The organism is Arsenicicoccus piscis (assembly GCF_022568835.1).
GTDB classification, from domain to species: domain Bacteria; phylum Actinomycetota; class Actinomycetes; order Actinomycetales; family Dermatophilaceae; genus Arsenicicoccus; species Arsenicicoccus piscis.
Map to the genome: position 1 here is coordinate 571,026 of NZ_JAKZHV010000003.1, position 42,900 is coordinate 613,925.

34 protein-coding genes and 3 pseudogenes (1 of these 37 cut by a window edge) are annotated in these 42,900 nt (G+C 69.7%); 21 read left to right on the forward strand and 16 right to left on the reverse strand.

Translation table 11 applies throughout. From position 1 onward, the window contains the following. A protein-coding gene (locus MM440_RS08580; protein ID WP_241443882.1) for a carbohydrate kinase family protein crosses the window boundary here: on the reverse strand, nt 1-578 show its 5' portion. Its footprint begins 349 nt before the window's first position; the window shows 578 of its 927 coding nt (coding positions 1-578); it begins with the start codon at nt 576-578; its stop codon lies beyond the left edge, outside the window. A 127-nt stretch (nt 579-705) separates the two neighbouring features. Between MM440_RS08580 and MM440_RS08585 the strand changes: the two genes are divergently transcribed. Continuing rightward, nucleotides 706-1,260, forward strand: coding sequence for a DUF4245 domain-containing protein (locus MM440_RS08585; protein WP_241443883.1), 555 nt, complete (start codon nt 706-708; stop codon nt 1,258-1,260). A gap of 18 nt (nt 1,261-1,278) precedes the next feature. After that, the gene (locus MM440_RS08590) at nt 1,279-1,632 is read left to right on the forward strand and encodes an exodeoxyribonuclease VII small subunit (protein WP_241443884.1); all 354 of its coding nucleotides are present in this window, start codon (nt 1,279-1,281) and stop codon (nt 1,630-1,632) included. A gap of 6 nt (nt 1,633-1,638) precedes the next feature. Here the strand turns inward: MM440_RS08590 and xseA are convergent, their stop codons facing one another. After that, complete coding sequence (gene xseA / locus MM440_RS08595; RefSeq protein ID WP_241443885.1) at nt 1,639-2,922, reverse strand: exodeoxyribonuclease VII large subunit; 1,284 nt, start codon at nt 2,920-2,922, stop codon at nt 1,639-1,641. A gap of 22 nt (nt 2,923-2,944) precedes the next feature. Here xseA and MM440_RS08600 point away from each other — a divergent pair, with 22 nt between their 5' ends. From MM440_RS08600 to alr, 3 genes are read left to right on the forward strand one after another with little or no spacing between them, the layout of a single operon-like run. Next, complete coding sequence (locus MM440_RS08600; protein WP_241443886.1) at nt 2,945-3,985, forward strand: 4-hydroxy-3-methylbut-2-enyl diphosphate reductase; 1,041 nt, start codon at nt 2,945-2,947, stop codon at nt 3,983-3,985. 17 nt (nt 3,986-4,002) lie between these two features. Beyond that, the gene (locus MM440_RS08605; protein WP_241443887.1) at nt 4,003-4,632 is read left to right on the forward strand and encodes a hypothetical protein; all 630 of its coding nucleotides are present in this window, start codon (nt 4,003-4,005) and stop codon (nt 4,630-4,632) included. Continuing rightward, the gene (alr, locus tag MM440_RS08610) at nt 4,629-5,789 is read left to right on the forward strand and encodes an alanine racemase (RefSeq protein WP_241443888.1); all 1,161 of its coding nucleotides are present in this window, start codon (nt 4,629-4,631) and stop codon (nt 5,787-5,789) included. Before MM440_RS08605 ends, alr begins: the two co-directional genes overlap by 4 nt. 21 nt (nt 5,790-5,810) lie before the next feature. Here alr and MM440_RS08615 read toward each other — a convergent pair whose 3' ends face one another. Together MM440_RS08615 and MM440_RS08620 are read right to left on the reverse strand one after the other, a co-directional pair. Beyond that, nucleotides 5,811-7,049 carry an LCP family protein gene (locus MM440_RS08615; RefSeq protein ID WP_241443942.1) on the reverse strand — a complete coding sequence of 413 codons (1,239 nt, stop codon included), beginning with the start codon at nt 7,047-7,049 and terminating at the stop codon, nt 5,811-5,813. Between the two features lie 30 nt (nt 7,050-7,079). Further along, nucleotides 7,080-8,336 carry a DNA recombination protein RmuC gene (locus MM440_RS08620; RefSeq protein ID WP_241443889.1) on the reverse strand — a complete coding sequence of 419 codons (1,257 nt, stop codon included), beginning with the start codon at nt 8,334-8,336 and terminating at the stop codon, nt 7,080-7,082. Nucleotides 8,337-8,399: 63 nt separating this feature from the next. On the opposite strand from MM440_RS08620, the gene ychF reads away from it, so the two are divergent. Both ychF and MM440_RS08630 read left to right on the forward strand, forming a co-directional pair. After that, entirely contained in the window at nt 8,400-9,503 is a 1,104-nt protein-coding gene (ychF, locus tag MM440_RS08625; protein WP_241443890.1) for a redox-regulated ATPase YchF, read from the forward strand. 2 nt (nt 9,504-9,505) lie between these two features. After that, nucleotides 9,506-10,048, forward strand: coding sequence for a hypothetical protein (locus MM440_RS08630; protein WP_241443891.1), 543 nt, complete (start codon nt 9,506-9,508; stop codon nt 10,046-10,048). A 304-nt stretch (nt 10,049-10,352) separates the two neighbouring features. Here the strand turns inward: MM440_RS08630 and MM440_RS08635 are convergent, their stop codons facing one another. Beyond that, nucleotides 10,353-14,330 carry a helix-turn-helix domain-containing protein gene (locus MM440_RS08635; protein ID WP_241443892.1) on the reverse strand — a complete coding sequence of 1,326 codons (3,978 nt, stop codon included), beginning with the start codon at nt 14,328-14,330 and terminating at the stop codon, nt 10,353-10,355. Between the two features lie 84 nt (nt 14,331-14,414). Here MM440_RS08635 and MM440_RS08640 point away from each other — a divergent pair, with 84 nt between their 5' ends. Then, nucleotides 14,415-16,346: a DUF4209 domain-containing protein gene (locus MM440_RS08640; RefSeq protein WP_241443893.1), complete on the forward strand. Its 1,932-nt coding sequence runs from the start codon at nt 14,415-14,417 to the stop codon at nt 16,344-16,346. Nucleotides 16,347-16,580: 234 nt separating this feature from the next. On the opposite strand, the pseudogene MM440_RS08645 reads toward MM440_RS08640, so the two are convergent. Next, nucleotides 16,581-17,847: pseudogene (locus MM440_RS08645) on the reverse strand (IS3 family transposase). A 79-nt stretch (nt 17,848-17,926) separates the two neighbouring features. Here MM440_RS08645 and MM440_RS08650 point away from each other — a divergent pair. From MM440_RS08650 to MM440_RS08660, 3 genes and pseudogenes are all read left to right on the forward strand, one after another. After that, nucleotides 17,927-18,158: pseudogene (locus MM440_RS08650) on the forward strand (transposase); the annotation flags it as partial. A 166-nt stretch (nt 18,159-18,324) separates the two neighbouring features. Then, entirely contained in the window at nt 18,325-18,642 is a 318-nt protein-coding gene (locus MM440_RS08655) for a transposase (protein WP_241443894.1), read from the forward strand. Between the two features lie 82 nt (nt 18,643-18,724). Continuing rightward, on the forward strand, nt 18,725-19,969 hold the full coding sequence (locus tag MM440_RS08660; protein ID WP_241441595.1) for an IS256 family transposase: 1,245 nt from the start codon (nt 18,725-18,727) through the stop codon (nt 19,967-19,969). A 381-nt stretch (nt 19,970-20,350) separates the two neighbouring features. On the opposite strand, the gene MM440_RS08665 is transcribed toward MM440_RS08660, so the two are convergent. Further along, entirely contained in the window at nt 20,351-21,595 is a 1,245-nt protein-coding gene (locus MM440_RS08665; RefSeq protein ID WP_241441595.1) for an IS256 family transposase, read from the reverse strand. A gap of 218 nt (nt 21,596-21,813) precedes the next feature. Between MM440_RS08665 and MM440_RS08670 the strand changes: the two genes are divergently transcribed. Next, nucleotides 21,814-22,647: an aldo/keto reductase gene (locus MM440_RS08670; protein WP_241443895.1), complete on the forward strand. Its 834-nt coding sequence runs from the start codon at nt 21,814-21,816 to the stop codon at nt 22,645-22,647. Between the two features lie 111 nt (nt 22,648-22,758). Further along, on the forward strand, nt 22,759-23,931 hold the full coding sequence (locus tag MM440_RS08675) for a low temperature requirement protein A (RefSeq protein ID WP_241443896.1): 1,173 nt from the start codon (nt 22,759-22,761) through the stop codon (nt 23,929-23,931). Nucleotides 23,932-24,979: 1,048 nt separating this feature from the next. Here MM440_RS08675 and MM440_RS08680 read toward each other — a convergent pair. Further along, nucleotides 24,980-26,737 carry an oleate hydratase gene (locus MM440_RS08680; protein ID WP_241443897.1) on the reverse strand — a complete coding sequence of 586 codons (1,758 nt, stop codon included), beginning with the start codon at nt 26,735-26,737 and terminating at the stop codon, nt 24,980-24,982. Between the two features lie 87 nt (nt 26,738-26,824). On the opposite strand from MM440_RS08680, the gene MM440_RS08685 reads away from it, so the two are divergent. Continuing rightward, nucleotides 26,825-27,472, forward strand: a complete 648-nt coding sequence (locus MM440_RS08685; protein ID WP_241443898.1) for a TetR/AcrR family transcriptional regulator — start codon at nt 26,825-26,827, stop codon at nt 27,470-27,472. A gap of 506 nt (nt 27,473-27,978) precedes the next feature. Here MM440_RS08685 and MM440_RS08690 read toward each other — a convergent pair. Together MM440_RS08690 and MM440_RS08695 are read right to left on the reverse strand one after the other, a co-directional pair. Continuing rightward, nucleotides 27,979-28,194: a hypothetical protein gene (locus MM440_RS08690; RefSeq protein WP_241443899.1), complete on the reverse strand. Its 216-nt coding sequence runs from the start codon at nt 28,192-28,194 to the stop codon at nt 27,979-27,981. A gap of 59 nt (nt 28,195-28,253) precedes the next feature. Further along, nucleotides 28,254-28,643: a hypothetical protein gene (locus tag MM440_RS08695; protein WP_241443900.1), complete on the reverse strand. Its 390-nt coding sequence runs from the start codon at nt 28,641-28,643 to the stop codon at nt 28,254-28,256. 9 nt (nt 28,644-28,652) lie between these two features. Here MM440_RS08695 and MM440_RS08700 point away from each other — a divergent pair, with 9 nt between their 5' ends. Then, a complete protein-coding gene (locus MM440_RS08700; protein WP_241443901.1) occupies nt 28,653-29,186 on the forward strand; it encodes a DUF4143 domain-containing protein in 534 nt (177 codons plus the stop codon). Nucleotides 29,187-29,924: 738 nt separating this feature from the next. Then, entirely contained in the window at nt 29,925-30,419 is a 495-nt protein-coding gene (locus MM440_RS08705; RefSeq protein ID WP_241443902.1) for a DinB family protein, read from the forward strand. Between the two features lie 18 nt (nt 30,420-30,437). Here the strand turns inward: MM440_RS08705 and MM440_RS08710 are convergent, their stop codons facing one another. Then, complete coding sequence (locus tag MM440_RS08710) at nt 30,438-30,857, reverse strand: DUF1761 domain-containing protein (protein ID WP_241443903.1); 420 nt, start codon at nt 30,855-30,857, stop codon at nt 30,438-30,440. Between the two features lie 45 nt (nt 30,858-30,902). On the opposite strand from MM440_RS08710, the gene MM440_RS08715 reads away from it, so the two are divergent. Continuing rightward, a complete protein-coding gene (locus MM440_RS08715; protein ID WP_277626512.1) occupies nt 30,903-31,562 on the forward strand; it encodes a winged helix-turn-helix transcriptional regulator in 660 nt (219 codons plus the stop codon). Between the two features lie 6 nt (nt 31,563-31,568). Here MM440_RS08715 and MM440_RS08720 read toward each other — a convergent pair whose 3' ends face one another. The 3 genes from MM440_RS08720 to MM440_RS08730 form a co-directional block, all read right to left on the reverse strand. Beyond that, nucleotides 31,569-32,207 (reverse strand): HD domain-containing protein, encoded by a 639-nt coding sequence (locus tag MM440_RS08720; RefSeq protein WP_241443905.1) that lies wholly within the window; start codon nt 32,205-32,207, stop codon nt 31,569-31,571. Nucleotides 32,208-32,272: 65 nt separating this feature from the next. Next, the gene (locus MM440_RS08725; protein ID WP_241443906.1) at nt 32,273-32,713 is read right to left on the reverse strand and encodes a type II toxin-antitoxin system VapC family toxin; all 441 of its coding nucleotides are present in this window, start codon (nt 32,711-32,713) and stop codon (nt 32,273-32,275) included. After that, nucleotides 32,710-32,994, reverse strand: a complete 285-nt coding sequence (locus MM440_RS08730) for a type II toxin-antitoxin system Phd/YefM family antitoxin (RefSeq protein ID WP_338155626.1) — start codon at nt 32,992-32,994, stop codon at nt 32,710-32,712. Before MM440_RS08730 ends, MM440_RS08725 begins: the two co-directional genes overlap by 4 nt. 39 nt (nt 32,995-33,033) lie before the next feature. On the opposite strand from MM440_RS08730, the gene MM440_RS08735 reads away from it, so the two are divergent. Next, nucleotides 33,034-33,876 carry an SDR family oxidoreductase gene (locus tag MM440_RS08735; RefSeq protein ID WP_241443907.1) on the forward strand — a complete coding sequence of 281 codons (843 nt, stop codon included), beginning with the start codon at nt 33,034-33,036 and terminating at the stop codon, nt 33,874-33,876. A gap of 7 nt (nt 33,877-33,883) precedes the next feature. Here the strand turns inward: MM440_RS08735 and MM440_RS08740 are convergent, their stop codons facing one another. After that, the gene (locus MM440_RS08740) at nt 33,884-34,111 is read right to left on the reverse strand and encodes a VOC family protein (RefSeq protein WP_241443908.1); all 228 of its coding nucleotides are present in this window, start codon (nt 34,109-34,111) and stop codon (nt 33,884-33,886) included. After that, nucleotides 34,108-35,391, reverse strand: coding sequence for an NAD(P)/FAD-dependent oxidoreductase (locus MM440_RS08745; RefSeq protein ID WP_241443909.1), 1,284 nt, complete (start codon nt 35,389-35,391; stop codon nt 34,108-34,110). The genes MM440_RS08740 and MM440_RS08745 overlap by 4 nt, the downstream gene beginning before the upstream one ends. Nucleotides 35,392-35,582: 191 nt before the next feature. Between MM440_RS08745 and MM440_RS08750 the strand changes: the two genes are divergently transcribed. The 3 genes and pseudogenes from MM440_RS08750 to MM440_RS08760 all read left to right on the forward strand — a co-directional run. Further along, nucleotides 35,583-36,155 carry a VOC family protein gene (locus MM440_RS08750; RefSeq protein ID WP_241443910.1) on the forward strand — a complete coding sequence of 191 codons (573 nt, stop codon included), beginning with the start codon at nt 35,583-35,585 and terminating at the stop codon, nt 36,153-36,155. Between the two features lie 52 nt (nt 36,156-36,207). Continuing rightward, nucleotides 36,208-39,767 (forward strand): annotated as a pseudogene (locus tag MM440_RS08755) (exodeoxyribonuclease V subunit gamma). Continuing rightward, nucleotides 39,764-42,900 (forward strand): UvrD-helicase domain-containing protein (locus MM440_RS08760; protein WP_241443911.1); only part of this gene is annotated, 3,137 nt, incomplete at its 3' end. The pseudogene MM440_RS08755 and the gene MM440_RS08760, both read left to right, overlap by 4 nt.

The following is a 42,900-nucleotide window of genomic DNA, read 5'->3' on the forward strand; positions in this document are numbered from 1 at the left end:
AGGTCCTGGTTGTCGTAGAGCCACTCGACGTCCTCGTCGCTGGCCTTGACCACGTCGGAGAGCGCGATCAGCTCCTCGATGCGGGGGCGGGCCTCGGCGGGGGAGCCCATGATCGTGGGCCGGGCGTTGGGGTCGTAGGACACGGTGCCCGTCTCGCGCGCCCGCTTCGCCGCGGCGACCACGGCGGAGCCGCCCGGCTCGAGCGTGGCGGCGATCGAGCCGGTGTGCAGGTGCCCGACCGGCTCGTCATCCAGCGCCTCGGCGACGTCCCAGGCCAGGTCGAACTCGTAGGTGGCGGCGCCGAAGGCGTCGATCAGGGCCTTCGCCGTCGGGGTCCGGTCGGCCTGGTCGGTGCCCGGCGTCAGGTGCAGGTTGGGCTCGCGCACCAGGTGGTTGTGCACCAGCTGGCCGTAGCGGTCCTGACCGAAGTGGGCGGCGAAGTCGACCTGGTGGCCCAGCCGGGCGAGCCCGATCGCGACGTTGGCGGGGCTGCCGCCCGGGTGCTCGTCCACGCGGCCGTTGTGCCGATGGACGATGTCGACGAGCGCCTCGCCCACGACGAGGGTGCGTGATGTCATGCCTCTTCCCTTCTCGTGGCCCGCCTCGAGGGGGCCGATCCCTCGCGCCAGTATGGTCGCTGCCCCCGCCCCACGCTCCCTGGGGCGGTGGTCCGGGCGAGGTTGGCACGCATGGGAGGATGGATCGGTGAGCTCTACCGTCGTTCCCGACCCGCCCAAGCGTCGCCGAGGGATGGGCAACCTGCAGTCGATGGTCCTGTCGATGCTCGTCCTCGTGGGCGCGACGCTGTTCTTCGTCATGATGGTGGCTCGCCCGAGCGAGGTCCCGCGTCGCTCCCTGGACGCCGGTTCGGTGGCGACCCAGGTCCAGTCGCAGGCGGGCTGGTCGCCGTCGCAGCGCACGCCGCTGCCGGCCGGGTGGACCGTCAACGTCGCCCGCTACGAGACCCAGGCCAAGGTCCCGACCTGGCAGGTCGGCTACCTCGCCGCCAACACCTACTACGCCGTGCGGCAGGCCAAGGCCGGCACCGCCGAGTGGGTCGACAACGCCGTCGACGGCGCCCAGGCCGCCGGCACCCAGACCGTCGGCGGGGTGGTCTACGACGTGTTCGCGGACGACAAGGGCAACCGCTCGCTCGTGCACCGCGGCACCGGGACGACGCCGTGGACGGTCGTGTCGTCCAACGCGCCCGCCGATCAGCTGGCCGCGTTCGTCGCCAGCCTGACGCCGCCCGTCCGATGACCCCGGTAGGGTCGCAGCATGGCCAAGGCTGCGCAGCGACCCAGTGAGACGAGCTCGGCGTCGGGCGAGGACTCGGGTCCCGCCTCGACCGCCCGAGCGATCCCGGACGACATCGCCTCCCTGCGCTACGAGCAGGCGCGCGACGAGCTGGTGCGGATCGTGGCGCGGCTCGAGGCCGGGCAGCTCCCGCTCGAGGAGAGCCTGACGCTGTGGGAGCGCGGCGAGGCGCTCGCCGCGCACTGCCAGAGCTGGTTGGACCAGGCCGAGCAGCGGCTCGCTGGTGGTGCTGGCGCCGAGGACGAGGCGGGTGCCGCGGACGGGGCGGACCAGGATGACGACGGCGACGCGAAGGACGCGGAGGACGAGGGGTAGCACTCGTCAGGACGTCGCTGGTCGCCCCACGGCACGCACGGCGAAGTCGCCCTCGTAGACCCGCACGCGCAGCAGCTCGTCGACCTTGACCTCGCGCTGGGTTCGCACCAACGTCCCGTCCTTGTGCTGCACGACCGCGTAGCCCCGCTCCATCGTCGCGAGCGGAGACAACGCCCGCAGCCGGCCCACCTGGGCGGCGAGGTCGGAGCCTGCGCGCTCGACCCGACGCTCCAGCCGCAGGCGCGACCGGTCGACCAGCAGCTCCAGCTCCTCGCGGCGGCGCGTGATCAGGGTCTGCGGGGCGGCGAGCACCGGCCGGGAGCGGAGCGCTGCCAGGGACCGCTGCTCCGTGGCGAGGCGCCGCTCGACGGCGGCTCGGGCTCGCGCGACCGCGCCGTGGACGATGGCGTGCTGCTCGGCGAGGTCGGGCACCACCCGCTTGCCGGCGTCGGTCGGGGTCGAGGCGCGCCAGTCGGCGACGAGGTCGAGCAGCGGGGTGTCCTCGTGGTGCCCGATGGCGCTGATGAGCGGGGTGACGCAGGCCGCCGCGATGCGCAGCATGGCCTCGTTGGAGAACGGCAGCAGGTCCTCGACGGAGCCGCCGCCCCGGGCCACGACGATGACGTCGACCTCCGTGTCACGGTCGAGCTCACGGATCGCGGCGCAGACCTCGGAGACGGCGTTCGAGCCCTGCACCGCGACCTGGCGGATCTCGAATCGCGCTGCCGGCCAACGGCGCCGGGCGTTCTGGACGACGTCGTGCTCGGCCGCGCTGGCCCGGCCGCAGACCAGCCCGATGCGTCGGGGGAGGAAGGGTAGCGCCCGCTTGCGGTCGGCGTCGAACAGTCCCTCGGACGCGAGGGTGCGGCGCAGGTGCTCGATGCGGGCGAGGAGCTCGCCGACCCCGACGGCCCGGATGGCCCGGCCGTCGAGCTGCAGCGACCCCCGCTTGGTCCAGAAGGTCGGCTTGGCGTGCACGACCACCCGCGCCCCGTCGGACAGCGGCGTCCCGAGACGGTCCAGGGCGCCCGCCTGCAGCGCGACCGAGAGCGACATGTCCACGTCGGGGTCGCGCAGGGTGAGGAAGGCGAGGCTCGAACCCGGCCGGCGGGTCAGCTGGACCACCTGGCCCTCGACCCACAGCGGCGCCATCTTGTCGACGTAGTCCTCGATCTTGAGCGACAGGACGCGCACCGGCCAGGGCTGCTCGGGGGTCGTCTGGTTGGCCCGCTCTGGCAACGAACCGCCCGCGCCGGCACCTCCCGTGGCGGACCGCTGCTCGTTGCTCACCCGCTCACCTTAGAATCGAGTGGTGACGACACCGAACATTTCCGATCCGCAGCAGGTCGAGCCCACCCCGACCAAGCGGGTGCTGCTCGCTGCGCCACGCGGCTACTGCGCCGGCGTGGACCGCGCGGTCGTCACCGTCGAGAAGGCGCTCGAGCTCTACGGCCCGCCGGTCTACGTCCGCAAGGAGATCGTCCACAACAAGCACGTCGTGGAGACCCTGCGCCGGCGCGGCGCCGTGTTCGTCGACGAGACCGACGAGGTGCCCGAGGGCGCTACCGTCGTCTTCTCCGCGCACGGAGTGGCACCGATCGTGCACGAGGAGGCGTCCGCGCTGTCCCTCAAGACCATCGACGCGACCTGCCCGCTCGTGACCAAGGTGCACCGCGAGGCCCGACGGTTCGCGAGCGACGACTACGACATCCTGCTCATCGGCCACGAGGGGCACGAGGAGGTCGTCGGCACGAGCGGCGAGGCCCCCGAGCACATCACCATCGTCGACAGCCCCGACGACGTCGCCAACGTCGAGGTGCGCGACCCGAGCAAGGTCGTGTGGCTCTCCCAGACGACCCTGTCGGTCGACGAGACGATGGAGACCGTGCGCCGGCTGCGCGAGAAGTTCCCGCAGCTGATCGACCCGCCGAGCGACGACATCTGCTACGCCACGCAGAACCGCCAGCTGGCCGTGAAGCAGATGGCCGCCGACACCGACCTGATGATCGTCGTCGGGTCGCGCAACTCCTCCAACTCGGTGCGGCTGGTCGAGGTAGCCCTCGAGCACGGTGCGCGGGCCGGTCACCTCGTCGACTTCGCGGACGAGATCGAGGAGTCCTGGCTCGACGGGGTCGAGACCGTGGGCGTCACGAGCGGGGCGTCGGTGCCCGAGGTGCTGGTGCGCGACGTGCTGGACTACCTGGCGAGCCGCGGCTACCAGGACGTCCAGCCGGTCGTCGCGGCCGAGGAGTCGCTGCTCTTCGCGCTCCCGAACGAGCTGCGCCGTGACCTCAAGGCGCGCTCCGGCGCCGAGGCGAGCAAGGTCCGGCACGACGCCGGGTCGCTGCACTGACCAGGACGGGGGAGGACATGACCAGCGAGACGACGAGGCGGGGCGCAGCGGCGCGCTGGGTGCTGCTCGCCGCGGCGGGGGCCACGGCGCTCGCGGCGTGCGCGACGGACGCCACGACCCCGGCCGGCCCGGCGCGCACCGGTGGCGCCGCGGCGACCCCCACGACCACGGGCCCCACGACGCCCGGCGCCACGACCTCGGGCCCCCTGACGACGGCGACGACGGTCGCGCCGACCACCGGGGCCACCCCGGGGGGTGCGCCGACGTCGGTGGTGCCGACCGGGTCGTTCACCACCGTCGCCACGCCGACCGCGGGAGCCTCCGGCGGAGCCGTGGGCAAGCCGATCACCATCGATGGCGGCACGCTCACCTTCACCTCGTGCGTGCGCTCCGGCGCCGGTTTCACCTTCAAGGGGACGCTGGCCAGCCGACTCAGCAAGGTCGACCACTTCATCCTCGACGTGGGCATCGTCGACGCCAAGGGCGCGCACGTCGGCGGGGGCTCGTTCGACGCCACCGTGAAGGCCAAGCAGACGGCGTCCTTCACGGGCGCCGGTGACCCGGACACGGCCGGCGCGTTCGGCACCGCCCCCTACCGCTGCACCGTCGAGGGCACCATGCGGGAGTCGGAGAGCGAGGGCGGGTGACCGCCGAGCCGGAGCCCGAGGACCTCTACGCGACCGAGCTGGTCGTCGACCTGGACGCCCTGCGGGACAACCTGCGCGCCATCCGGGCTCGGGTCGGCGACGAGCGACAGGTGCTGCTGGCGGTGAAGGCCGACGGCTACGGCCACGGCGCGGTGCCGATCGCGCGGGCTGCGGCGGGCGCCGGTCTGGTCGACTGGTTCGGCGTCGCCACCGTGCCCGAGGCGCTCGAGCTGCGTGCCGCGGGCATCGAGCTGCCCATCCTCAAGCTGTCCTCCGCGCGGCCCGGGGCCGAGCTGGACGCAGCGGTCGGTGCCGGCATCGCCCTGACGGTCACCAGCGTCGCCGGTGCCCGCGCGCTGCAGGAGAGCGCCGCACGCCTCGGGACGCGCGCCGTCGCCCACCTCAAGGTCGACACCGGCATGCGCCGGATCGGGGTGGCCCCCGACCAGGCGGCAGCGCTCGCGCTGGTCCTGGAGCGAGAGTGCCCGGACGTCGACCTGCAGGGTCTCTTCACCCACCTGCCGGTGGCCGACACCGCCGCAGAGGACGCCTTCACGCGCGACCAGCTGGCCCGGTTCGCCGCGGTCGTCGACGACGTGCAGGCCGCGATCGGCCGGCGGATCGAGCTGGTGCACGCCGCCAACTCCGGCGGTGTCCTCGCGCACGAGCAGTCGTGGTTCGACCTGGTGCGGCCGGGGATCATGGTCTACGGCTACTACCCCGACCCGTCGACGCCACGCACCGTGCCGCTGCGGCCGCTCATCACCTGGCGGTCCCGGCTCACCCAGGTCAAGCCGGTGCGGGCCGGGGAGAGCGTGGGCTACGGCCGCACCTGGGTGGCGCCGCGGGACACGGTGGTGGGCACCGTCCCCGTGGGCTATGCCGACGGGTACAACCGGCTGCTGTCCAACCGGGGCCGGGTGCTCGTGGGCGGACGCTCGTGCCCGGTCGTGGGCCGGGTGTGCATGGACCAGACGATGGTCGACCTGGGGCCGGACGGTCCCGACGCCGTCGGGGACGAGGTCGTGCTGATCGGACGGCAGGGTGGCGAGGAGATCAGCACCGACGAGCTGGCCGAGCTGCTCGGCACCATCACCTACGAGATCACCTGCCGGATCGACCGGCGCGTCCCGCGGGTCTACCTCGGCGAGCCCTAGCCGGGTCTAGCTCGGCGAGGTCTAGCTGGTCGGGCCGAACCCCGTCTTGGGGGACACGTTGTCGACGTAGCCGGCGAGCGAGTCGGTGCGCAGCGCCTCGGCCAGCTTGGCCAGCTGCTCAGGGGCGGGGCGCACGATCGACTGCCTGTTCTCCATGCCCACGCCGGACCACGGGATGGTGCCGGTGTGGATGTCGCTGGACGACATGTTGCGCAGCGAGAAGGCCACGTCGCGCATGGCCGACGTCGTGAAGGTCTGGTCGACGGTGAGGCTGGTGGTGGCCGCGTCGAGGAAGGCGCCGAACTCGCTCGGGTTCAGCAGGACGCTGGGCTGCAGGGCCTTCATCAGCACCGCCTTGATGAAGTCCATCTGCCGCTGGCCGCGGCCCATGTCGCCCTGGGCGAGGTCGTGCCGGTCGCGCACGAAGTCCAGGCCCTGCTGGCCGTTCATGTGCATGGTGCCGACGGGGTAGCCCGGGCTGGCCTCGCGGACCTGCACGTCCACGCCGCCGATGGCGTCGGTCATCTTCTGGAAGCCCTGGAAGTCCACCAGCGCCACGTGGTCGATGGGCACCCCGACCATCGGCTGGATCGTCTCGATGAGCTTCTTGGTGCCGCCGAAGCCGTAGGCGGCGTTGAGCTTGGCGTGCCCGATGCCGGAGATGTTGGTCCACAGGTCGCGCGGGAAGTGGAACAGGTCGACCCGCTTGCGGTCGCTCGACACGTGCACGAGGACCATGACGTCGGAGCGCCCGCGCTCACTGCCGCGCCGGTCGCTGCCGATCACCAGGTAGTTGAGCGAATCGTGCTGCGTGGCGGCGCGGCTGGGCTGGGCGAGCCGCTTGCTCGGTAGCGTGATGACGCCCGGGCCCTGCTTGGCGAACGCCTGTTGGATCTCGACCGGCACCGGGATGGGGTTGCCGAGCTCGTCGACGTAGGGCTTGTCCTGCCCGTCGACCAGCTGACCCTTCGCGTTCATCCGGATCTCGGCCGTGTCGCTCAGCACGTTGGTGCCCGAGGCGCTGCTCGAGCCCGAGCTGCCAGGGGTGCTGGAGGCGGACTGGCCCGGGAGGAGGGCCTCCCGCTTGACGTTGTGGTCGACCTTGTCGTTGAGGTACCACGCGTAGCCGCCGATTGCGGCGACCGCGAGGACGAGGAGCGACGCGAGCACGATGAACGAGTTGCGGACCGGGTGGCGGCGACGCCGCGCGCGGCGCGGGGGATCACCCTCGGGCGTCGGATGGGCTGCCGGCTCCTCCATGATCACGTCACTGAGTGTAGACCAGGCGTATCATCCGTGTGCTGATCTTCGCACGACCGGTGGATCCCCGGCGTCGCGGTCGGTGAGCTGCTCGGGCGCGTGATCGGCGGCGTGGTCGACGATCGCCGGTCGGTGGTCGACGTCGGCGTCCAGAGCCTCGATCAGCTCCACGGCGGTGAGCGGCCGGGGCGCCGGGTCGACCGGGCTCACCTCCGGTGCCGCCTCGGCGACGAGGCCCAGCTCGTGCATCCGGCGCGCCGTCACGAGGACCCGGGACTCGAGCGCCCCGACGAACGCGTTGTAGCTCTCGACGGACCGGGTCAGCTGCCCGCCGAGACGGGTGGCGTGACCCGCCATCGTGCCCAGCCGGCTGTAGAGGTCGCTGCCGAGGGCCAGCAGCTGGGTGGCGTGGGTGGTGAGGGCGTCCTGCTGCCAGGTGAAGGCGACGGTGCGCAGCAGCGCCAGCAGGGTCGCCGGTGAGGTGAGCACGACCTTCTTGGCCAGGGCGTCGTCGAACAGCGCCGGGTCGTGGTCGAGCGCGCTGACCAGCACCGCGTCGCTCGGGACGAAGCACACGACCAGCTCGGGGGTCTGGGCGAAGGCCGACCAGTAGGCCTTGCCGGCCAGGGTGTCGACGTGACCGCGCAGGTGCCGGGAGTGCGCCCGCAGCTGGGCGCCCTGCTGGTCGCTCGACAGCCCCTCGGCGTGGGCCGCGAGGAAGGCGGTCATGGGGGCCTTCGCGTCGATGACGAGCACCCGGTCACCGGGCAGTCGGACCACCGCGTCGGGCCGCACCTGGGCGCCGTGGCTGCTCACCGCGCGCACCTGCTCGTCGAAGTCGCACCGCGCGACCAGGCCGGCGTGCTCGAGCAGGCGGCGCAGGTGGCTCTCGCCCCACGTGCCACGCACCGTCGAGGACTGCAGGGCTCCGGCCAGGCTCGCCGTCTGGTCGCGCAGGGCCGCGGTGGCTGCCCCCACGTGCTCCAGCTGGGTGCCGAGCGAGCCGAACTGCTGCTGGCGGTCCCGCTCGAGCGCCCCCACCTGTCGCTCCACCCGCTGCAGGGCGTCACGCAGCGGGGCCAGCGTGGCGGCGGTCTGCTGGTCGTCGCCCAGAGCTGCCTCGAGGTCTACACAACGCTCGCGGAGCAGGTCACGCTCGGTGGTGAGCGCGGCGACCTGGGCGGCGCCCATCGCTCGTGCCGTGACGAACGCGAGCGCCGCGCCGACGAGCAGCGCGACCAGGGCCACGAGGGCTACGAGGACGAGGGTGCCGGTGGAAGGAGCCATAGGCACACTGTGGCACCGAGGTGTGACAGACCCCCCGCACCCGGGCCCGTAGACTCGTGCCTCGTGGCTCTTACTATCGGGATCGTCGGTCTGCCCAACGTCGGCAAGTCGACCATGTTCAACGCCCTGACCAAGAACAACGTGCTCGCCGCGAACTACCCGTTCGCGACGATCGAGCCCAACGTGGGCGTGGTCCCGCTGCCGGACCCCCGCCTGAAGGTCCTCGCCGGCGTCTTCAAGAGCGAGAAGATCCTGCCCGCCACCGTGTCCTTCGTCGACATCGCCGGCATCGTGCGCGGCGCGTCCGAGGGGGAGGGGCTCGGCAACAAGTTCCTCGCCAACATCCGCGAGTCCGACGCGATCTGCCAGGTCATCCGCGCCTTCGAGGACGACGACGTCGTGCACGTCGACGGCAAGGTCTCCCCGAGCTCGGACATCGAGACCATCAACACCGAGCTGATCCTCGCCGACCTGCAGACCCTGGAGCGGGCCATCCCGCGCCTGGAGAAGGAGGTCAAGGGCAAGAAGACGGACAAGGCGGTGCTTGACAACGCCCTCGCGGCCCAGAAGGTGCTGGAGGCCGGGGACACGCTCTACGCCAAGGGTGCGGAGGCCGGCGTCGACCTGGCGGCGATCAAGGAGCTGTTCCTGCTCACCACCAAGCCGTTCCTCTACGTGTTCAATGTCGACGAGGACCAGCTGACCGACGAGGCGCTACAGGCCGAGCTGCAGGCGATGGTGGCCCCCGCGGACGCGATCTTCCTCAACGCCAAGCTCGAGATGGACCTGGCCGAGCTGGACGAGGACGAGGCCAAGGAGCTGCTCGAGTCGGTCGGCGTCACCGAGGCCGGGCTGGACCAGCTGGCGCGCAAGGGATTCCACACGCTGGGTCTGCAGACCTACCTGACGGCCGGGCCCAAGGAGTCACGCGCCTGGACGATCCGCAAGGGCTGGACCGCCCCGCAGGCGGCGGGTGTCATCCACACCGACTTCGAGCGCGGCTTCATCAAGGCCGAGGTCGTCTCGTTTGACGACCTGGTCGCCGCCGGCTCCATGCAGAAGGCCAAGGAGGCCGGTCGCGTGCGGATCGAGGGCAAGGACTACGTGATGGCCGACGGGGACGTGGTCGAGTTCCGCAGCGGGCTCGCCTCTGGCGGGAAGAAGTAGACGTGTTCACCGATTTCGTTCGCGACCATGCCTTCACCATCGCATGGTTCGGTCTGATGGCGTTCGTCTGGTTCGGCTGGGGTCAGGAGGACCCGCCGCCGGCGTGGCGACCGTGGCTCGGCGCCGGATCGGCGATGGGCCTCCTGCTGGCAGGGTTGTTCGGTTACGGGGTGTTCGCCCGGTGGGGTGAGGGCAGTGCGCTGGAGGGGAGGTACCCGTGGTTCGGGCTAGTCGTCGGCTTGGAGGTGCTGCTGTCGCTGGTCGGCTGCCTGTTCCTGCACCGCAGGGGTAAGGGCCGCTGGATGGCTTGGTGGGTGGCTCTCGTCGTGGCCCTGCATTTCGTACCCTTGGCATTGTTCCTCGATGACCTGTCCTTGGCCGGCCTGGGGACCATCCAGGCGGCTGGGCTCGCTGCGCTGGTTCCTCGGGTCGGCGGCGAGAGCGTCTCCAGCCGTCTGGTGGGACCCTGGATGGGCATCACCTTGCTGGTCTTCGCCGGTGTCTCTGCCTTGCTGTTCGTGGTTCGGGCGGGTACCCCTTGGTGAAGGGCGACGCGGTCGAGTTCCGCTTCAACGTGTGAATCAGAGCGTTTCCGCAGGTCAGAGGGGGTGTGATCCCTCCCAGTCCGCACGGAGTCCGCAAGAACTTTTGCGTGACGGGCTCGATCCGGCCGTTCCCAGGGCCGTCTCCGCACCCCGAGTGCTGCCAGAGGCCCGCCCGTGAGGTGACTCTTGCGGCCGGTGCGGCGCAGGTCCGGGATCAGTTCAACAGAAGCGGATCTGTGGCGCGGGCATGCCTGAAACTGGCGACGAACGGCCATGGCGCGCATCGCCAGAGCTTCCAGCGGTGTCAGTCCAGATCTTGGTCCAGTTGGGCTCGTTCGTCCTCACGGACGGCGTCCCGTTCGTAGGACTCTGCAATGGCGCGCAAGATCCGTGCAGTTCGGGGCCAATGCACCTGGACACCCAGACTCCATTGCTTGTACTGCTCAGCCAGCGTTCTCTCTTGGCTGCCGCCGTCGTAGACACCACGCCAGGTGACACCGCGGCTGTTCAGTCGGCCGGTGATTGCGCCGTTCTCTAGGTTGCGACTCCCGATCGACTCGATGAGATCTCGGACTGGAACGGGTGGCCAGATTCCGTCGGCGTCGACCGGCGCGTGGGCAAAGGTTTGGCCAATCAGTTCGTCGCCGATGTCCGCTCGGTCGAGGTCGGATAGTTGCAGACGAGCCTGCTTGACCCACGCCTGCATCGCAGCTTGATCAAGTGTGCCGTCTTCCTGTCGTCCCGGGAAGCCGTGCCAACCGCGAAGGACCCACCAAGCGTGCTCAGTTAGCGGATCCGCGCTCTTGCTCTGACGTTGAGGCTCGTTTGTACCCAGGAACGTTCGTTGAACGAGGTCAACGAACAGGGCGGGGTCCGAGGCGAGAGCCCGGTTAAGGGCACGTGGTTCGCGGTTGTGCTGGAGGAGCCTTAAATAGCCGAACTCCAGAGATGCCAGGTCGGCAACTGGCACGTCGGCTGCGGCTAGGTAGTCCAGCAAGGTCCCGACGTCGTGGTCGGTCATCTGTGACATCCCCGCCCGCCCGGGGTCCTGGGTGATCGCCGCGCGCAACACGGATAGGACCAGCGTTGCGCTCGGGAGATGCTTCTTCTGGTCTGCTGTCGGGTTGAAGATGCCGTGGCTCGCGATCGCAATCGCCGACCAAGCTCGTGCTCGCTCAAGGAGCAAATCGATAGCTCTGGTGAGATCTTCATGGGGAACGACCTCGAAATGTGCCTCGGACCAGAAGAGGTCTTCAGCAGCTGGGAACTCGCGGAGAATCTCCCAGAACCGGCTCTCCGTCGGGACGTTGAGCACGAACCTTCTCAGGGCCTCGCTCGCCACGTCGCCCCGTTCGAGCGCTCGCCTGAGATCCGCTGGTCCATCGACGGCGAGGTGGCTTCGAACCCACGTTGCCGCGGTTTCCTGAAGCGCTGTGCTATCCGATGCCAGCCATTCCAGCATGGTGTCGAGAGCATCAATCGGATCGTAGGTTGACAGAGTCCAACCGACCTGTGTCGGAGCCTCAGCACGGGCCGCTACTGCGCCGAGCTGTTCCCACGCGTCGGGGCGGGCAAACAGAACGTCAAGTGCTTCGCGCCGTTTGGCTTCCAGCGCTTTCCGGTAGTGCTCGTAGTCGTTCAGGTCTGCACCCGACAGGTCGGGGTGCCGATTGAAGAGATATGCGAACCGGCGGAGGTCATCAGCAGGTTGGAGCAATTCGGCCAGTTTGTGTAAGCGGGCGCGTCGCTCCGCCGGCATCGCCCAGTCTGCGTCCTGCAAACGCTCGTGCCGCGCTGCGGTCTCTCGGACCTGTTCGAACAGGGCCAGTCGCACGTCTTCATCCAAGTCGCCGCGCGATGCCTCGTCCTCGAGGAACTCGATGATCCGATTCGCTTCGTCCGGGCCAACCGTGGACAGCGCTTCCACAAGCCATGGCAGGGCGGTGCGATCTGCCATGACCCATGCGAGTGCTCGGTCGACGAGGCTCGTCGCGAAAGCGAACCATTCGCTGTTCGGCATCCGGTCGCTGGGGGGCTTCCAGAGTTGATAGCGCGGCTCATTGGGCGGCGAAACCCAGGCATTGCTGTCGGGCCACAGGGCCTTGAGTAAAGCCCAACCTGTCGTCTCGCTCACGATCCGGCAGGCATCGAGCGCTTGGAGTCGGGTCGCAAGATCTGCGCCAGTGTTTTGAATCCATCCGCAAAGGACGGTCGACATGCTTGCGAGTGGATTGTTGCCCGAGTTCTTCGGCAGGTCGTAGCGGCAGAGTTCGGTCAGGATCTGTGTTGCGCGAACGAGGTGATCGGGCGACCAGCAGAGCACTTCCAAGGCCCACAACAGGTGATGCTGTTGACCCGACGGCCCCAGTGCCAGCGGCTCGTCAATGGCCTGGAACAGGCGGCCGACGGTCGGCTCGCTGGTTGCAAGGTCATCCTCCAGTGCCGAAAGGAAGGTGTCTGGAGCGGCCTCGGCAAGAAGCGGAAGCACGTCGGCGATCGCTCCCCAAGTGTGACCCTTGGAGCCGGCAGTGACCTGACGTAGAACGTCGCGCACAACCCGTTCGGCCACTGAGGAAGCGTGATTGGTGCCACCGGGGATTGATTCGATCGCTCCCGCCAGGGCGAGACTCTCGGCGATACCGCGCCGCAGGGCAGGCGAGTAGGTTCTCCGCTGTCCCTTCATTCGAGCGGCGATCCGCTCGTGCGAACTCAGGCCTTCATAGGGACTTGGGTCCAGGAGGACGCTGGTTGCGATCTGTGCCCATCGCGACGCCAGTTCGGATGACACCCGGTTGCCAAACTCGAGGAACGCCTCCTCCAGGGAGGTGAATACAAAGACATTCCGCACGCTCCGGATCGCCGGATCGGATCCGCGACTGGCGTCGGCGATCGCGCGCTGTAGGTCGACTGAGGGGATGGCGGCCAGTTCGCTCAGGACGTGCAGGTCCTCGGGTAGATCGGTCCAACGACTGGCCAGCATCAGTGCGGCGAGCGTGTCGGCCAGCGGGGGCCGAGACCACGTGGGCTGCTGCACGCGAGGTGAGCGCGAAAGCCGCCGCACCAATGCGGGCATGCTCCGACGAGCAAGTACCGCGAGGCGATCGGCTTGGTGCCATTCGACGTCGCCTGCTCTGAATGCCTCGGCCGCCTCGTTTCGGCCAACCCTCGGCAGGTGAATGTCGACGCTGCGGCGCACCGCAGAGCCGCTATCTACGATAGCGACGACGTGCCTACCGCTAGCGAGGGCGCGTGCTACGTCTGCATTGTCGAAGTCGGGCACCAAGATCCCCGGCCCTGGGAGTGCCACCATTCGATCCCAGACGCCCGTCGACCGGACGATTGTGACGGTGCCGGGTTCATTCGAGTTGTCGTCGTCGCGTGCAAGGGACGCATGCAGAAACCCCAAGGCGTCGTCGACCCACTCGGTCTGGATCGATGTAACCCTCGGCTCCTCATCAAGCAGGGAGCGCAGTCGCTGCGCCTCCTTAGCCCGCCCGGCGATGAAGAGTTTCAGCGGAAGAGCCGGTTCGGTCGCAGCGGAAGAGCGGTCCCACCATGTCTCCAGAGTCAGCGCGTCCCGGGGTCGGAGCCCGAGAGTTTCAGAGATCCACAGGTGTGCGGCGGGCGCAACCTGCAGCCAAGCTTCGAGGTCATCCGCATCGAGGACGAGGACATCCTTGAAGAGCTGCTCGGCGCGTCGCTCGGCCGCCCACGTGTCCTTGCCTTGCCATCGACGGACTGTAACGAAGACGAAGGTGACGTCTTGCGATGCCTCGCCCTTGCGTCCGTCGTAGTCCTTAGTGGCTTTGCGCTTGGAGTCCTTGTCGGTGCCGAACTCGAACCAGATCGTTCCGACCGGCAGCAATTGCGTCTGCCGCTCGAGGGTCGCTACGCCGTCCTTGCCAGCCAGGGCGACCCCATCGCCTGTCCGAATTGAGATCTGGCCAGCCCCGGGGGTCTCGAACAAGAGCCTACGCACCAACTCTGGAAGCCGATCCTGAGCTTCGCGCGCGTTGGTCTGGGGCCACAGCGCGAGCTGGCTTGCACTCGCATATTCGGGACTGGCGGTTCGTCGTTCGGCCGCAAGACTCACGGCGGGCGCTCCGCGCTGCGCTCTGAGGCCCTCCACGTCGCTCGCTCGGAACCTGTAGAACGACGTCCCCGGCACCCGCGCATCCGGGAGCAATCCCTGCTTGGCGTACGCCCGCACGGTGTTCTCGTGGACGGCCAGCCGCTTGGCCGTCTCACGCACGTTCAGGAACTCAGAAGCAGCACCATTCACACCAACAGCATACCAACATGTAGACTTTGTGTACTTGATGCCGACGTTGGCCCGGCACAGAGAAGTGGAGGCGGAGGAGCGGACATGGATCCGGCGAGCGACGCGATCGACCGCTCGTGGTGGGAGGACGTGCTGGCGGAGGCGTCGCTTGACGACCCCTATGAGCCGCCAGAGTTGTTGTCAACGCATCTTGAGCGGGCGGCTGCCGATCCGTCTGTCACGGGGCTTCATGAACTAGTGCTGCAGGTGTTGGCGATGGTTTCGGCGGCGATGTTGAATGCTGAGGACTGGTTGGAGCCGTTCACACCGGCGATGCAGTTCGGTGGCACGCGGACGGTAGTACCGGCGGACTTGGACGCTGACCAGGTGGCGTTGCTGGCGCGTATCGCTCCGCTGGTCGAACGTGATGATCTGCGGGCTCGGGTCGCTGATGTCGCCTGGGTCTACGGGGACCGGTCGGACATCGCGATGTTGGACCGAGCCATCGACGCATACCGGGCCGCGCCGCTGACGGGAGATGTGTGGTTCAGCGTGGGGAAGGACGCGTGGGTTCGGGCCTTCGCGCTTGCAGCGCGGCGCGGCGCGGACGGCCAGGCCTGGGTGCAGGAAATGTCGGACGCGCTGAAGGCTCAGGTCTTGGCCGGCCAGTTGACAGACAACTTCAGAACGGTGGGGTTCGCGGAAACCTTGCGCCAGCACGGTCGTGTCGACGCGGCCGGGCGGGCTGAGGTGTGCGAAGCTCTGTTCGCGCTCGCGGCAAAGGCGTCGTCGGTAACGCCACGCCTGTCACGCCACCTCGAGCGTGAGGCGCTCGCTTGGCTAGGTGGTTCGGACGCGGCGGCGGCGAACGCAGCGACCGAGCGCGTTGCGCGGACATACATCGCAGAAGCCGATTCCCGCATTCAGACGGACCCGAAGGCGGGCACGCTGGTCGAGGGCCATTTCCTGGAGAAGGCAATCGCGGTCCTCCGAACCATCCCGCGCTCCTACCGGCTCGAGAACGGACTCGACCAGCTCATTGACGACCTCCGCGTTCGGCTGCTTGAGAGCCGGGAGTCGTCTATGGAGCAGATGATGCGTATCCAGTCGGACCCGGTCGATCTGACTAATGCCGTGTCCTACGCACGGTCGCAAGTCTCGGGTCACGCTGACAAGTTCGACGCGCTGGCTGCATTCGCGACGCTCGCACCGCCGCTAGATGAAGCCAGTACGCGCGAGAACGCCGCGAAGCTGCTGGAAGGCACCATCAGCCACATCTTCGGATCCTCAACGTTTTCGTCTGACTTCCGGAAGATCGCATCGAGGCCGGGGTCTTCTGGTCAGACCGATGAGGACGCGGTTTGGGCCGAGATGGTCCGCACGGTGTTCTTTCACTCCCAATTGCTCGGAAAGGGCATCATTCAGCCTGCGCAAGAGGTCCTGACTACTGAGCACCGGTTCAGTCGGCAGTACATGGTGTCGCTGTGCATGGAATCGCCGACGGTGCCCGAGGGCCACGAGACGTTGTGGGGCAACGGCCTGGCTCTCGGCTTGGGCGGCAACTACGGCGCTGCGGTCTCTGTTCTGGTCCCGCAGTTGGAGCAGGTCGTGCGGGTCATGTTGAGGCGGCACGATGTGCACACGCTGTTCGTCGATGAGCACGGCGTGGAGAGCGAGAAGAGCTTGAACGCCCTTCTTGACATGACTGAGACCGAGGACATCTTCGGTGCAGGGATGGTCATGGAGATGAAGGCGATGCTGGTCGTCCAAGGTGGTCCGAACCTCCGCAACGACGTCGCGCACGGCCTTCTCGATGACAACTCGGCATGGAGCTTCTCGGCGCTTTACATGTGGTGGTTCTGCCTTCGGCTGGTGACGTGGCCGGTCATCGAGATGATGGACCGCGCTCGGACGCGGGCAGCAGAGTCTGGAGAAGGCTCAATAGCAGCCGGCGGAGCGGACACCGAGCCGGCGGCGCAGCCTACAGCCGACATCGAAGCGGGGGCGTTGGCGGAAGACCAGCACCCCGAAGAGTAGGTCGGCTCAGGCCAAGACGTCCCTTGGGTTTCCGGCGAGCCCACGTTGGGACCAGCAGGACGCGGGGTGCGACCTGAGCGGCCGAGTAACGAATGGCGACTGGCTCCGCTGCGCGGACGCGCGTCAATCCGCGCTGTGACGCACCGCGTTTTTGCTCGGCGAAGCTCGGCAAATGCAGGTGCAATCCGAGATCTCGCTTGGGCCTTACCCCCGGTTCTTGGACACGGGGGTTGATTACGCGGCGGTTGGCAGCGTAGCGGCCCGGCGGGCCTCGTAGGTGGACGGGGACAGGTAGCCGCACCAGGTGTGGCGGCGGCGGGTGTTGTAGCGGACGAGCCAGCCGAAGACCTGGCGGCGGCAGCTGTGCTCGTCGGCCCAGCACGCGGCGTCTTGGAGGACCTCGCGCTTCAGCGTGGCGTTGAACGACTCGGCCAACGCGTTGTCCGCGCTCGTGCCGACGGCGCCCATGGACTGGGTCACGCCGAGGTCGGCGCACAGCGCGGCGTAGTCCTTGCTCGTGTAGACCGACCCGTGGTCGCTGTGAAAGATCGCGCCGTTGAGGCTGCCCCGGGCCGCGGCCGGCGGCGTTGAGGGCATCGGTGACGAGGCTGGTGCGCATGTGGCCCGCGATCGCCCAGCCGGCCAGTCGCCGGCTGTAGCAGTCGATCACGGTGGCCAGGTAGAGGTTCGTGCCGTCGGCCAGCGGCAGGTAGGTGATGTCGCCGACATAGCGCAGCCCTGGAGCAGAAGCGGTGAAGTCGCGCTGGAGCAGATCGGGGACCACCTGGTCGGCGGGCTCAGGGACCGTCGTGCGCACCCGCCGCTTCTTGGCGTAGCCAACGATCGTGTTGAGCCGCATCACGCGGGCGACCCGCTTGTGGTTGACCCGCTCCTGCTGCGCGACCCCGTCGTTGAGCTCGGCAGTGATCCGGCGCCCCGTAGGTCTTGTCCCCCTGGTGGACGGCCCTGATCCGTTCCGCGAGCTCGGCGTCGGCCCGGGCGCGCTCCTCGCGCGCGGGGCCCGCCTTGACCCAGGCGTAGTAGGAGGAGCGCTCGATCTCGACGAGCTCGCACAGTCGCTTCACCTCGAAGGTGGCGCAGTGGTCGGCGACGAACTGGAAGCGACTCACCAGCGCGTCTCCCCGGCGAAAATACTTGGCCGCCCGCTGGAGGATCTCCCGCTCGTGGTCAGCTTGGTCGCCTCGACCTCCAGCTCACGCACCCGCGCCTCGAGCCGGGCGACCTTACCCTCTGGTGTCTCGCTGCCCGGGTCTGCGGCCGGGATGGTCTTCGCGGTGGTCTTGGACTGCAGCGGGCTCGAGGTCGCCGTCCCGTCAGCAGCGGTCTTCTTGCCGGTCCCGTACGCCTCGAGCCAGCCCCGCAGCGTGCCCCGCACGATGCCCAGGTCCTCAGCGACACCGCGGACCGTGGCCCCCGGCGTGGACTCGTACAAATCGACGGCCTGACGACGAAACTCCTCCGAGTAGTTCTTCCTGGCCATGGTTCTCGGATCATCTCGCTTCCCCAGCACCACGTGCTGGATTCAACGTGTCCAAGAACCAGGGTCAGGCCCCCTTCCGACCTGCCCCATCCCCGAGGTGCGACGCCTCGGCCCGACGACGCCTTGGCCGCACCCTGAAACAGTGGGTCGAACCCCTGCTCGCCTACTTCGACACAGGCGGCGCGTCCAACGGCGGCACCGAGGCAGTCAACGGCCTCATCGAGCTCCACCGCCGCATCGCCACAGGCTTCCGCAACCGCGACAACTACCGCCTACGCTGCCTGCTCATCGCCGGCGGACTCACCCCATGAACCCACGCTCAGGTAGGAAGAGCCCGATATGGAATCGGGTGATGTACTCAAGGATCTCGTCTACGTAACCGGCTCTTCGGACTTGAGGTGGGTTGTCCCGCGTCAAGCTTTCTGGCAGACCGGTTATGAGGGCATGATCGGCGTCTGAGAGCAGGAGGACCTGACCATGGGACGACCACCAGTGTTCAGTCCGGAGACCAAGACCAGAATCGTGCTGAGCGTACTGTCTGGCGAGGTGTCGGTGGCTGAAGCGGCTCGGAAGGAGAAGGTTTCCGAGCAGTCGATCGGCCGCTGGAAGGCCGAGTTCCTCGAAGCAGGCAAGACCGCGCTGGCTGCCGGGAAGTCTGGGCCGTCGACCCGCGAGGCGCAGCTTGAGGCCCAGGTCGAAGACCTCACCTTGGCGCTCGGCGAGGCAGCGGTCGAACTCCGGGTCTGGAAGAAGAGAGTGGAGTCCAGCAGAGTGGTGTACGACGGACCTGAGTGAGCGCGTGCCTCCAACGTAGGCGCGGCCACCAGGTGGATCCTTCGAGTGATCTCTCACAACCGACTCGAAGAAGGACACCTTGATGACCGCTGTGCCCAGTATCGACCCTGCCCAGTTCCTGAACGAGCAGCTGTCCCAGGCGAGCCCCGACCTGATGCGGGACTTGCTCACCACTTTCGTCAACGCGTTGCTGTCCGCGCAGGCCGACGCGGTGTGCGGCGCGGGCTTCAACCAGCGAAGCCCGGAGCGGGTCAACTCCCGCAACGGCTACCGCCACCGTGACCTCGACACCCGGGTCGGCACCCTCGACGTCGCTGTCCCGAAGCTGCGTCAGGGCAGCCTGTACCCGGAGTGGCTGCTCGAACGAAGGAAGCGGGCTGAGAGGGCCCTGACCTCGGTGGTGGCGACCTGCTACCTGCTCGGGGTCAGCACGCGCCGGATGGACAAGCTGGTCCAGACCCTCGGCATCACCGGACTGTCCAAGAGCCAGGTCTCGGTGATGGCCAAGGAACTCGACGAGCACGTCGAACAGTTCCGCACCCGGCGCCTGGAGGACGGCGGACCGTTCACATTCGTCGCTGCCGACGCGCTCGTGCTCAAGGTCCGCGAAGGCGGCCGGGTGGTGCCCGTGCATGCGCTGGTCGCGACCGGCGTCAACGCCGATGGGCACCGCGAGATCCTCGGCGTGCAGGTCACCACCAGCGAGGACGGCGCCGGCTGGCTCGCCTTCTTCCGCGACCTGACTGCCCGCGGCTTGTCCGGGGTCAAGCTGGTCACCAGCGATGCTCACGCTGGCCTAGTGAACGCGATCGCGGCCACCATCCCCGGCGCCGCGTGGCAGCGCTGCCGCACCCACTACGCGGCGAACCTCATGTCCGCGACACCGAAGTCGTCGTGGCCATGGGTCAAGGCGCTGCTGCACTCGATCTACGACCAGCCCGACGCCGAAGCGGTACACGCCCAGTTCGACAGGGTCATCCACGCCCTTCACGAGAAGCTCCCCGCCGTGGCCGAGCACCTCGAGATCGCTCGCGCCGACATCCTCGCGTTCACGCCGTTCCCGAAGGAGGTCTGGCGCCAGATCTGGTCGAACAACCCCAACGAGCGGCTCAACCGCGAGATCCGCAGGCGCACCGACGTTGTTGGGATCTTCCCCGACCGGGCCAGCATCATCCGGCTCGTCGGTGCCGTGCTGGCCGAGCAGCACGACGAGTGGGCCGAAGGCCGCCGCTACCTCGGACTCGACGTCCTCGCCCGAGCCCAGGCCGTCGACACCAACCACGTCGAGGAGGTGACCGACCTAGAACCCCAGGCCCTCACAGCCTGACCGACACACCCAACCGAGGGATCAACCTCGTACACCACCCCAGCGGACTTGACCAAGAAGAGCGCGGAGGGCCGGTTGGGCCCTTCGAAGACCTCGAGGTAATCCGGATCGACGAGGGAATGTCGACCTCGAGGTTCTGCGACCTGCTCGACATTCCCGGCTCTTCCTACCTGAGCCCGATGACCTCTGCCTCGTGTTCCACCGTGGTGGTAATGTCCAGCCCACCGGCACCGGAAACCGCTCGTGAGCAGCCCGGTACTCCACATGGCACAGGCAGGGCTGACTACTAGCTCGACACCCGGCACCTCGGTACCCGCCACCCTCCTAGGTCAAGTCCGCTGGGGTGGTGTACGAGGTTGATCCCTCGGTTGGGTGTGTCGGTCAGGCTGTGAGGGCCTGGGGTTCTAGGTCGGTCACCTCCTCGACGTGGTTGGTGTCGACGGCCTGGGCTCGGGCGAGGACGTCGAGTCCGAGGTAGCGGCGGCCTTCGGCCCACTCGTCGTGCTGCTCGGCCAGCACGGCACCGACGAGCCGGATGATGCTGGCCCGGTCGGGGAAGATCCCAACAACGTCGGTGCGCCTGCGGATCTCGCGGTTGAGCCGCTCGTTGGGGTTGTTCGACCAGATCTGGCGCCAGACCTCCTTCGGGAACGGCGTGAACGCGAGGATGTCGGCGCGAGCGATCTCGAGGTGCTCGGCCACGGCGGGGAGCTTCTCGTGAAGGGCGTGGATGACCCTGTCGAACTGGGCGTGTACCGCTTCGGCGTCGGGCTGGTCGTAGATCGAGTGCAGCAGCGCCTTGACCCATGGCCACGACGACTTCGGTGTCGCGGACATGAGGTTCGCCGCGTAGTGGGTGCGGCAGCGCTGCCACGCGGCGCCGGGGATGGTGGCCGCGATCGCGTTCACTAGGCCAGCGTGAGCATCGCTGGTGACCAGCTTGACCCCGGACAAGCCGCGGGCAGTCAGGTCGCGGAAGAAGGCGAGCCAGCCGGCGCCGTCCTCGCTGGTGGTGACCTGCACGCCGAGGATCTCGCGGTGCCCATCGGCGTTGACGCCGGTCGCGACCAGCGCATGCACGGGCACCACCCGGCCGCCTTCGCGGACCTTGAGCACGAGCGCGTCGGCAGCGACGAATGTGAACGGTCCGCCGTCCTCCAGGCGCCGGGTGCGGAACTGTTCGACGTGCTCGTCGAGTTCCTTGGCCATCACCGAGACCTGGCTCTTGGACAGTCCGGTGATGCCGAGGGTCTGGACCAGCTTGTCCATCCGGCGCGTGCTGACCCCGAGCAGGTAGCAGGTCGCCACCACCGAGGTCAGGGCCCTCTCAGCCCGCTTCCTTCGTTCGAGCAGCCACTCCGGGTACAGGCTGCCCTGACGCAGCTTCGGGACAGCGACGTCGAGGGTGCCGACCCGGGTGTCGAGGTCACGGTGGCGGTAGCCGTTGCGGGAGTTGACCCGCTCCGGGCTTCGCTGGTTGAAGCCCGCGCCGCACACCGCGTCGGCCTGCGCGGACAGCAACGCGTTGACGAAAGTGGTGAGCAAGTCCCGCATCAGGTCGGGGCTCGCCTGGGACAGCTGCTCGTTCAGGAACTGGGCAGGGTCGATACTGGGCACAGCGGTCATCAAGGTGTCCTTCTTCGAGTCGGTTGTGAGAGATCACTCGAAGGATCCACCTGGTGGCCGCGCCTACGTTGGAGGCACGCGCTCACTCAGGTCCGTCGTACACCACTCTGCTGGACTCCACTCCCTCCTATAACCCAGCACCGGTCGAGGACGCGCCGGCCCTTCAAGGATCTCAGCCCACGTCCCACCTCAGGACAACCAGAAGGAAGTGATCGCGGATGCGACGGATAACGCTGCCGAGCGGGGAGTCCATCGCTGTGCTGGGCCAGGGCACCTGGGGCTGGGGTGAGGACCCCGGCCGCCGCGGCGACGAGGTCGCCGCGCTGCACGCCGGCCTCGAGTTGGGCATGACGCTGGTCGACACCGCCGAGATGTACGCCGACGGCGGCGCGGAGGAGGTGGTCGGTGAAGCATTGGCGGGTCGCCGCGACGAGGCGTTCGTGGTCAGCAAGGTCCTGCCGTCCCACGCCTCCCGTTCCGGCACGATCGCGGCCTGCGAACGCAGCCTGAAACGCCTGGGCACCGATCGGATCGACCTCTACCTGCTGCACTGGCAGGGCAGGTACCCGCTGGAGGACACCGTCGCGGCTTTGCAACAGCTCGTCGAGGACGGGAAAATCCGTTACTGGGGCGTCAGCAACTTCGACCACCGGGCCCTCGCTGACCTGCAGGACGTGCCGGGCAGCGGCGGGCTGGCCACGGATCAGGTGCTGTACAACCTGTCGCGGCGAGGACCGGAGTACGACCTGCTGCCGTGGTGCGCCGAACACCAGCTGCCGGTCATGGCGTACTCGCCGATCGAGCAGGGCCGCATCCTTCACGACACGACGCTGAACCACGTCGCGGCCCGTCACAGCGTCAGCCCCGCGGCGGCGGCCATCGCCTGGGTGCTACGCCGCGACTCGCTCTGCACGATCCCCAAGGCGAGCAGCCCGCAGCACGTGCGAGACAACGCCACAGCACTGGACGTGGAGCTGACCTGCGAAGACCTGGATGCTCTGGACCGTGCGTTCCCGCCCCCGAGCGGACCGCGACCACTAGAAATGCTGTGACCCCTGCCCAAGGGCGCAGCCCGGTCGGTCCGGGCAGCGCTCCGGACGGCGCGGCAGCACCGTCGGTTCGGGGGTGGGAATTGCCGGGCTTGAAAGGGGATGATTTCGCGGATGTCAGAGAACTCTGAGCCGGGCAGCGAGGCCGGCGCGCGGGACAGCGGCAGCGGGTCGGTGGGCGACCTAGAGCTGTTCTTCGACCTGGTGTTCGTGTACGCGATGGCGCAGCTGACCGAGCTGGTGCGGGACGACGTTTCGTGGCGGGGTTTCGGTCATGGTGTGCTCGGCCTGCTGGCGGTGTGGTGGGCCTGGGTCTGCTACACGTGGCTCACCAACACCTTCACCACGAATCGGGTGGTATTTCGCTGCTTGGTCATCGCCACCATGGCTGCGATGCTGCTGGCCGCAAGCGCACTCCCGACCGCGTTCAGCACCGGAGCCCTCGTCTTCGGGCTTGCCCTGCTCACCGTCCGCGTCATCCACCTGGTCTTGTTCGTCGTGGCCGCCTCCCACGACGACGAACACCTCCGTGCAGGCCTACTGCGGCTGGTCCCGAGCCTGCTCATCGCACCCGTCCTGATCGCCGTCGCCGCCGCCTTCCCATCCCCCTACCGAGAGCTGCTCTGGATCGGTGCAGCCATCATCGACTTCGGCGGACCCCTGGTCGCCGGGGTCGAGGTTTTCCGGGTGGTGCCCTCCTACTTCGTCGAGCGCCACGGCAACATCATCATCATCGCGCTCGGTGAAGCCGTCGTCGGGCTGGGCGCCGGGGCCAGCGAGCACCTGCAGCAACCGGTCGTGCTCGCCGCCGCCGTCCTCGGAGTCCTGATCGCCGCCTCGCTGTGGTGGACCTACTTCGGTCTGACCGCCGGCGCCGAGCAACGCCTCAAAGACGCCGACGGGCCCGAACGCGCCCGACTGGCCCGCGACGCCTACAGCTACCTCCACCTTCCCCTGGTCGCCGGGGTCGCCTTCTTCGGCTTCGGCGCCAGCGCGGCGCTCGAGCACGTGTCCGACCCCTTACCGCTGCTGCCGGCGATCGCCCTCAGTGGCGGGGTGGGCCTGTTCTACGCCGCCGATGCCGCCTACCGATGGCGCGATCACCATCAGCTCGTGCCGGACCGCCTCCTCACGGCGGCCGCATCCCTGCTCATCATCCCGTCAACACTGACCATGCCCGCATGGTCAGTGTTGACGGCTCTCACCGCGGTCGGCGCCCTGCGCCTGACGTGCGAACTCGTGCGACGGCCGCGGATCGGTCCCGCAGTCGCCGGCCAAGTCCACTGAGGCCGGAACGCCTAGGGCGTGTCTGACAATGAATCCAGGGGTCGGCTGGCACCTTCGAAGACGTGTCCGCAGTTCCCGACTCGCTGAAGCTCGAGGGTGCCCGCTTTCTCGGCAGGAGCCTGCGGGAGGCAGCGGCGCGCCGAGGAGCCTTCCACCCGCTCGGCCAGCCCCGCGCGGGTGCGGAGGACGATGGTGTCGACCTCGACTTCTTCGCGTCCACGCCCCCGCCCTACGAGGGGGTGCTCGCGGTACGGTCCGAACCCTTGGCCCAGGTCCGCGAGTTTCTGGCGTCCGTGGACGACGCCGGCCTGGACGAGGAACGCCGCCACCCGTGGAGCCCCGAGTATCCGGAGACGGTGCGCTCGTGCTTCCACGTGATCCTCGAGGGGAGTGGGAGCACCTGCGCTACGCCCTGCGCGACCTGGACGCCCTCGACGACGCCGCGGCCCAGGGGCGCTGAACGACCACGGTCGTCGCCGCATCATTCCCTGCACGGGGAATGGGACTGTGGAAGGGCACGGATGCGCGGTCTCGCGAGATCTACGAGTGGGCGCTCCAGTCGTTCGACCTCGTGAAGATCCCCTCCATCAGGGTGGGCAGTGCCGACCAGGGCGATGCAGACCAGTCGTTGACGCGGCTCCACGACACCCTGGAGGGGGTGCTCGTCCGTTCGGGCAACTCCCGCTCCACGCAGCTCCAGAAGGACTTCGCGAAGGCGATGGAGCCGGTCGAGGATCTGGTGCGGGAGGTCCTCAGCGAGTCGGTGAACTCGGTGGCGACCGAGCTGCCCTTCCAGGATCCGGTCCTCGGAGTCGACCTGTCTGCGCCCCAGCACGCGCTGCGCGGAATGCTCCGAGAAGCAGTGATCACCAGTCACGACGACGTCGTGGTGCCGATCGCCGAGCGCGGCACCGGATTCCAGTCCGCCCTGGTGCTCGGCATCCTTCGCTACGTCTCGTCGAAGAGCAGGCAGGCGGGGTGGGCGACATGGGACCAGCCCAGGCGCGCCTCGGGACCGTGCCTGAGGCGCACCCGCGGTGGGCGGGGCTCAGATGAGGCCGTGCTCCTCGAGGAGCTGGCCGATCTCCCCGTGCTCGAGCCTGCCGCGCAGGTAGCCGCGCAGCGCGGCCGGGCCGGGGACCTTCACCTTCTTGCCGTCGCGCATGCGCGCCGAGGCCTCGAGCAGGTCGCGCACATCGTACGTGGAGCCCCAGGTCTCCGGCACGCCGCGCTCCACGTCGAGGAGTTGGTAGACGGCCTCCATGCCGGTGCGCACCGAGTACTCGGTTGTGAAGATCGTGTCGCGGCCGGTCTCCGCGAACTGCCCGAGGAACGCGAAGTTCGCCGCCCCCTCCGGCACGACCTGCGGCCGGTCACCCGCGCGGCGGGGCATGAAGAAGCTCGTCACGTAGGGCATCATGACCGGCACGCACCGGGCGCCTGTCGCCGCGAGCTCGGGGATCTCCTCGACGGGCACGCCCAGGTGGTAGAGCCACTCCTGGGTGATCTCCTCGCCGGTGCACTGCGCCAGGGGCTTCTTCACGTAGTCGCCGTCGACGTCGACGAACAGACCGTAGACCCAGACGACGATCTGATCCTTCGGCTGCTTCTTGAAGTGCGGCTGGCGATTGACCGTCCAGCTCAGCAGCCAGGAGGAGTCCTCGGCGGTGACGATGCCGCCGGTGACCACGCGGCCGCTGAACGGATCGCGCTGGGCGATGCGCTCGATGTAGGCGGGGATGCGCTCATCAAGCGTCGTGACGGTGGCCGATTCCCACTTCGTCTCCTCGATCGAGGAGCAGAAGACCTCCGGGCGCCCGAACGCCGTGTCCTTCTTCGCGATGCGTTTCCACAGGTCCCAGGCCGGGGCCGGGCCCTCGTTGAGGGCTGCGGGCGTGTGGTGGTCGCCGTCATCGGAGTTGTCCACGAGCGAGCCGATCGTCATGAGCGCGAGGTCGTGCTTGCCGAGCTCGATGGTCTCCTCGGCGCCGTCGCGGCGGCAGCGGATCGCGGTGGCGCGGATCTCGCCGCCGCGGTGGGCGAAGTCCACATCGAGTACCTCGGTGCCGGAGCGGAAGACGACGCCGTGCTCGGTGAGGTAGTGCATGAGCGGCAGGACGAAGGACTCGTACTGGTTGTACTTCGTGAACTTCAGCGCCGTGAAGTCGGGCAGCCCGCCGATGTGGTGGATGAAGCGGTGGAGGTAGAGCTTGAACTCGAGCGCGGAGTGCCACTCCTCGAAGGCGAACATCGTCCGCCAGTACATCCAGAACGGCGAGTCGAGGAACTCGCGGCCCATCACCTCGTCGATGCGCTTGCCCTCCATCTCGGAGCGCCCGGCGAGGAAGATCTTCAACAGGTCCTTCTGCGCCCGCTTCGGCAGGTCGAAGCGGCCCTCGTGGCCGGCGTCCTCGCCCTGGCGCACGGTGGCGCGACGCAGCGAGTAGTTGGGGTCGTCCTTGTTGAGCCAGTAGAACTCGTCGAGCACGGAGGCGTCCTCGAGCTCCAGGGAGGGGATGGAGCGCATCATGTCCCACAGGCACTCCATGTGGTTCTCCAGCTCCCGGCCGCCGCGGATGACGAAGCCCTTCTCCGGGACGTCGAGGCCGTCGAGGGCACCGCCGGCGGTCTCGCCCTTCTCGAGGATCGTGACGTTGGCGCCGGGGACCCCGGCATCGCGGATGAGGAAGACGGCCGCCGCGAGCCCGGCCAGCCCGCTGCCGACGATGTACGCCTTCGTCTCCTGGGCGTGCCGCGCGGGGCGGGGGCGCGCGAATGCCTCGTAGTTGCCTGCCGTGTGTTCCATGGTCCGTCCTTCCCGACGCGTGCCGGACGGCGGTCGTCCGGCCTCGTAATTGAGTGTACTCAATAATGAGTCGACTACAATCGCGCTGTGAGGACTCAGGATTCCATGCGGCACGGGCAAGCGGCGGCGCCGGGCAGGCGCGAGCGGGCGAAGGCGGACAAGCGCGCCCGCATCCTCGCCGCGGCGCTGGCGCTGTTCGAGGAGCGCGGGTTCGAGCGCACCTCGATGAGCGAGGTCGCGCGCCTCGCGGATGTGGCGCAGGGGACCGTCTTCCAGTACGCGGCCACGAAGGCAGAGCTGCTCATGATGGTCGCCGAGGCGCTCTGGGGCGCCCACGAGCAGGCGAACACGGCCCCGCCGCGCTCCGCGCCGGCGGCGGGGGATGCCGCGGCCCAGATCGCGGCCCTCATCTCGCCGTTCGTCGCCGCGATGCGCCGCTGGCCGGAGCCCACGACGTGGGTCGCCCGCGAGATCCTCTTCGGTGCGGATATGCCGCACCGCCAGCGGGTCCTCGGTCGCGTCGAGGGGCTCGAGGAGCAGATCGCCGCGCGCCTGCGCGACGACCGGGTCGGCGCCCCCGGCGCGGCGGCGGCAACCGGCGCCCGGCTCATCGTCACCGGGGTGCTCGCCGAGCTCAACCGCTCCCGGCAGGGGCGCATCGACGGCGAGGACGTCGATGTGGTGCTCCGCCGGCTCATCGACCTCGTGGTGGCGGGGGCGGGCGCCTCCCGGTGACCCGGAAGCCGTCCGGGCCGTTCAGGCCGCCCCTGGCACCGGCCGGCGCCGCCGCGATTGCCCACCGCGCGGCCGGCAGGCGCGTGCCCAGGTAGGAGTCGAGCATGAGGCGACGTGCGCGCGTCGGGCCTGCCATGATGCCGGGGAACCCACTGTCCACGATGGCCGCAACGTAGTCGGCGAGGACGAGGCGCGACTCTCCGCTCACCTGACGGAACGTGGTCGAGTTCCGGTTCAACGTGTAGCGAGCAGTGGCGTTCAGCGTGCGAGTTGTCCGCCTGTCACCGTTCGTCGTCGCTCACGTCTTCGATGACGTGGAGCCATGGCGGCACGGCTGCCGGCGTCGAATCGCCGTCGTCGATCTCGGCGACGAGTGTCCCATCGTCGTGCTCGTCGACGGCGATGGTGAGTCCGTCGTGCTCTACCGTGTGCCTTCGCTTCCGGAGTGTCCGGGCCGGGAGTGCTGCAAGGAGAGCCCACTCTGCGTCATCGAGGTAGAGGCTCGTTCACGCCACTTCGGCGGGGCCTTCGCCGAGCCTGATCTTGTGCCCGAGCTTGTGGGTGATGGTTCCGTCGGCCTCGATGACCTCTCGGAGACGCAGGCGCGTCCCGGGCAGGTACCGGTCGATGATCGTCCTCACGGTGGTCACACCGTCCGGGATCGCGGCCACCAGGTAGCGGCGCTCTCGCTCGACGATCGCGTACTTCAGCGGATCAGGCAACGCGGGCTCCGTAACGCTGGTGCTGCGTGGACGATGACACCGCGGTGGTGCCCTGACGCTCAGCCGCACTCATCGCAGCGGCCACTGGCTGGAAGGGTGAGCCCCGGGTGAATGGGGCACTGAGCCAGGTTCTCGACCGCCACGGCGCTAGCGGTTCGTCGAGACTTGAAGGTCGACAGGACGACGTAGCCCAGCGGGTCGTCCTCGTCGAATAGCGCGCCCTCAGGGGCTGCCCCGCCAGGGAACTCGATGTACCCGGGGTTGAGGTACATGACCGTCCGATCGTCGGCGTCGACCGCGTGGACATAGGCGCCGCTCGGCACCTCGCCGAAAGTCGTCGCTCCGAGACGATCAAAGTTCTCCTCGATGACGCGTCTGTCCCCAAGTGACCAGTCGCGCCAGGCCAAGGCCTCGTCACGCGTCAGGCGGCGGTAGGTGTCCTTCATCATGGCTCCAGTGTGGCCCTGCCTCGTCTTCCTCGCCCACTTCAGCGAGCTCCCGACCAGCTGACGCGACTGTGGCTGCTCGATCCCGTTCCGGGGTGGCTGCCCGCCGGAACTCCGCTCAAGCGGCTGCAGCAGGCCCCGAAGCACCAGCTGGCGGACCCGGCCTTGGCGGCGAGGCTCCTGGGTCTGAGTGCTGAGACGCTGGTGGGTGCCGGTGCGAGCATGTTGGGGCCGTTGTTCGAGTCGTTGGTGGCTTTGGACGTGCGCGTAGCAGCGCAGGCCGCTGATGCTCGTATGAGCCACCTCCGTCTGCGTGGCGGCGACCGTGAGATCGACCTGATCGTGGAGGGCCCGGACGGCCAGGTGCTCGCGATCGAGGTGAAGCTCGCGAGCGCCGTTAACGACTCCGACGTGAGACATCTGCTGTGGTTGCGCGACCAGCTCCCCGATCGAGTGGTCGACCTGCTGGTCATCAACACGGGCACGCGGGCCTACCGGCGCCCAGATGGCGTCGCGGTGGTGCCTCTGGGGCTGCTTGGCCCCTGATGCCCTGTGGGCGCGACGGTCGGGGTCATGCGAATCGACCACGGAACGCCGTGGAGTTCCGCTTCAACGTCTGATCCCCAGCATCCGGAGAGCGCTGCGATGTGTCATCGCCCAGGTCAGCGACGAGCAGCCACGACAAGCCGGTTGGGGTCCTACGGGCGCGCTGTCGGGCCCCGTGTGAATCCGCGCACAAAACCGTGAGGCGCCACCCTCCCGACCCTGCGCACCTCACGGGAACGTGCGCGGTCTACGGGTTCGTGCGCGAATTCACGCCCCGAGCAGCCACGAACGATGCGCGAGTTGAAGCAGGCTCTCCTTCGATCCCGTCGGCCAGGCCGAGGCCATCACCATCCCGACGCTCATGGTGCACAGCGACGGGTGTGCGTTCCCCGATCAGGCCCGACGGTTCTACGACCGGCTCGCAGGGCCCCGGCGTGTGGCGTGGCTCGAGGGGACTCATTTCGACTACTACGACTCCGCACCCCACATCGACCACGCCGTCGGCGAGATCACCGACTTCCTCCAGGCCGCCCGGCCCGGTGAGCAGCGGCCCGGTGCTCCGCGGGAGGTTCACCGGGCGCGCCTGAAGAAGAGTCGGATCTCGTCCACGAGCGCGTCGGGGACCTCGAGGCGTTCATCGTGGCGGGAGCCCTACCTTCTACTGGGACGTGCTGGGCATGCCGGACTTCCGACCTGCGCGACGACCACCACCCACACGAGCAGAGAGCCGAGGCAGTCATGGCAGAAGGTAGTGCGCTCGACCAGCGGACGGGCGAGGAGCGCCAGCTGCTCCTCGCCTTCCTCGACGAGCATCGACGGCTGCTGCGCGAGACCGTCCTGGAGCTGAGCGACGAGGAGGCCCGGCGCAGGCTGGTGCCGTCGCTGACCACGCCCATGGGCCTGTTGAAGCATGCCGCCTTCGTCGAGACGGCGTGGTTCCCCTGCCGATTCGGCGGTCGGACACGCGCGGAGGCGGGCATCCCGGAGACCGTGGACGAGAGCTTCCAGCTGGAGCCGGGCGACACCCTTGCGGGTCTCGCGAGCAACCAGCAGCGCGCGATCTCCCAGGCTGACGACGTCATCTCCGGCCTGAGCCTCGACGACCGCTGCACGCACCCGGTGATGGGGGAGCTCAGCCTGCGATGGGTGCTGACCCACTGCATCCGTGAGCTCGCCCAGCACGCCGGTCACGCTCAGATCCTGGTCGAGCAGATCGTCGCCCAGCGCGACTGATCGGCGCTCGACCCGTCGCTACTGCAGCAGCCCGATCGCGACTGCCATGCCGACGAACAGCACGAGCTGGTAGGCGCTGTTGATCGCGGTGAGCTGGGCAGGTTTTTGCTCAAAACCGTTGTGCTGCACCAGGGTCGAGAGCGAGAAGCCCAGCCAGGCAGTGAACCCGACCGCCACAGCCAGCCCGACCGACTCGGTGCCGAGCGACGCCGATGCCATGGCGTAGGCGACCGAGAGGGCTACGGCTGTGACGACGATCGACCCCATCAGCACGACGAACGGACGCCTGCCCGCTCTCGTCGAGTCTTCGGGGGTCACGCCGGTGAGCCGCCGCCAGACGCCTCCGACCAGCCCCCAGTCGCTGTACCAGATCCACGCGATGGCCAGCCCGATAAAGGTTGCGGCCAGCACGGCCGCCCAGCTCACGCTCAGTGCCATGTGGGCCTCCTCGATGACAATCCCAATGACTTGATAGAATCAAGCATGATTGAAAAAATCAACCAATCGGCCAGGGGCGACCGGAGCTACGGCCAGTTTTGCGCCCTGGCGCGATCCCTCGACGTCGTCGGGGACCGGTGGACCCTGCTGATCGTGCGCGAGCTGCTTGCCGGTCCGATGCGCTACACCGACCTGCGGAAGTCCCTCGGAGGCATCGCCACCAACCTGCTGGCGGACCGGCTGCGGACGATGGAGGAGCGCGGGGTCGTCGAGCGGCGGCTGGTGGACTCGGGGGTGCTCTACGCCCTGACCCCCTGGGGGCTGGGGCTGCGCGAGCCGTTGGAGGCGCTGGGTCGTTGGGGCGCACCCCTGCTCGCGAGCGGGCCGGGGGAGGACGCGTTCCAGCCACGCTGGCTGACTCTCGCGCTGCCGGCCCTACTGCGGGGCGCGACGGCGACGCCGCCGGTGGAGCTCGGGATCGAGGTCGACGGCTTCCTGATCGTGCTGCGCGTCGATGAGGACGGGCCGCACGCCAGCGTGCCGGCAGACACGGCGGCGACAGACGCGGTGCCGGCGACCGTCCTTGTCGCAGCGCCGGACGTGATCGTCGCGCTCGCCACGGGAGCCCTCACCGTCGAGCAGGCGCTGGCCGTGGGCCACCTCGAGGGCGAGCGCGACGTTCTACGAACGGTTTTCGGGGATTGAGGCCACTCACTCCGGCCAGTCGGAGGAGCGGATCACCTCGACGAAGTCCCCACGCACGAATCCCGGCTCGAAGTGCGCGAGCACATCGGCCTTGACGTTGCCGAACGTGGTGTCGGGGCGGTGTCGCAGGCCCTGGTGGAACGCCGAGAGGATCTCCTCCTTGAAGTTCGGCCGCGGATGCGCCGCCACCACCTCCGCGCGCTGCTCATCCGTGATGGCGTCGTAGCCGACGCCGAGGACGTCCAGCTCGACACCGCGGGTCACGAGCGCCACGACAGGCGTCATGTGCAGCGGGATCTCGGGCGTGGTGTGCAAGGCGATGGCGGTCCAGACGTCGGTCGCGTCATCCTCGGTGATGCCGTGGCTCAGCAGGAACCTCCGGGCCTGGTCCGCGCCGTCCAGCTCGAAGCGTTGGTCGTCGCTCCCGTAACGCTCGGTGAGGCCCAGGTCGTGGAACATCGCTCCGACGTAGAGCAGCTCCGGGTCCGCGGTCACCCCGGTCTCCCGGCCGCGCAGCTCCCCGAAGAGGTAGACCCGCCGCGAGTGGTTGAACACCACGTCCGACGTGGCGTCGCGCACCAGCTCGGTGGCCTCGCGGGCCAGGGCGCTGTCCGGGATCGTGATGCCGGCGATCGTCTCGCTCATGGTGCTCCCTCTCGACGGTGTAGACCCAGTCTGCGTCGAGCGGAGCGTCCCGGCTCCGCGAGGTGCTAGACGACTCGAACGTCGACGTAGTCCTCGAGGCCGCGGAAGTCGTCCGGATTGCGGGTGTAGAGCGTTGCCTGGTGAGCGTGTGCGGTGGCGGCGACCAGCAGGTCTGCAACCCGTCGCCTGGGCTGACGACCAGACTCGACGACCGCAGCAGCGAGGTGGCCGTAGCTGGCCGCGACCTCGTCGTCGACGGGTAGGGCGTCAAAGCGGTGCTGCAGGACGCTGAGACGCCGCAACCGCTCCGCACGCGCGTCGGCCGACCGAGCCACGAGTACGCCGAAGTGGAGCTCAGCCAGGGTGATGGCGCTGATGGCCAGGACGCCGGGCAACGGCGCGACGTCGGTGGCGATCACCACGCTGGTGTCGAGCAGGGCCCGCTCGGCCGGCAGATCGGCCTCTATGGGCTCCCCTCCCCGCCTCTCGCGAGTCTCCTGGTTCACCGAGCCACCCACGGGTCGCGGACGCTGTCGTCGACCTGCTCGCGGTCGAGTTCCCACTGCGGATCGCCCGGGCCGGCGAACAGGTCCGCCACGTCGGTCCAGCTGCGCCACCTGGTCGGCCGAACGGGGACCAGGCGAGCACTTGGCCTGCCGGCAACGGTGATGACGATGTCTTCCCCGCCCTCGACCCGGCGAACAAGACCGGACGCTTCTTGCCTCAGCTCTCGGAGCCCTACTGTGGTCATATCTGAGGGTAGCACCTGTGCTACCGGCTCGGGCATCACCACCTCGATCCGCGGCACCGCCGCTAGCGTGGCGGCATGAGCACGAACGAGTCGCAGGCCGAGGGCACGTCGTCACTCCACGGCCGGGTGGCCGTGGTCACCGGGGTCAGTCGACGGCAGGGCATCGGCTACGCGGTGGCGGCACGGCTGGCGGCGCGCGGGGCCGACCTGTTCGTGACCCACCATCAGCCGCACGACGAGGACCAGCCCTGGGGTGCCGACGACATCCGCGCGGTCCTCGACGGCATCCGTGCGCACGCCGTCGCCGACGTCCAGCGGGTCGTCGACCTCACGGTGGACCTGGCCGAGATCGGGGCGCCCGAACGCGTGATGGCGCGTGCGGTCGAGGAGCTGGGTCACGTCGACGTGCTCGTCTGCAACCACGCCCGCTCCGGCGGGGACGGACCGCTCGGGGAGCTGACGGCCGAGCTGCTCGACACCCACTGGGCGGTCAACGCGCGGTCGTCGATCCTGTTGACCCAGGCCTTCGCGGCCCAGCACGACGGTCGCCCCGGCGGCCGGGTGGTGCTGATGACGTCCGGTCAGGGCCACGGGCCGATGTCCGGGGAGATCGCGTACGCCACCTCCAAGGCCGCGCTCGCCGGCATCACGCTGTCCCTGGCCGCCACTCTCGCGGACCGTGGGATCACGCTCAACACGGTGAACCCGGGGCCGGTGGACACGGGCTACATGACCGCGGAGCTGCTCGACCGGCTCGCTCCGCAGCTGCCGTTCGGGCGGGTGGGCGAGCCCGATGACCCCGCTCGACTGATCGAGTGGTTGGTCAGTGACGAGGGGCGGTGGATGACCGGTCAGGTGCTCAGCAGCGAGGGTGGCTTCGCGCGCTGGCGGGCGGTCGGCGAGTCCGAGCGCGAGTGAATACCGTTCAGCTGACGCAGAACTCGTTGTCCCCGGGGTCCTGCAGCACGGTGAAGTACTCCAGGTCGGCGGGGTTGTCGAACGCGCTCTCGCCGCCGAGCCGAGCGCGGTAGTGCTCCTGCCAGGTGGACGTGGGCTCGGCCGGCGGTGTCGGGACGTAGCCGAGCGCGAACCCCCAGAACGCCGTGAGGCGGGCCGGGTCTGTGCAGTCGACGGTGAGCTGCCAGAAGGTCATGACGCGTCGTCCCGCGCATCCGACCCGGACCCGCCCTCCGACTCGTCCTCCGACTCACCCGCCGCCTCGGCGGGTCGGTCGCCGCGGGCGGCCTCGGCAAGCTCGGCGCCCTGCTCGATCAGTGCCTGACCGCGCTCGTAGTCGTCCTCGGCGTTGTAGCCGAGCACGCCGACCAGCCGGCCGTCCTGGCCGTACCAGACCGTGAAGCGCCCCGGTCGCTCGTCGACGACCTCCTCGTCGTGGCCGTTGCCCCAGGCGGCGTACTGGAGCGTGTGCTCGCCGATCGTGCTCCAGAAACCGGGCACCTGGTCCCACGGCTTCCAGGCTTCCTTGCTCTCGGTCTTGTCGGAGGAGCCGGCGGCCGCGGCAGCCGCGGCATTCGCTCCGGCGACCTCGCCCATCGCGAGCGCGTCGCCCCAGTGCTCGACGGGGATCGGTCGACCGGCCACCGCGTGCATCGCGCGGGCCAGGTCACCCGCGACCCAGACGCCGGGCGCCGCGTGCAGGTGCTCGTCGGCGACCACCCGGCCCTCGTGCTGCTGCAGCGCCGTGCCGTCGAGGTAGTCCGACGACGGCTCGACGCCCACGGCCACGAGCAGCAGGTCGGGCTCGTGGGTCGTGCCGTCGGAGAGGTGGACCTGGCGCGGTGCGCGGATGGAGCTGACCTCGGTCCCCATCGCGAGGGTCACGCCGAGCCCGGTCAGCCAGCCGCTGATGGCGTCGGCAGCGTGCGTCCCCAGACGGTCTACCTGAGGGGCCTTCTCGGGGGAGACGAGGGTGGTCGTGACACCGCGGCGGGCCAGCGACGCGGCCGCCTCGCAGCCGATGAAGCCCGAGCCCAGGACCAGGGCGGTCCGGGCGTGACCCGCTGCCGCAACCAGGCGCTGGGCGTCGTCGAGGCTGCGCAGCAGGTGGACGTCGGCGTCCGCGTCCGCGCTGGGCAGGGACCTCGGGCGGGAGCCGCTCGCGAGCACCAGCTGCCCGTAGCCCACCTGCTCGCCGCCCACGGTCACGGTGCGCGCGTCGGTGTCCACCTGGGAGACGGGCTGCCCGAGGCGCAGCTCGACCTGGTTGGGGAGAGGCTTGCCGTCGATCGGGGAGCCCTCGGGCTGGGTGTCCCCGGCGAGGACCTCCTTGGACAGCGGCGGCCGCTCGTAGGGCTCGTCCCGGTCCGCGCTGACGAGCAGCACGGGGGTGCTGCCGCCCGCCTCGAGCCAGGCGCGCGCAGCGCTCACCCCGGCCGGTCCGCTGCCGATGACGACGAGTCCGAAGGTGTCCATCAACCCTTCCTACCCGCTGTGCCCGAGATCAGCCCGGTGAGACAGAACCGGCGGAGGCCCTCGGTGGGGGTGAGATCGCGCCGCCCTGGATTGGGTGTCGGCGCGACGGCGACCTAGCGTGGACGGTGTCAGGTGCGTGGCTCACCAGCCTCCACTCGCCCGCCTCCGCTCGCGCCAGGGAAGGAACGACCATGCCCGACCAGAACACCACTGCACCGCGTAGCCCGTCCGCCGCCGAGGCGCTGCCCCGCGGCATCAACCACATCGGCATCACCGTGCCGGACCTGGACGAGGCCACCCGCTTCCTCAAGGAGGGGCTCGGCGCGAAGGTCGCCTACGACGGGTTGACCACCGACGACGCCCCGCGGTGCGGCGCCGAGACCGAGCGCCAGCTGGGGCTGCCATCGGGGGCCAAGATCCGCAGGCAACGGATGATCGTGGCGGGGACCGGCCCCTCGCTCGAGGTCTTCGAGATCGAGGGGCAGCAGCGGCCCGCGATCGGCCTGGCCGACTTCGGGCTCAACCACGTCTCGTTCTACGTCGACGACATCGAGGCCAGCCTGGCGCGGCTCGTGGCGGCCGGCGGCGAGGCGCTGTCGGAGGTGCACGGCAACAGCCGCTACGAGGACTCGCCGGGCAACGGCAGCGTCTACGTCCGAGCGCCCTGGGGGACGCTGATCGAGCTGCAGACGATCCCGTCCGGGCACTACTACCCGAAGGACTCGGAAGCCACCGTCTGGGTGCCGCCGGAGCCCTCCGCCTGAGGACGCCCGACCTCCCGGGCGTGCCCGGAGGGGGTTGTCAGTGGTCGCGGTTATGGTCATCGACGTGACCCTCCAGGTGCATCGCGCGACCGCGACCGACCAGCTCGCCGACCAGCTGGCTCGGCTGCTCGCCACGCCCCTGGCCGACCCCTTCGCCGAGGAGGTCGTCGCGGTCCCCGCCAAGGGGGTAGAGCGATGGCTCGCCCAGCGCCTGTCGCACCGGTTGGGTGCCGGGCCGGGTCGCGGTGACGGGGTCTGCGCCGGCGTGCGGTTCCTCAACCCGCACTCGCTGGTCGCCCTGACGCTCGGCCTCGAGGACGACGACCCGTGGCACCCGGACCGGTTGGCGTGGGCCGTGCTGCAGGCCGTCGACGAGTGCCTCGACGAGCCGTGGGCCGCCGCCTTGGCGCAGCACCTCGGCCACCGGGTGGAGGGGGTCGAGGGCGAGCTGCGGGCGGCGCGGCGCTACTCCGTCGCGAGACGGCTGGCCGGGCTGTTCAGCAGCTACGCCGCCCAGCGGCCTGCACTGGTCGGTGACTGGCGGCGCGGAGGTCAGGGCGACGGCCTGGGCGGCGAGGTGGCGCCGGACCTGCGGTGGCAGCCGCCGCTGTGGCGACACGTGCTCGGGCTGGTCGACGCCGAGCCTCCGGACGTGCGCCTCGCGTCGGTGATGGCGCGGCTGCGCGACGGGGACGACGGCCTGTTCCTGCCCGGGCGGCTATCCGTCTTCGGGCACACCCGGCTCGCCGCGACCGAGCTGGAGCTGCTGCAGGCGCTCGGCGAGCACCGGGACGTGCACCTGTGGCTGCCGCAGGCCTCGCCGGCCGGCTGGTCGGTGCTCGCGCCCGAGGTGGCGTCCGGCCCGGTCCTGCGTCGCGACGACCGCTCGGTCCGGGCCATCGCGCACCCGCTGCTCGCGGCGCTCGGTCGAGACTCGCGCGAGCTGCAGCGCAGCCTGGCCCCTGTCGCGGTCGTGGACGCGACGTCGGAGACGTCGGCGGAGGGGGAGGTGCGGCACGAGATCGACCGCCCGCCAACACTTCTCGAGCTCCTGCAGGCCGACGTGCGGGCCAACGCGCTGCCGGACGCAGAGCAGCGTGCTGCCCGGGTGATCGCGGCGACCGACCAGTCGGTGCAGATCCACGCCTGTCACGGTGCGGCACGTCAGGTCGACGTGCTGCGTGACGTGATCACCGGCCTGCTCGAGGACGACCCGACCCTCGAGCCACGCGACATCCTCGTCATGTGCCCTGACATCGACGCGTTCGCCCCGCTGGTGCACGCAGGCTTCGGCCTCGGTGCGCCGCGGGCGGTGACCGGCGAGCACTCTCTCCCGCCGGGGTTCGCGGATCGCGCTGGGGCACAACAGCATCCGGCACCACACCATCCGGCGCAGGGGCATCCGGCACAAGGACATCCGGCCCACGGGCTCCGGGTGCGCCTGGCGGACCGAGGGCCGCGCGAGACCAACCCGCTGCTCGAGCTCGCCGCCCAGCTGGTGGTGCTGGCCGGCGGACGGCTCACCGCGAGCGAGGTCCTCGACCTGGCCCGCACCGAGCCGGTGCGGGTGCGCTTCGCCCTCGACGACGACGACCTCGACCGGTTCGGTGACTGGGTCGACCAGGTCGTCATCCGGTGGGGGCTCGACGAGGAGCACCGCGCCGACTACCAGCTGTCGTCGTTCGCGCAGAACACCTGGCGCGCCGGTCTCGACCGCGTCGTCGTCGGCGCCGCGCTCGACGGGGTCGACCGCGACCACGTCGGCACCGTCCTCGCCCTCGACGACCTCGACAGCGGTGACATCGACCTGGCGGGCCGGCTCACCGAGCTCGTCGACCGGCTGGGTGCCACCGTGCGCCGGCTGCGCGCGTGCCGGGGCGCCGACGAGTGGGCCGAGGCCCTGCGCGACGGGGTGCTCGGTCTCGCCGACGTGCGGTCGAGCGACGCGTGGCAGGTCACCCAGCTGCGCCGTGAGCTGTCCCGCATCCAGGGCTCGGCCGCCCGCGAGACCGGCACGGCCGATCTACGGCTGTCGGACGTCGCGACCCTGCTGTCCGCGCACCTCGCCGGGCGGGCCACGCGAGCCAACTTCCGCACCGGCACGCTCACCGTGTGCACGATGACCCCGATGCGCTCGGTGCCGCACCGGGTGGTGTGCCTCGTCGGTCTGGACGACGGCATCTTCCCGCGCACGACCGTGCCCGACGGCGACGACGCCCTGGCCCGCAACCCGCTGACCGGTGAGCGCGACCCGCGCAGCGAGGACCGCCAGCTGCTCCTGGACGCGCTCATGGCTGCGCGCGAGACGGTGGTCATCACCTACACCGGGGCCGACGAGCACAGCGGCGCCGAGCGCCCACCGGCCGTGCCGCTCGGCGAGATCATCGACGCCGTGCAGGCGACCGCCTCAGGTCCCGGCGCGGAGGCCGTCGTCACGCGGCACCCGTTGCAGCCCTACGACACGCGCAACCTCGGCGTTCCTGGCGACGACGGCACGTCGCTGCGACCCGATGGGCGGCCGTTCAGCTACGACCCCACGGCGCTCGCGGGAGCGCAGGCGGCCCTCGGCGAACGCACCCTGGCCCAGCCGCTGGCCGACGTGGCGCTGCCGCCGTCCGCCCAGGCTGCCGGCGCCGACGACGTCCCGCTCGACCAGCTCATCCGCTTCCTGCTGAACCCCGCCCAGGACTTCCTGCGCACCCGGCTCGGCCTGCTGCTGCCGGAGGTCCCCGAGGAGCGCGCCGAGGGCATCCCCATCGAGCTCGACGGACTGCAGCGCTGGACGGTGGGCGACCGGCTGCTGCGCGCCGTGCTCGCCGGCCGTGATCTCGACGAGCTGGTGCGCGCCGAGGGCTGGCGCGGTGAGCTGCCGCCGGGGGACTCGGCAGTCGTCAGCTCGCCGACATCACCGAGATCGTCAAGCACCTCACGGCGGCCGCCTGGCGGGTGGGTGGCGCCGGAGCCCCGGGGCGGCCGGCGCCGACGCGCACGGTCGACCTCGAGATCACGCTGCCCGACGGACGTCGGGTGGTGGGCACCGTCCCGGGCATGACCGATGCCGGGGCGCTCGAGGTCACGTACTCGACCCTGAAGGCCAAGCAGACGCTGCGCTCGTGGGTCACGGCGCTCGCCCTGAGCGCGGCCGGTGAGGAGCTCTCCAGCGCCCACCTCGTCGGTCAGCTCCGCCGCGGCAACCGGCCGGGCGTCCGGCACCTCACCCACGGACCCATGCCGCGCGAGCTGGCGATGACCACGCTGGCCGATCTCGTCGACCTGCGCGACCGAGGGCTCGAGGGCCCGATCCCGTTGCCCGGCAACGCTGCTCACGCCTACGCCCGCACGTTCCTGGTCAGCGGGAGCCCGCGCGACGCCGAGGAGTCGGCGACCAAGGAGTGGGAGAGCCAGACCGGGCGCTTCCTCAAGGTGGGTGAGCAGGAGGACCCGGCCCACCTGCAGGTCTACGGCGAGGCGGTGGGCCTGCACCAGATCCTCGGTGAGCCGCGGGACGACGAGATGTGGTTCCCGGGCGTCACCAGCCGGCTCGGGCAGTACGCCCTGCGGCTGTGGCGGCCCGTCCTCGACGGCGACCTGCAGCAGGGGGAGTGGGCATGAGCGCGCGGCACTTCGCCATCACCGACCCGCTCCCCGAGGGCACCGTGCTCCTCGAGGCCAGCGCCGGGACCGGCAAGACCTGGACGATCGCGGCCCTGGTCACCCGCTACGTCGCCGAGGGCGTCGTGACCCTGCCCGAGATGCTGGTCGTCACCTTCGGTCGGGCGGCCAGCCAGGAGCTGCGCTCGCGGGTGCGCGAGCAGCTCTACGCCGCCGAGCGCGCGCTCGACGACCCGCCGCCGGTCGAGGACCGCGACCAGCTCCTGACCTTGCTGCTCGCGGTCGACGAGGACGAGCGGTTGCTGCGACTCGAGCGGCTCCGCACGGCGCTCACGTCGTTCGACGCGGCCACCATCGCGACCACGCACCAGTTCTGCCAGCAGGTCCTGCGCAGCCTCGGCGTCGCGGGCAACACCGACGCCGGTGCCCAGCTGGTCGACGACCTGGACGACCTGCTCGTCGAGGTCGTCGACGACCTCTACCTGCGCGGCTTCGTGGGGGCCACCAACAGGCCGATCTTCTCGCGCCGCGACGCCTTGGCGATCGCCCGCCGGGCCATCGAGGACGACCACGCCACGCTCGCCCCCTCGGCAGCCGAGCCGGGCAGCGTCGCCGCCCGTCGCGTGGGTTTCGCTCAGGTAGTGCGTCGAGAGATGGACGTCCGCAAGCGTCGGCTGCAGGTCATGCACTACAACGACCTGCTCACCCAGCTCGCCGACGCCTTGACGGACAAGGACTCGCCGGCCCGCGCACGGATGCAGGCGCGCTGGCGGGTGGTGCTGGTCGACGAGTTCCAGGACACCGACCCGGTGCAGTGGCAGGTGCTCGACCGCGCCTTCACCGGGGTGGCGCACGCGATGGTGCTGATCGGCGACCCCAAGCAGGCGATCTACGCCTTCCGCGGGGGTGACATCGTCACCTACCTGGAGGCCGCGCAGACGGCACAGGAGCAGGCCACGCTGCCCTGCAACTTCCGTAGCGACGCCGGGCTGGTGCGGTCCATCGGCGCCCTCCTCGGCGGGGCGGCCCTGGGCGACCCGCAGATCATCGTCCACGACGTGGAGGCGCAGCGCACGCAGTCTCGGCTGCACGGCGCGCCACATCCAGAACCGTTGCGGCTCAGGCAAGTTCGCCAGCGCGAGCACCTGCGCGGCAACAGCAAGGTCGGTGCCGTGCGCGCGCACATCGCCCGCGACCTCGCGCTCGACGTGGCCGCGCTGCTGGACTCCGGGGCGACCTTCGACGGACGGCCGCTGCACGCACGCGACGTCGCCGTCATCGCGCACACCTCGCGCACCCTGATCGAGATCCAGCAGGCGCTGCGCGACGTGGGCATCCACGCCGTCAGCACCGGTGGCTCGAACGTGCTGCAGAGCAAGGCCGCCCACGACTGGCTGGCGCTCCTGACGGCCATGGCGGCCCCGCACCGGTCCATGCTGACCCGCGCGGCTGCGCTCACCGACCTGGTCGGCCTCGACGTCGAGCGGCTGGCCACCGGCGGCGACGACCTCGACGACGAGCTGGCCGCGCTGATGCGGCGTCTCGCCACGGTCTACGCCCGGCAGGGGGCGGCTGCGGTGATCGAGTCCCTCACGGTCGCCGGCCTGCCGGCTCGCGTGCTGGGGCGGGTCGGTGGCGAGCGCGAGCTGACCGACCTGCGCCACGTGGGTCAGCTGCTGCACGAGGTCGGTCAGCGTGAGCAGCTCGGCCTGGTGGCGCTCCTCGAGTGGTTGCAGGCCCAGCTCGCCGACGACACCCCGGTCGCGGCGGGCGCGCGCACCCGACGCCTGGACAGCGACGCTGCGGCCGTCCAGCTCGTCACGGTGCACGGCAGCAAGGGCCTGCAGTACCCCGTCGTCTACCTCCCCGCGCTCTCGGATCGGTGGGTCAGCAAGGAGGCCGACATCCCGCTGTTCCACACCGAGGCCCCACAGCGCACCCGTTGCATCGACGTGGGTGGTCCCTCGGGTCCGGAGTGGGCGGACTCGGTGCGGCGGCACAAGGCCGAGGAGGCGGGGGAGTCACTGCGGCTGCTCTACGTCGCACTCACCCGGGCGCAGTCGCAGGTGGTGGCCTGGTGGGCTCCGTCCAACAACGTCGCCGCGGCGCCGTTGCATCGAGCTCTGTTCGGGCGCAGTCCGATCCAGGCCGAGATCCCCGACACCGTAGCCGCCCCCAAGACCGACGACGACGCCACCGAGCGGCTCTCGCGATGGGCCGAGGTCGGCGCGTTCACCCTCGAGCCGGCCGACCTGGGCGACCCGGTGCCGGCACCGGTCCTGACGGCGCCGAGCGGGCTCGGCATCGGGCGCTTCGACCGCGTGGTCGACACCAGCTGGCGGCGCACGTCCTACTCCGCCCTGAGCGCTCCGCGCGACGCCGAGGGGCACGAGCTGAGCGGTGGCGTCGGCAGCGAGCCTGAGGTCGTGCCCCGCGACGACGAGCCCGAGATCCCGGTCGTCGTCGACGAGAGGCCCACGCTGCCTGGCCTGCTCCCGGGCGGCGACGACCTGCCCTCACCGATGGCCGACCTGCCGGTGGGCGCCACCTTCGGCTCGCTCGTCCACGCCGTGCTGGAGCACGCCGACCCGCAGGCCGTAGACCTCGACGCCGAGCTGCGCGCCCGGATCGGCGAGCAGCTGGTGTGGTGGCCGGTCGACGTCGATGTGGACCGGCTCGTCCACGCCCTCGTCGCGGTGCTGGACACGCCCCTCGGACCGCTGGCCGGCGGCACCACCTTGCGCGCGGCCGGCACGCGAGATCCGCTTGTGCGAGCTGGACTTCGAGCTGCCGCTCGGGGCGGTGACCTGGCGGCACCGACCGGCCCCCGCAGGCTGCTGGGCGACCTCGCCCCGCTGCTGCGTCGGCACCTCCCGGCCGGTGATCCGGTGCGTGGCTACGCCGACGTCCTGGACGCCGAGCCCGTGCTGGCCGAGCAGGAGCTGCGCGGCTACCTCACCGGGTCGATCGACGTGGTGCTGCGGGTCGACGGCCGCTACCTGGTCGTCGACTACAAGACCAACTGGCTGGGCCAGCTCGACGCCCTGCTCACTGCTGGTCCTACCGCCCCGAGGCGCTGGTCGAGGCGATGGGGCACTCCAGCTATCCGCTCCAGGCGTTGCTGTATGCCGTT

What these genes read in the sequence shown, in the direction of transcription:
- MM440_RS08590 (WP_241443884.1), top strand. Translation starts at nt 1,279, where the DNA reads ATGGCCAAGGCTGCGCAGCGACCCAGTGAGACGAGCTCGGCGTCGGGC.
- MM440_RS08605 (WP_241443887.1), top strand. Translation starts at nt 4,003, where the DNA reads ATGACCAGCGAGACGACGAGGCGGGGCGCAGCGGCGCGCTGGGTGCTG.
- MM440_RS08615 (WP_241443942.1), bottom strand. Translation starts at nt 7,049, where the DNA reads ATGGAGGAGCCGGCAGCCCATCCGACGCCCGAGGGTGATCCCCCGCGC.
- MM440_RS08620 (WP_241443889.1), bottom strand. Translation starts at nt 8,336, where the DNA reads ATGGCTCCTTCCACCGGCACCCTCGTCCTCGTAGCCCTCGTGGCCCTG.
- MM440_RS08640 (WP_241443893.1), top strand. Translation starts at nt 14,415, where the DNA reads ATGGATCCGGCGAGCGACGCGATCGACCGCTCGTGGTGGGAGGACGTG.
- MM440_RS08655 (WP_241443894.1), top strand. Translation starts at nt 18,325, where the DNA reads ATGGGACGACCACCAGTGTTCAGTCCGGAGACCAAGACCAGAATCGTG.
- MM440_RS08660 (WP_241441595.1), top strand. Translation starts at nt 18,725, where the DNA reads ATGACCGCTGTGCCCAGTATCGACCCTGCCCAGTTCCTGAACGAGCAG.
- MM440_RS08665 (WP_241441595.1), bottom strand. Translation starts at nt 21,595, where the DNA reads ATGACCGCTGTGCCCAGTATCGACCCTGCCCAGTTCCTGAACGAGCAG.
- MM440_RS08670 (WP_241443895.1), top strand. Translation starts at nt 21,814, where the DNA reads ATGCGACGGATAACGCTGCCGAGCGGGGAGTCCATCGCTGTGCTGGGC.
- MM440_RS08675 (WP_241443896.1), top strand. Translation starts at nt 22,759, where the DNA reads ATGTCAGAGAACTCTGAGCCGGGCAGCGAGGCCGGCGCGCGGGACAGC.
- MM440_RS08680 (WP_241443897.1), bottom strand. Translation starts at nt 26,737, where the DNA reads ATGGAACACACGGCAGGCAACTACGAGGCATTCGCGCGCCCCCGCCCC.
- MM440_RS08695 (WP_241443900.1), bottom strand. Translation starts at nt 28,643, where the DNA reads ATGATGAAGGACACCTACCGCCGCCTGACGCGTGACGAGGCCTTGGCC.
- MM440_RS08705 (WP_241443902.1), top strand. Translation starts at nt 29,925, where the DNA reads ATGGCAGAAGGTAGTGCGCTCGACCAGCGGACGGGCGAGGAGCGCCAG.
- MM440_RS08710 (WP_241443903.1), bottom strand. Translation starts at nt 30,857, where the DNA reads ATGGCACTGAGCGTGAGCTGGGCGGCCGTGCTGGCCGCAACCTTTATC.
- MM440_RS08715 (WP_277626512.1), top strand. Translation starts at nt 30,903, where the DNA reads ATGATTGAAAAAATCAACCAATCGGCCAGGGGCGACCGGAGCTACGGC.
- MM440_RS08720 (WP_241443905.1), bottom strand. Translation starts at nt 32,207, where the DNA reads ATGAGCGAGACGATCGCCGGCATCACGATCCCGGACAGCGCCCTGGCC.
- MM440_RS08730 (WP_338155626.1), bottom strand. Translation starts at nt 32,994, where the DNA reads ATGCCCGAGCCGGTAGCACAGGTGCTACCCTCAGATATGACCACAGTA.
- MM440_RS08735 (WP_241443907.1), top strand. Translation starts at nt 33,034, where the DNA reads ATGAGCACGAACGAGTCGCAGGCCGAGGGCACGTCGTCACTCCACGGC.
- MM440_RS08740 (WP_241443908.1), bottom strand. Translation starts at nt 34,111, where the DNA reads ATGACCTTCTGGCAGCTCACCGTCGACTGCACAGACCCGGCCCGCCTC.
- MM440_RS08745 (WP_241443909.1), bottom strand. Translation starts at nt 35,391, where the DNA reads ATGGACACCTTCGGACTCGTCGTCATCGGCAGCGGACCGGCCGGGGTG.
- MM440_RS08750 (WP_241443910.1), top strand. Translation starts at nt 35,583, where the DNA reads ATGCCCGACCAGAACACCACTGCACCGCGTAGCCCGTCCGCCGCCGAG.